General features: G+C 71.3%; 44 protein-coding genes and 1 pseudogene. 16 read left to right on the forward strand and 29 right to left on the reverse strand.

All coding sequences use genetic code 11. From position 1 onward, the window contains the following. Positions 1–123: 123 nt before the first annotated feature. Complete coding sequence (locus Cco03nite_RS33435) at positions 124–657, forward strand: hypothetical protein (protein WP_203697720.1); 534 nt, start codon at positions 124–126, stop codon at positions 655–657. Between the two features lie 244 nt (positions 658–901). Here the strand turns inward: Cco03nite_RS33435 and Cco03nite_RS33440 are convergent, their stop codons facing one another. From Cco03nite_RS33440 to Cco03nite_RS33450, 3 genes are all read right to left on the reverse strand, one after another. After that, the gene (locus tag Cco03nite_RS33440; RefSeq protein WP_203697721.1) at positions 902–1,324 is read right to left on the reverse strand and encodes a hypothetical protein; all 423 of its coding nucleotides are present in this window, start codon (positions 1,322–1,324) and stop codon (positions 902–904) included. Positions 1,325–1,444: 120 nt separating this feature from the next. Beyond that, positions 1,445–2,050, reverse strand: a complete 606-nt coding sequence (locus tag Cco03nite_RS33445; RefSeq protein WP_203697722.1) for a hypothetical protein — start codon at positions 2,048–2,050, stop codon at positions 1,445–1,447. 188 nt (positions 2,051–2,238) lie between these two features. Then, positions 2,239–2,814, reverse strand: a complete 576-nt coding sequence (locus tag Cco03nite_RS33450) for a hypothetical protein (RefSeq protein ID WP_203697723.1) — start codon at positions 2,812–2,814, stop codon at positions 2,239–2,241. A gap of 79 nt (positions 2,815–2,893) precedes the next feature. Between Cco03nite_RS33450 and Cco03nite_RS33455 the strand changes: the two genes are divergently transcribed. Beyond that, positions 2,894–3,124 carry a hypothetical protein gene (locus tag Cco03nite_RS33455; protein WP_144121103.1) on the forward strand — a complete coding sequence of 77 codons (231 nt, stop codon included), beginning with the start codon at positions 2,894–2,896 and terminating at the stop codon, positions 3,122–3,124. A 36-nt stretch (positions 3,125–3,160) separates the two neighbouring features. Here Cco03nite_RS33455 and Cco03nite_RS33460 read toward each other — a convergent pair whose 3' ends face one another. The 4 genes from Cco03nite_RS33460 to Cco03nite_RS33475 all read right to left on the reverse strand — a co-directional run bounded on the left by Cco03nite_RS33460 (position 3,161) and on the right by Cco03nite_RS33475 (position 5,979). Next, complete coding sequence (locus tag Cco03nite_RS33460) at positions 3,161–3,631, reverse strand: ribose-5-phosphate isomerase (protein ID WP_203697724.1); 471 nt, start codon at positions 3,629–3,631, stop codon at positions 3,161–3,163. Between the two features lie 143 nt (positions 3,632–3,774). Beyond that, positions 3,775–4,965 (reverse strand): DUF1015 family protein, encoded by a 1,191-nt coding sequence (locus Cco03nite_RS33465; protein ID WP_203697725.1) that lies wholly within the window; start codon positions 4,963–4,965, stop codon positions 3,775–3,777. A gap of 72 nt (positions 4,966–5,037) precedes the next feature. Continuing rightward, on the reverse strand, positions 5,038–5,238 hold the full coding sequence (locus Cco03nite_RS33470) for a hypothetical protein (RefSeq protein ID WP_203697726.1): 201 nt from the start codon (positions 5,236–5,238) through the stop codon (positions 5,038–5,040). Positions 5,239–5,343: 105 nt separating this feature from the next. Continuing rightward, entirely contained in the window at positions 5,344–5,979 is a 636-nt protein-coding gene (locus Cco03nite_RS33475) for a mycothiol-dependent nitroreductase Rv2466c family protein (protein WP_203697727.1), read from the reverse strand. A gap of 176 nt (positions 5,980–6,155) precedes the next feature. On the opposite strand from Cco03nite_RS33475, the gene pepN reads away from it, so the two are divergent. Further along, positions 6,156–8,711, forward strand: coding sequence for an aminopeptidase N (pepN, locus tag Cco03nite_RS33480; protein ID WP_203697731.1), 2,556 nt, complete (start codon positions 6,156–6,158; stop codon positions 8,709–8,711). 59 nt (positions 8,712–8,770) lie between these two features. On the opposite strand, the gene Cco03nite_RS33485 is transcribed toward pepN, so the two are convergent. From Cco03nite_RS33485 to Cco03nite_RS33550, 14 genes are all read right to left on the reverse strand, one after another. Then, complete coding sequence (locus Cco03nite_RS33485; protein WP_203697733.1) at positions 8,771–9,178, reverse strand: DUF5130 family protein; 408 nt, start codon at positions 9,176–9,178, stop codon at positions 8,771–8,773. Further along, complete coding sequence (gene ctaJ / locus Cco03nite_RS33490) at positions 9,165–9,452, reverse strand: aa3-type cytochrome oxidase subunit CtaJ (RefSeq protein ID WP_444546533.1); 288 nt, start codon at positions 9,450–9,452, stop codon at positions 9,165–9,167. Before ctaJ ends, Cco03nite_RS33485 begins: the two co-directional genes overlap by 14 nt. An 88-nt stretch (positions 9,453–9,540) precedes the next feature. After that, a complete protein-coding gene (locus tag Cco03nite_RS33495; RefSeq protein WP_203697735.1) occupies positions 9,541–10,281 on the reverse strand; it encodes an alpha/beta hydrolase in 741 nt (246 codons plus the stop codon). Positions 10,282–10,336: 55 nt separating this feature from the next. Then, on the reverse strand, positions 10,337–11,344 hold the full coding sequence (locus Cco03nite_RS33500) for an amidohydrolase family protein (RefSeq protein WP_203697790.1): 1,008 nt from the start codon (positions 11,342–11,344) through the stop codon (positions 10,337–10,339). Beyond that, positions 11,341–11,862, reverse strand: coding sequence for a 3-hydroxyanthranilate 3,4-dioxygenase (locus Cco03nite_RS33505; protein WP_203697737.1), 522 nt, complete (start codon positions 11,860–11,862; stop codon positions 11,341–11,343). The genes Cco03nite_RS33500 and Cco03nite_RS33505 overlap by 4 nt, the downstream gene beginning before the upstream one ends. Further along, positions 11,859–12,284 (reverse strand): RidA family protein, encoded by a 426-nt coding sequence (locus tag Cco03nite_RS33510; protein WP_203697739.1) that lies wholly within the window; start codon positions 12,282–12,284, stop codon positions 11,859–11,861. The genes Cco03nite_RS33505 and Cco03nite_RS33510 overlap by 4 nt, the downstream gene beginning before the upstream one ends. After that, positions 12,281–13,009: a 2-keto-4-pentenoate hydratase gene (locus Cco03nite_RS33515; protein ID WP_203697740.1), complete on the reverse strand. Its 729-nt coding sequence runs from the start codon at positions 13,007–13,009 to the stop codon at positions 12,281–12,283. The genes Cco03nite_RS33510 and Cco03nite_RS33515 overlap by 4 nt, the downstream gene beginning before the upstream one ends. 55 nt (positions 13,010–13,064) lie before the next feature. Further along, on the reverse strand, positions 13,065–14,114 hold the full coding sequence (gene dmpG / locus Cco03nite_RS33520) for a 4-hydroxy-2-oxovalerate aldolase (RefSeq protein WP_203697749.1): 1,050 nt from the start codon (positions 14,112–14,114) through the stop codon (positions 13,065–13,067). Then, complete coding sequence (locus Cco03nite_RS33525) at positions 14,111–15,028, reverse strand: acetaldehyde dehydrogenase (acetylating) (protein ID WP_203697792.1); 918 nt, start codon at positions 15,026–15,028, stop codon at positions 14,111–14,113. Before Cco03nite_RS33525 ends, dmpG begins: the two co-directional genes overlap by 4 nt. Before the next feature lie 124 nt (positions 15,029–15,152). Beyond that, entirely contained in the window at positions 15,153–16,013 is an 861-nt protein-coding gene (locus Cco03nite_RS33530) for a 2-keto-4-pentenoate hydratase (protein ID WP_203697752.1), read from the reverse strand. A gap of 29 nt (positions 16,014–16,042) precedes the next feature. Continuing rightward, complete coding sequence (locus Cco03nite_RS33535; protein ID WP_239167871.1) at positions 16,043–17,545, reverse strand: 2-hydroxymuconic semialdehyde dehydrogenase; 1,503 nt, start codon at positions 17,543–17,545, stop codon at positions 16,043–16,045. Beyond that, positions 17,542–18,876 (reverse strand): FAD-dependent oxidoreductase, encoded by a 1,335-nt coding sequence (locus Cco03nite_RS33540; RefSeq protein ID WP_203697753.1) that lies wholly within the window; start codon positions 18,874–18,876, stop codon positions 17,542–17,544. Before Cco03nite_RS33540 ends, Cco03nite_RS33535 begins: the two co-directional genes overlap by 4 nt. Positions 18,877–18,943: 67 nt before the next feature. Next, the gene (gene kynU, locus Cco03nite_RS33545; protein WP_203697754.1) at positions 18,944–20,230 is read right to left on the reverse strand and encodes a kynureninase; all 1,287 of its coding nucleotides are present in this window, start codon (positions 20,228–20,230) and stop codon (positions 18,944–18,946) included. A gap of 94 nt (positions 20,231–20,324) precedes the next feature. Further along, positions 20,325–21,215 (reverse strand): tryptophan 2,3-dioxygenase, encoded by an 891-nt coding sequence (locus Cco03nite_RS33550; RefSeq protein ID WP_203697755.1) that lies wholly within the window; start codon positions 21,213–21,215, stop codon positions 20,325–20,327. A gap of 142 nt (positions 21,216–21,357) precedes the next feature. Between Cco03nite_RS33550 and Cco03nite_RS33555 the strand changes: the two genes are divergently transcribed. The 3 genes from Cco03nite_RS33555 to Cco03nite_RS33565 all read left to right on the forward strand — a co-directional run bounded on the left by Cco03nite_RS33555 (position 21,358) and on the right by Cco03nite_RS33565 (position 23,134). Next, on the forward strand, positions 21,358–21,795 hold the full coding sequence (locus Cco03nite_RS33555; RefSeq protein ID WP_203697756.1) for an Lrp/AsnC family transcriptional regulator: 438 nt from the start codon (positions 21,358–21,360) through the stop codon (positions 21,793–21,795). Between the two features lie 222 nt (positions 21,796–22,017). Beyond that, complete coding sequence (locus tag Cco03nite_RS33560; protein WP_203697757.1) at positions 22,018–22,512, forward strand: hypothetical protein; 495 nt, start codon at positions 22,018–22,020, stop codon at positions 22,510–22,512. 4 nt (positions 22,513–22,516) lie between these two features. After that, positions 22,517–23,134, forward strand: a complete 618-nt coding sequence (locus Cco03nite_RS33565) for a class F sortase (protein ID WP_203697758.1) — start codon at positions 22,517–22,519, stop codon at positions 23,132–23,134. Between the two features lie 3 nt (positions 23,135–23,137). Here the strand turns inward: Cco03nite_RS33565 and Cco03nite_RS33570 are convergent, their stop codons facing one another. Further along, complete coding sequence (locus Cco03nite_RS33570) at positions 23,138–23,656, reverse strand: HNH endonuclease (protein WP_203697759.1); 519 nt, start codon at positions 23,654–23,656, stop codon at positions 23,138–23,140. Positions 23,657–23,855: 199 nt separating this feature from the next. On the opposite strand from Cco03nite_RS33570, the gene Cco03nite_RS33575 reads away from it, so the two are divergent. From Cco03nite_RS33575 to Cco03nite_RS42995, 4 genes are all read left to right on the forward strand, one after another. Next, positions 23,856–24,869, forward strand: a complete 1,014-nt coding sequence (locus Cco03nite_RS33575) for a mechanosensitive ion channel family protein (RefSeq protein ID WP_203697761.1) — start codon at positions 23,856–23,858, stop codon at positions 24,867–24,869. A gap of 141 nt (positions 24,870–25,010) precedes the next feature. After that, on the forward strand, positions 25,011–26,354 hold the full coding sequence (locus Cco03nite_RS33580; RefSeq protein ID WP_239167872.1) for an MFS transporter: 1,344 nt from the start codon (positions 25,011–25,013) through the stop codon (positions 26,352–26,354). Positions 26,355–26,364: 10 nt separating this feature from the next. After that, on the forward strand, positions 26,365–26,778 hold the full coding sequence (locus Cco03nite_RS33585; RefSeq protein ID WP_275412095.1) for a globin: 414 nt from the start codon (positions 26,365–26,367) through the stop codon (positions 26,776–26,778). Positions 26,779–26,895: 117 nt separating this feature from the next. Beyond that, positions 26,896–28,179 carry a delta-60 repeat domain-containing protein gene (locus Cco03nite_RS42995; protein ID WP_203697765.1) on the forward strand — a complete coding sequence of 428 codons (1,284 nt, stop codon included), beginning with the start codon at positions 26,896–26,898 and terminating at the stop codon, positions 28,177–28,179. 104 nt (positions 28,180–28,283) lie between these two features. On the opposite strand, the gene Cco03nite_RS33595 is transcribed toward Cco03nite_RS42995, so the two are convergent. From Cco03nite_RS33595 to ettA, 4 genes are all read right to left on the reverse strand, one after another. Then, entirely contained in the window at positions 28,284–28,865 is a 582-nt protein-coding gene (locus tag Cco03nite_RS33595) for a type III secretion system chaperone family protein (protein WP_373314393.1), read from the reverse strand. Positions 28,866–29,024: 159 nt separating this feature from the next. Continuing rightward, the gene (locus Cco03nite_RS33600) at positions 29,025–29,654 is read right to left on the reverse strand and encodes a DUF8185 domain-containing protein (protein WP_203697767.1); all 630 of its coding nucleotides are present in this window, start codon (positions 29,652–29,654) and stop codon (positions 29,025–29,027) included. After that, positions 29,639–30,040, reverse strand: coding sequence for an acyl-CoA thioesterase (locus tag Cco03nite_RS33605; RefSeq protein ID WP_203697769.1), 402 nt, complete (start codon positions 30,038–30,040; stop codon positions 29,639–29,641). Before Cco03nite_RS33605 ends, Cco03nite_RS33600 begins: the two co-directional genes overlap by 16 nt. Before the next feature lie 79 nt (positions 30,041–30,119). Continuing rightward, positions 30,120–31,796 (reverse strand): energy-dependent translational throttle protein EttA, encoded by a 1,677-nt coding sequence (gene ettA, locus Cco03nite_RS33610; protein ID WP_203697771.1) that lies wholly within the window; start codon positions 31,794–31,796, stop codon positions 30,120–30,122. Positions 31,797–32,087: 291 nt separating this feature from the next. On the opposite strand from ettA, the gene Cco03nite_RS33615 reads away from it, so the two are divergent. The 3 genes from Cco03nite_RS33615 (at position 32,088) to Cco03nite_RS33625 (ending at position 37,623) form a co-directional block, all read left to right on the forward strand. Continuing rightward, positions 32,088–33,509, forward strand: coding sequence for an alpha,alpha-trehalose-phosphate synthase (UDP-forming) (locus Cco03nite_RS33615; protein ID WP_203697773.1), 1,422 nt, complete (start codon positions 32,088–32,090; stop codon positions 33,507–33,509). Then, the gene (otsB, locus tag Cco03nite_RS33620; protein ID WP_239167873.1) at positions 33,506–36,046 is read left to right on the forward strand and encodes a trehalose-phosphatase; all 2,541 of its coding nucleotides are present in this window, start codon (positions 33,506–33,508) and stop codon (positions 36,044–36,046) included. Before Cco03nite_RS33615 ends, otsB begins: the two co-directional genes overlap by 4 nt. A gap of 107 nt (positions 36,047–36,153) precedes the next feature. Further along, on the forward strand, positions 36,154–37,623 hold the full coding sequence (locus tag Cco03nite_RS33625) for an AAA family ATPase (protein WP_239167874.1): 1,470 nt from the start codon (positions 36,154–36,156) through the stop codon (positions 37,621–37,623). A 152-nt stretch (positions 37,624–37,775) separates the two neighbouring features. Here the strand turns inward: Cco03nite_RS33625 and cobA are convergent, their stop codons facing one another. Both cobA and cobT read right to left on the reverse strand, forming a co-directional pair. Beyond that, on the reverse strand, positions 37,776–38,975 hold the full coding sequence (cobA, locus tag Cco03nite_RS33630) for a uroporphyrinogen-III C-methyltransferase (RefSeq protein WP_203697775.1): 1,200 nt from the start codon (positions 38,973–38,975) through the stop codon (positions 37,776–37,778). After that, positions 38,972–40,051: a nicotinate-nucleotide--dimethylbenzimidazole phosphoribosyltransferase gene (gene cobT, locus Cco03nite_RS33635; protein ID WP_203697807.1), complete on the reverse strand. Its 1,080-nt coding sequence runs from the start codon at positions 40,049–40,051 to the stop codon at positions 38,972–38,974. Before cobT ends, cobA begins: the two co-directional genes overlap by 4 nt. Positions 40,052–40,173: 122 nt before the next feature. On the opposite strand from cobT, the gene Cco03nite_RS33640 reads away from it, so the two are divergent. Next, positions 40,174–42,396 (forward strand): transglycosylase domain-containing protein, encoded by a 2,223-nt coding sequence (locus Cco03nite_RS33640; protein ID WP_239167875.1) that lies wholly within the window; start codon positions 40,174–40,176, stop codon positions 42,394–42,396. A 70-nt stretch (positions 42,397–42,466) separates the two neighbouring features. Here Cco03nite_RS33640 and Cco03nite_RS33645 read toward each other — a convergent pair whose 3' ends face one another. Then, a complete protein-coding gene (locus Cco03nite_RS33645; protein WP_203697786.1) occupies positions 42,467–43,066 on the reverse strand; it encodes a GNAT family N-acetyltransferase in 600 nt (199 codons plus the stop codon). Positions 43,067–43,243: 177 nt separating this feature from the next. Here Cco03nite_RS33645 and Cco03nite_RS33650 point away from each other — a divergent pair, with 177 nt between their 5' ends. Together Cco03nite_RS33650 and Cco03nite_RS33655 are read left to right on the forward strand one after the other, a co-directional pair. Next, complete coding sequence (locus tag Cco03nite_RS33650) at positions 43,244–44,068, forward strand: SURF1 family cytochrome oxidase biogenesis protein (protein WP_239167876.1); 825 nt, start codon at positions 43,244–43,246, stop codon at positions 44,066–44,068. A gap of 135 nt (positions 44,069–44,203) precedes the next feature. Continuing rightward, positions 44,204–44,602 (forward strand): annotated as a pseudogene (locus tag Cco03nite_RS33655) (hypothetical protein); the annotation flags it as partial.

Here is a 44,602-nt window from a genome sequence, read left to right on the forward strand (position 1 = left end):
AGCCTCTGAGACTGCCGCCGCAAGGAGATCACCACTCGCCACGGGTACTACCCGAGAAGCGTTGGCACACAAGGGGCAGGGCCGAATGCGGCACGTCCACATCAGACCGGTATTGTCAAGACCATGAAGCTTAACGATATTATCAAGATCGTCCTTGATTCTGTTCCGTCCGACTGGGCGATCCTGAACGGCCCCATCGGCCTTCAGACCTTGGCCGAGGTCGAGATCCGCGAGAACGGCCAGTACCAGCACCGCGTCGAGGTCCATGAGCACCACTCTCGCTGGGTCCTGCGGGAGGACGTGCAGATCGGGCTCGCTTTCGGGCTGCCCGCGCGTGACGGCCTGCGTTTCGAGGGCCTGGACGGAAAGTTCGTGCACCCGGAGATCAGCAGCGCCTACGCCTCGATTCTCTTCAACGGCCAGCCCGTCCACCAGGTCGAGCTCCTCATTGTTGACGGCGGTAGGGTGCGTCTTCCGATGCTGGACTACTTGACCTCCCCGGTCATGGGTCCCCACGGCGTCGAGGTGTTCGGCCTTTCTGCCACGACCCAGGAGTCCAAGATCGCCCAGCTTGTCGACGGTCTCAGCACAGGTGCTTCGGAGTTCGACGAGTACATGGAGCGGACCGCGATCGTCGTCGTACCGGACGAGGCGTAACCACCGCGCGTACGCTCGTCGCTCATTGCGGACGTGCCAGTAGCGTGCCAGAGCACGGTGCCACCGACGGTCACGTGCGGGCAGCAGAAGCGGTCCTCCCCGGTCGGGGTGGCAGGCGTTTCGGGCAAGCCGACCACGATCGGGCGGTCTTCCAAACTGACTACGCGAGTTCGATTCTCGTCGCCCGCTCCACACACGAAGGCCCAGGTGCTCGCACCCGGGCCTTCGTCGTGCCGGAGCACGGTCACGCGGCCGGCGGGCCGTCGTCGGCCACCGGACGGGAGGCGTACACGATGTCGCCGTGCCCGGCCCAGATCACCACGCCCGCGCGGTGCGCCCTGGCCCGCTCCGTGGCGGCGAGCAGGTTGCCGACCCGGAACCGGAGGTAGTCCTCCGACCGCCCCGCGGCGGCCGCCACGTCGGCCAGGTGCTTTCCGATGAGCTCGCAGTCGGCGACCAGCTCGTCGAGCCGCCCGAAGTCGACCCACACGTCCCCCTGGGACAGCCCGACCACCACCGTCGCGCCCAGGGCGCGCACCGCGGGCGAGCCCCAGAGGGTATGCCGGGTGTCGTCGTGCCCGACGAGGTCGGACTCCTCCGGCGGGGTGGTCAGGATGACGAGGTTGCCGGAATCGTTGCGCAGGTATACGTCGACCGAGATGCTCACCAGCGCAGCAGACCACACCCGTGGGTAGCGCTCCAATCACGACTCACGCCATAGAGCGACGTCCGTACGGGCCGCCGTATCTGTCCGGACGGTCCATACCAGAGCCCGCCCGGCGGGCGCTCAGGCGTTGCAGAGACGCCGGTGGGCGTTCTCGTCGGCGGCGGCGCTGCAGCGGTACGGCGAGCCGAGGATCTGGCGCAGGTGCTCGGTGAGCGGGATCAACTCGATCACCCCGGGGGCGAAGACCCGCACCCGGTAACCGTCGCCGACGCGGGGCAGTCCTTCGAGGCTGTCCGGCACGACCGTCGCGCCGTCGTCGCCGGTGTAGCGGAAGCCGGTGTAGACCAGATGGGGCGCGCCGGGGCTCAGGTCCAGCTTGAGCGTAGCGGTGGCCGTGCAGCGGACGGGGACGGAGATGCCGCGGCACGGACCGAGATCGATGCGCTCGGTGGCCTTGCCGTCGGGTTCGATGGTGAGCTCGGCGCCGTGCACGCGCCAGGTGCCGACGAACGGAGCGAGGCCGGGGATGACGGCCGCGGGCGTGGAGGCGGGAGTGCCGCTCGGCGTCGCCGGTGCGGCGAGCTGCGGCCCGGCCGCGACGACCGCGCCGGTCGCGTTCGCCGCCCCGCTCGTGGCGGGTTCGGCGAGCACCGCTCGGCCGAGTGCCACGCCGCCGCCGAGCAGCAGCACTGCGAGCGCCGCGGCCAGCGGATACCGCAGTCCCACCGCGCCCTCCCCACGTTCGCACGAACTCCCCCGGGTCAATCCACCCTAGTTCCGACCGATTCGCGGCATCCGACAAACGCAAAGATCGCCGCTTCCGGTCCGGATCCACGGTCGAACCGCGGATCGTGACCCGAAACGGCGATCTTCAGTCGGCAGGCGCCCGAACGGGCGGTCTCAGCCGGGAGCGGTCAGCGGACGCCGCGGAGGAAGTTCCAGGCGTCGACGACCCAGTCGATGAGGCGCAGGTACTGCACGCCGGCGATGACCAGGAACAGGCCGGTCACGGCGTGCGACAGCCAGGCGCTGCGCCGGGTCCGCCCCATGAGCTTCTCCAGCACCACGCCGCCGACCAGCCGGGACAGCGCGAACAGGCCGACCGCCACCACGAACACCAGGAACAGGGCCAGGGTGGCCGAGGCATGGTCGCTGTCGCCGCCCGCCGAGGCTGCCCACAGGCCCCAGGACACCAGCAGGAAGATCGCTCCGGCGACGCTCCACCGACCGCCCGCCTTGAGCTGGCGCATCCGCACGCCGAACGGCACGTCGGGACGCTTGAGGTGGCCCGAGGTGACGATCTGCCCCGGCGCGAGCGTCGGCTCGAAGGAGACCGTCTGCTCCACCGGGCGCTGGGCGGGCACCGCTGCCACACCCGTCTTGAAGTCCTTCTGGCCCGGGCCGGGCTGCTGGGTCTGCAACGCCTCGGTCGGGATCTCCTGCGTACGGTCGAAGCGCAGTTCCTGCGTCGGATCGGTCCCCTCAGTCACGCCCGACATGCTAGCCGCCTGGCACGACACCGCCAGCCGAGTATCGCCGCCGCCCGGGATCACCCGTTAGCCTGACGGGATGCAGGAATACGAGCGCCGTCGGCACCGTGGCCGCTCCGACGACGATGACGACCACGACCTCGAACGGGGCCTGCGCGGCCTGATCGGGCCCGGTGCGTCGCAGATCAGCCTGTCCGCGGCGCTGCGGGCGCGCGACGCCGCCCGGCCCACGGCCGACGACCTCGCCCGTGCCGAGGCCGAGCTGGAGATCGTCCGCCGTGGTTGGGTGCCGCGGGATCCGCTGCGCTGACGCCGCCGGAATCGCCCCGAAACAGTCGGGAATCCGTCAGTTGGGCAGCGGGGGGAGCTCGCCGGTCTTCTCGTACACGGCGACCTCCTCGATACGCCGGGCGTGCCGCTCGGCCTGCGAGAACGGGGTGCTGAGGAACGCCTCCACGATCGCGGTGGCCTCCTCCAGGGAGTGCTGGCGCGCGCCGATGCCGACGACGTTGGCGTCGTTGTGCTGGCGGCACAGGGTGGCCGTGTCGATGTTCCAGGCCAGCGCGGCGCGTACGCCCGCGATCTTGTTGGCGGCGATCTGCTCGCCGTTGCCGGAACCGCCGATCACCACGCCGAGGCTGCCCGGGTCGGTGACCACGCGGTGCCCGGCGTGCAGGCAGAACGAGGGGTAGTCGTCCTCGGCGTCGTAGGCGTGCGCGCCGACGTCGACCACGTCGTATCCCTTGGCCTGCAGCTCGGTGACCAGGTGGGCCTTCAGTTCGAAACCGGCGTGGTCCGCCGCGAGGTAAACGCGCATGGTCAAAGTCTGCCAGCCGGGCCGCGCGCCCGCGCAGCGACCCGCTCTTCCCACGACCGCGCCATAAGCACTGCTCAACGCAAGTGGAGCGTTAAGAAGGGCACCTTCTACATCGCATAGCGATGTGAAGGTGCCCTTCCTTCTCAGAGTTGGGCTACGACGAGGCCGGCGCGGGCCTTGGGGGTGAACCAGGTGCTCTTGCGGGGCATCTTCTGGCGGGCCAGGTTGACCTCGACGAAGTCGTCGACGGTGACGGGGGCGATGAGGACGGCCAGGGCGGCGCGGCCCGCGTCGACCTCGCCGGTCAGCCAGGAGGCCGGGTAGTCGCCGCCGACGTAGGTGATGCGCTTGTCGCCGGGCTCCAGGTCCAGGGCCTCGCCGAACAGGACGCGCTCGACCAGGGCGTGGTCGATGTTGTCCACGACGGAGCCGGCGGGGTCGCGGGGCAGGGTGACCGCGTAGGAGCGGCCGGCCGCGTAGAGGTGGATGACGCCGCCGGTGGCGGGCACGTCAGGGGTGCCCTCGGCGACCTGCGCGCCCGCCTTCTCCAGGCGGGTCAGCAGCTCCTCGACGGTGACGTCGAGCTTGTGCACCAGCCGGTTGTAGGGCTGGATCGCCACCGAGGCGGGCGTGGTCACCACGGCCAGGAAGCGCGCGAAGCCACCGGTCTGGGCGGCCAGGCTGCGGTGGTTGCCGTCGGCGACGACCAGGTCGCCGCCCCCCGCCAGCGCCACCAGCGCGTCGGCCTGCGGGCCCGCGGGCAACGGCCAGATCGCGTGGGTACGCCCCGACGGGTCCACGTCGGTCGCGGCCGGCTCGCCCGCCTGGGCGACCGCGTCGGCCAGCGCCGCGTGCAGCTCGTCGCCGCGCCCGGTCTGCAGCAGCAGCACCGGCGACAGCAGGTGCCCCAGCGCCTGGGCGAGCGCCACCCGCTCGCGCACCTTCTCCAGGAAGACGTCCTCGTTGCGGATCACCAGGCCGGGCTCGTCGGCGCTGGTGGAGATCTGGTCGGTGTCGACCATGCACCAGAGGCCGTACGCGGCCGAGCCGTCGGGGGCGGTGATCGCGTAGAGCACCACCACGTCCTGCGCGGAGCGGTAGGCCCCGGCGTCCTTGGCCTCGGCCAGCCGCGCCACCGCGTCGGGCAGCGCGTCGGCGAAGGACTTGCCCAGGCTGTCCGGGGCCCGGTGCGGCATCTCGACGGCGAGCGCGCTACGCGGGTTGGCGGTGATGATCTCGGTGATCTCGGCGTCGTCGGCGAACTCGTCGTAGTTCTGCGCGCCGGTGGCTCCCGTGGTGAGCCAGGCCGTGTGGATCGGGTGTACGACTGTCACGGCTGCTCACGCTACCGGCGTCCACCCGCTGGGACGGCGTGGCCCCGTGAGGCCACGCCGTGGCGTGCAGGCTCAGCGGCCGGCCGTGAACCCGGCCGGCGAGGCCCCGACCAGGACCGGCTCGGCGAGGAAAGCGGCGATCTCGGCGGGCAGGTTCGGCTGCCAGGTCGCCCACCGGCTCTCCTCGACGGTGAAGCACGAGCTGCCCAGGCTGTCCGCGACGGCCTGGGCGGGTGCGTCCAGGCGCCAGGGGTCCGCGGCGACGTCCGCCATGTCTGTTCTCCCGACTCGTCGGTGAAGCGGTGATGTGGTCCACTTCACCAACGAGCGGGCAGGCGGAAACGGTCGCCCCGGCGTGGTCGGCCGGTCGGCCGGACCTCAGTCGAAGATCGGGCCGAGGTCGCGGCTGCGCTTGAGCTCGTAGAAGCCGGGGATGCCGGCCACCAGCAGCACGCCGTCCCAGAGCCGGCCGGCGGCGTCGCCCTTCGGGGCGGGCGTCACGACGGGGCCGAAGAAGGCGATGCGCTCGCCGTCCGGGCCGGGCGCGTGGATCACGGGGGTGCCCACGTCGGTGCCGACCGGCTTCATACCCGCGTTGTGGCTCTCCACGAGCAGGTCGTCGTGCACCGTCTCGCCGGCGGCGGCGGCCAGCGCGGGGTCGAGGCCGGCGTCGGTCAGGGCGGCGGCGTACAGCTCCGGGCCCAGCTCCTGCTTGCCGAGGTGGATCCGGGTGCCCAGCGCGGTGTAGAGGTCGCGCAGCACGTGGTCGCCGTACTTGCGGGCGGCCGCGATGCAGACGCGCACCGGGCCCCAGCCCTTCTCCATCAGGGCCTGGTACTGCTCCGGCACGTCGCGGCCCTGGTTGAGCACGGACAGGCTCATCACGTGGAAGTCCACCTTCACCGGGCGGACCTTCTCGACCTCCAGCAGCCAGCGGGAGGTCATCCACGCCCAGGGGCAGATCGGGTCGAACCACATGCCGACCGAGGAGGGGGATTCGCTTACAGGGGTCATGTGGTGAATCATGACGCGGCGGTTTCACTCCGGCGCGTGACCTTAGCCACGCCTCTACGCCACAATGTGAAACAGTTACTTCGCGCCCTCACCCGGGACGTGATGAAAGACTGCTCTGGGCAGCGCCACTGCCCCCCATGCTGCTCACGACCGCAGCCGACAGGAGTTAACACGCCGTGACCGGTACGCGCAATCTCTCCCAGACCGAGGCCGCAGACAGGGCCCGGCTGCTGGACGTCAACTCGTATGACATCTCGCTGGACCTGACCGACGGGGCCGGCAACCCCGGCGACGGCACCTTCCGCAGCGTGACCACGGTGAAGTTCACCGCCACGCAACCGGGTGCGGGCACCTTCATCGAGGTCGCCGCGAGCAAGGTCCTGCGGGCCGAGCTGAACGGCGCCGCGCTGGACACCAGCGCCTGGACCGCCGAGACCGGCCTGGTGCTGCCGCAGCTCGCCGAGCAGAACACGCTCGTCGTCGAGGCCGACTTCCCGTTCTCGCAGCAGGGGCAGGGCCTGCACCGCGCGGTCGACCCCGCGGACAAGGAGGTCTACCTCTACAGCCAGTTCGAGACCGCGGACGCCCAGAAGGTCTTCGCCTGCTTCGACCAGCCCGACCTGAAGTCGGTCTACACCTGGCACGCCGTGGTGCCCAAGCACTGGAAGGTCGTCTCCAACGCGCCGATCGGCTCGGTCACCACCGAGGGCTTCGGCAAGACGGTCCACTTCGAGCAGTCGGCCCGCATGTCGACGTACGTGACCGCGCTGTGCGCCGGGCCGTACCACGAGGAGCGCACCACGCACGACGGCATCGACATGGGCGTGTACTGCCGCGCCTCGATGGCCGAGCACCTCGAGGCCGACGAGCTGTTCGAGATCACCAAGCAGGGCTTCGACTTCTTCCAGACCCAGTTCGGCGTGCGCTACCCGCTGCCGAAGTACGACCAGCTGTGGGTGCCCGAGTTCAACGCGGGCGCGATGGAGAACTTCGGCTGCGTCACCCACGCCGACGCGTCGTACATCTTCCGCAGCGAGGTCACCGACTTCGAGCGCGAGCAGCGCGCCAACACGATCCTGCACGAACTGGCCCACATGTGGTTCGGCGACCTGGTCACCATGCGCTGGTGGGACGACCTGTGGCTGAACGAGTCGTTCGCCGAGTGGGCGTCGCACTGGTGCAACGCCGAGGCGACCCGCTTCTCCGACGCCTGGACCACGTTCCTGTCGCTGCGCAAGAACTGGGGCTACGGCCAGGACCAGCTGTCCAGCACCCACCCGGTCTACTGCGACATGCCCGACGTGGACGCGGTCGAGGTCAACTTCGACGGCATCACGTACGCCAAGGGCGCCAGCGTGATCAAGCAGCTCGTGGCGTACGTCGGCATCGACGCGTTCGTCACCGGCCTGCGCTCGTACTTCAAGCAGCACGCCTGGGGCAACGCCACGTTCGGCGACCTGCTCTCGGCGCTGGAGGCCGCGTCCGGCCGCGAGCTGCGCGACTTCGCCGCCGCGTGGCTGGAGACCGCCCAGGTCAACACGCTGCGCCCGGTCGTGGAGATCGCCAAGGACGGCACCTACCGGCAGGTGACCGTGGTGCAGACCGCGCCGGAGAGCCACCCGACGCTGCGCCCGCACCACCTCGCCGTCGGCCTGTACGACCTGGTGGACGGCAGCCTGGTGCGCCGCGAGCGGATCGAGACCGACGTCGCGGGCGCGGAGACGGTGCTGGCCGAGCTGGCCGGCAAGAAGGCAGCCGACGTGCTGCTGCTCAACGACGACGACCTCACCTACACCAAGCTGCGCCTCGACGAGCGCTCGCTGGCGACCGTGGTCGGCAACCTGAGCGGCTTCGACTCGTCGCTGGCCCGCGCGCTGTGCTGGGCCGCCGCGTGGGACATGGTCCGCGACGCGGAGATGCCCGCCCGCGACTACGTCGCCCTGGTCACCAACGCGCTGCCGGGCGAGCGGGACATCAACCTCGTCACCGCCACGCTGCGGCAGGTCCAGCTGGTGCTCACCCAGTACGCCGACCCGGCCTGGGCGCCTACCGGCTGGGCGAAGCTGGCCGACACCGCCAAGGCGGCGCTGGCCGTCGCCGAGCCCGGCAGCGGCTTCCAGCTCGCCTGGTCGCGGGCCTACATCAGCGCCGCCCGCGGCAGCGCCGACCTGGCAGTGCTGCAGGGCTGGCTGACCGGCACCGGGGTGCCCGAGGGCATCACCATCGCCGGCGAGCTGCGCTGGCAGCTGGTGCAGTGCCTGGTGGCCAACGGCGGCGTCGACCCGTCGGTCATCCAGGCCGAGCACGACGCCGACCGCACCGCCTCCGGCGACATCGGCGCGGCCCTCGCGTACGCGCTGATCCCGACGCCGGAGAACAAGGCCGCGGTGTGGACCGAGCTGACCGGCCCGACGGCGCTGGCCAACTGGCGCAACCGGGCGCTGATCCAGGGCTTCCAGCACCCGGCCCAGACGGAGCTGACCGCGCCGTACACGCCGCGTTTCTTCGCCGAGGTCGCGGGCGTCTGGGCGGCCCGGGACAGCGAGCCCGCCCAGGAGTTCACGGTGCTGGCCTACCCGGTGCTCGACGTGTCGCCGCAGACGGTGTCGGCGGCCGAAGCGTGGCTGGCCGAGGAGGGCCACCCGGCCCCGCTGCGCCGCCTCATGGCCGAGGGCAACGACCGGGTGCTGCGCGCCCTCAAGGCCCGCGCCAAGGACGCCGCCTCATCCTGAGCAGGTATGCGAGAAGGGCCGGACGCGACGCGTCCGGCCCTTCTCGCATGACACTCAGGTCACAGGTTGTGCTTGCCCGCCAGCCCGGTGAGCTGGGCGAGGCCGCTGACGAGGCCGCCGGCCAGGTCACCGCCGCCGAACGAGGCCGCCATGGACAGCGCGGCCAGCTTGCAGTCGCGGTCCGACAGGCGCTTGCGGGCCTGCGAACCGGTCACGATCTCCAGCTGGCGCCGGGCCGGGTCGACGGCGATGAGCACCGACTCCGCCGGGTGGGCCAGCCGGGCGTGCAGCCGCTCGGCGCCCTCGCGCATCGGCTCCTCGACCTCCCCGACGTACGTGCTGAAGGTCAGGCCCGAGTTCTCGTCGGCCTTGCGCAGCGCGTCGTCGAGCCGCAGCAGCTGACGGGTCGTGAACGGCCCGTCGAGCACCGCCGTGCTGGACACGGCGTAGTGGTCACCAGCGGTCACTTGCGCCTCCTGTCACGTCCACGACCGGCGCGATGTCGCCGGCCGCGGTCAGCTCCGCGCGAGCGGCGGCGTCCAGGGCCGCGTGCTGCGCCTCCGGTCCGTCCGATTCGGGCCGGGCGAGGAACCACACCGGCGCGAACTCGTACGGCCGGCCGGGCCGGTACCGCTTGGCGTTGCGGCCGCCGGCCGCATAGACCAATGCAAAGATGATCGCGATCACCGCGAGCGGGATGCCCGCGTAGATCAGCAGATCGGATAGATCTGGCGTGGACACCGTGAAGCCCCCCGGCTCAGTCCGAATGAACGTCTCAACGCTAGCGGAGCGGACCCGGCCACCTGCTCAGGGGTGGTCGCGTGCCGCCTCAGTCACCCAGCCGCGACAGCTCGGCCAGCACCGTCGGCCAGGCCGCCGACAGCGGGTCGATGACCGCGAAGTGCGCCGCGCCGGGCACTGCGACGAGCCTGCTGCCGGGCTGCCCGACGGCGTACGACTCGGCCACGGTGATCGGCACGATCTCGTCCGACACCCCGTGGACCAGCACCGTCGGCCCCGGCGGGGCGGGCAGCCGGACCGGGTCGAGATCCTCGCGGGTCGATGCGTCCGCACCCAGGAAATCGACGACCGCGCCGCCGTCGAGTTCCAGCCGCTGCGCCAGCCGCAGGTCCGCGACCGGTGCCAGGGCCAGCGTACCGGCCTGCTGCGGCGCCGGGGCCGCGATCGCTGCCCACAGCACCAGGTGACCGCCGGCCGAGTGCCCGACGGTGACCACCCTTCCGTCATGTCCGCCCAGCTCACCGGGCACGACGGCGAGCGCCTCGGTGACGTCGCGCACAGTCGCGTCCGGGTCGCCGGGCACGCGGCGGTACTCGATCGATGCCACGGTCCAGCCCGCGTCGCGGATCGCGGCCGCCATCGGGTGGGTGTGGGCACGGTCATACTCCGGCCGCCAGAAACCGCCGTGCACGATCACGACCAGCGGCCGGCGCGCGGCACGGGCGTCGCCGCGCCAGCCGTCGGCGACGTGCTCGACCCGCGGCCCGTAGCGCAGCGCGAGATCGGGCGCAGCCGCCTCGCGGGTGAGCACCGAACGGTCCTCGGTCATGCCCGCCCCTCGCGCCGCGCCCGGCCGGACTGCGCGGTTCGCGCGCCGCGCCCGCTCATGCCGCCCGCCCCAGGAAGGCCAGCGCGTTGCCGCCGAGCAGTTTGGCGCGCTGGGTGTCGGTGAGGAAGTCGGACTTGCGGACCACCGCGCCGACCGGGCGCTCGCCCAGCGGGTACGGGTAGTCGCTGCCCAGCAGCACCCGGTCCTCGCCCATCGTGTCCACCAGCAGCCGCAGCGCGGACGGGTCGAACACGACCGTGTCGACGGAGAAGCGGTGCGTGTAGTGGCTCGGCGGCAGCGCGGACTGGCCGCGCACCACGTCGCCGCGCCGGTGCCAGGCGTTGTCGGCCCGGCCCAGCCAGAACGGGAAGCTGCCGCCGCCGTGCGCGAAGCACAGCCGCAGCGACTCGGGAACCTGGTCGAACACCCCGCCGAGGATCATCGACAGCACCGACAGGTGGGTCTCGGCGGGCATGCCGGTGAGCCAGCGGGCCATCCACCGGTCCAGGCGCGGCCCGGTAGGCATGTCCCACGGGTGTACGAACACCGGTGCCCCGACCTGCGCGCAGTGCTGCAGGAACTGGACGATGCCGGCGTCGTCGAGGTCGCGGTCGCCGACGTGGTTGCCGATCTCGACCCCGACGTGCCCGTTGGCCAGGCACCGGTCCAGCTCGGCGCAGGCCAGGTCTGGGTCCTGCAGCGGCACCTGGCAGAACGGCACCAGCCGGTCTCCCCCGTCCGCGCAGACCGTCAGCGCCAGGTCGTTGAAGATCCGGGCGACCTTCATCGCCTGGTCGGCCGGGCGCTCGTACGAGAAGAACACCGGCGTCGGCGAGACGACCTGGACGTCCACGCCGTCGTCGGCCATGTCGGACAGCCGGGTCGGCGCGTCCCAGCACTGCGCGCCGATGGGCCGGAACTCCGTCTCCCCGATCATGATCATCGCGGCGCGCTCGGAGTCAACCCGCAGCCAGGGCCAGCCGTCGCCGCCGCACGCGCTCGACAGCTCCGGCCAGCCCTGCGGCACGACGTGGGTGTGCACGTCGACGACGGGGAACATCAGCCCTTCCCAGGGTGCAGCGTGCCGCAGTTGCCGCAGGTGCGGGCCTGCTCGCTGTCGTAGAACGCGGTGAACACCGGCGGCAGGTCGGCGACGATGTCGCGCACCTGCAGCTCCACCTCGTGCACGATCTCCTGGCAGTTCGGGCAGTACCAGCGGAACTTCTCCAGCGTGCCCTCCTCGCGGACCCGCTCCATGACCAGGCCGATCGAGCCGGCCTCGCGCTGCGGCGAGTGCGGGGTGAGCCGGGGCAGCATCCACATGTGCCCCTCCGGCACCGTGATCGTCCGCGGGCCGTCCGGCGTCATCACGTTGATCCGCAGGGTGCCCTTGATCTGGTAGAAGAACTCCTCGTACGGGTCCACGTGGAAGTCGGTGCGCTGGTTCGGGCCGCCGACCACCATCACGATGAAGTCGTCGCCGGTGGGGAACATCTGCTTGTTGCCGACCGGCGGCTTGAGCAGGTGCTGGTTCTCCTCGATCCAGCCGGGGAAGCTCACCGGCTCGGAAATCTCCGTCACTTCGGTCCTCCATCTGGGAGCAGGGCGACAGCCTGGATCTCGATCAGCAGGTGCGGGTGCGGGAGCTGGTGCACCGCGACCGTGGTGCGGGTGGGCCCGGTGGCGTCGAAGAACTCGCCGTACACCTCGTTGTACCCGCCGAAGTCGTTCATGTTGACCAGATACGTGGTGACCTGGACCAGGTCGGACAGGTCCGCGCCGACCGAGCGCAGGATGTCGCCGATGTTCTCGATCACCGCCCGGGTCTGCTCGCGGATGTCGAGGCTGGTCGTGCCCATCTCGTCGACCGACGCGCCTGCGATGCTGTTGTCCGGCCGCCGGCTCGACGTGCCGCTCACGAACGCGAACCCACCCGCCACCTTCACGTGCGGAAACCGCCCCCGCGGCGTCGCCTTCCCCGCCACCGTCTTCGCCCCGGTCATGCCGCCGCCTTCAGCGATGCGGTGCCGAGGCCTTCGACGACGGCGCGGACGTGAGCGCCAGGGGTCAGTGGCACGGCGGCGGTGGCGGCGCCGGCGAGGAAGATCCAGCCCGGCTCCAGGGCGAGGCCATAGCGGGCGGTCAGGGCGCGGCCCTCGGTGAGCGCGCGGCGCGGGTCGCCGAGGATGGCCGCGGTAGAGCCCGCCTGGACGACCTTGCCGTCGACCTCCAGCAGCACGCCCAGGTTGTCCACGCCCGCCGGGACAGGCTGCCACGGGCCGACCACGAAAGCCGCGCCGGAGGTGTTGTCGGCGACGACGTCGGGGTGGGTGAACTGGAAGTCGGCGTACCGTGAGTCGATGATCTCCAGGGCCGGGGCGGCCGCGGCGATGCCGTTCTCGCCGAGCAGGAACGCGATCTCCGGCTCGATCCGCGGGTGGATGAAACCGTCCAGGCTGAGCTGCCCGCCGTCGGGCACGGCCATCGCGTCGGTGAGCCGTCCCCAGATCACCTCGTGCACGCCGACCTGCGCCATCTTGGCCCGGCTGGTCAGCCCCATCTTGATGCCGACCAGGCGCTGACCCCGGTCGAGGCGGCGCGCGATCAGCGCCTCCTGGACGGCGTAGGCGCCGTCGACGTCCAGCTCGTTGGCCAGCGTGAGCTGCGGGATCGCGGTGGCGTTGACCGCCGCGTCGTCCAGCAGCGCGGCCAGTTCGGTGACAGTCATGCCCGGTCTCCGCTCCGCGCGGCGCGGACCGGCCCGCGCCCGATGGTCTGCTCGTTCATGCGCTCTCCCCCACCGCGGCGCGCTCGGCGTCGCGGACCAGGTCCAGGGCGACGTCCACGATCATGTCCTCCTGGCCGCCGACCATGCGGCGGCGGCCCAGCTCGACCAGGATCGAGCGCACGTCCACGCCGTACTTCGCCGAGGCCCGCTCGGCGTGGCGCAGGAAGCTGGAGTAGACGCCCGCGTACCCGAGCGACAGGGTCTCCCGGTCGACCTGCACCGGCCGGTCCTGCAGCGGGCGGACGACGTCGTCGGCGGCGTCCATCAGCGCGAACACGTCGCAGCCGTGCTCCCAGCCCATCAGCTCGGCGGTCGCCACGAACACCTCCAGCGGCGCGTTGCCCGCGCCCGCGCCCATGCCGGCCAGGCTCGCGTCGACGCGCACCGGCACGCCGGGACGGTCGCCGTGCTCGACGGCGACGACGCTGTTGGCGACGCCGAGTGACAGGTTGTGGTGGGCGTGGATGCCGACCTGGGTGTTCTCGTCCAGCACCTGCCGGTAGGCGTCGACGCGCTCGGCGACGTCGCGCATCAGCAGGCGGCCCCCGGAGTCGGTGACGTAGACGCAGTGCGCGCCGTACGACTCCATGAGTTTGGCCTGCTTCGCCAGGCCCGCCGGGTCGTTCATGTGGGACATCATCAGGAAGCCGGAGACGTCCATGCCGTTGTCGCGCGCCCAGCCGATGTGCTGGGCGGAGATGTCGGCCTCGGTGCAGTGCGTGGCGATGCGCACGCTGGTCACGCCGAGGTCGCGGGCGGCCTTCAGGTCGGCGATGGTGCCGATGCCGGGCAGCAGCAGCGTGGTCAGCTTCGACCGGGTCATCACCTCGGCAGCCGCGGCGATCCACTCGGCGTCGGTGGCCGCGCCGTGGCCGTAGTTGACGCTGGAGCCGGCCAGGCCGTCGCCGTGCGCCACCTCGATCGCGGCCACCCCCGCCGCGTCCAGCGCCGCCGCGATCCGCCGCACCTGGTCCACGGTGTATCGGTGCCCGATGGCGTGCATGCCGTCGCGCAGGGTCACGTCCTGTACGTAGATCTCCGTCATGCCGCCACCTCCGCGCGCTTGCCGACCAGGCGCTCCGCGGTACGCAGCGCGGCCGAGGTCATGATGTCCAGGTTCCCGGCGTACTCGGGCAGGTAGTGCCCCGCCCCGGAGACCTCCAGGAACACCGACACCTGCAGCGCCGGCTCGGCGAGCATCGGCACGCTCACCCGGTCGAACTGCACCTTCTGCTTCAGCCGGTAGCCGGGCACGTAACCCTGCACCTGCTTGACCATGTCCTCGATCGACGACTCGATCGCGGCCCGGTCGGCGTCGGCGTCGGCGCAGAGGCAGTACACGGTGTCGCGCATGAGCAGCGGCGGCTCGGCCGGGTTCAGCACGATGATCGCCTTGCCGCGTCCCGCGCCGCCGACGACCTCGATGGCCCGCGCCGTGGTCTCGGTGAACTCGTCGATGTTGGCCCGGGTGCCGGGGCCCGCCGAGCGGGAGGCGATGGACGCGACGATCTCCCCGTACGCCACCGGCGTCACCGCGCTGACCGCCGCGACGATCGGCACGGTGGCCTGCCCGCCGCAGGTCACCATGTTCACGTTGGGCTGGTCGAGGTGCTCGTCCAGGTTGACCGTGGGCACGACGTACGGCCCGATCGCCGCCGGGGTCAGATCGACCACGACCTTGCCGTGCGCCCGCAGCACCTCGGCGTTGCGCCGGTGCGCCCCCGCCGACGTGGCGTCGAACACCACCTCGACCTCGGCGAACTCCGGCATCGCCACCAGCCCGTCCACGCCCTCGGCGGTCGTCGCCACCCCGAGCCGCGCGGCCCGCGCCAGCCCGTCCGACTCCGGATCGATCCCGACCATCGCCACCATCCGCAGCGACTCCGACAACCGCAACACCTTGATCATCAGATCGGTCCCGATGTTCCCCGACCCGATCACCGCCACCCCGGCCCTCACCACACCCACCGCTCTTCTTTCGCGTTGATCATGAACTTATGGCACGGGTCGGCGGCGTGTCGCGTGAACAACTTCATGATCAACGCTGCTGCCTCGCCACGCCGCGGCCTGCCGGCCATCTGCCTCACCCGGCCAGGCCGGAGAAGCGGGTGCGGACCGAGCCGAGGCCGGAGATCCGGGCCTCGTAGGCGGCACCCGGGGTGACCGGGACCATCGGGCCCAGGGCACCGGAGAGGATCACGTCGCCCGCGCGCAGCGGGGTGCCGGCGGCCGCCATGGTCTGGGCGAGCCAGGCGACGGCGTGCAGGGGGTGGCCGAGGCAGGCCGCGCCCGCGCCGACGGAGACCGGCTCGCCCTCGTGCTCCAGGACCATGCCGCACAGGCGCAGGTCCACGTCCGCCAGCGCCACCGGGCGGTCGCCGAGCACGAACATGGCGCTGGAGGCGTTGTCGGCGACCGTGTCCACGATGGAGATGTCCCAGTTCGCGATGCGCGAGCCGACGATCTCGATCGCGGGCAGCAGGTGGTCGGTCGCGCGCATCACGTCGGCGACGGTGACCTGCTCGTACGGCAGGTCCCGGCCGAGCACGAAGGCGACCTCCGCCTCCACCTTCGGCTGCAGGATGCGGGTCACGTCGACCTCGGCCCCGTCGAAGGCGGCCATGTCGGCGAACAGCACCCCGAAGTCGGGCTGGTCGACGCCGAGCTGCCGCTGCACCGCCGGGTTGGTCAGGCCGATCTTCGCCCCGACGATGCGGCGACCGGCGGCGACGGCCTGCTCGGTCATCGCACGCTGCACGGCGTACGCCGTGGCCACGTCCCCGACCGGCAGCAGCCGCTCGCGCAGCGGGGCACACGGGGTGCGGGTCTCCTGCGCCTCGCGCAGCAGCCGCACCGCCTCGTCGACGGCGCCGGTGGGGAGTCCTGGGTGGTCCGCCGTCCAGGCGGTCCGCCCGGACGAGTCACTGGCGGGTTCCTTGGTCATGCTCACCTCTCCGGTCGTGGCCGCCCCGGTCACGACAGGTCCACGCAGACGTTGGTCAGTTCCGAGTAGAAGGCCAGCGAGTGCACGCCGCCCTCACGCCCCACCCCGGAGGCCTTCACCCCGCCGAACGGGGTACGCAGGTCACGCAGGAACCAGGTGTTCACCCAGACCAGCCCGGCGTCCAGGCGCGCCCCGGCCCGGTGCGCCCGGCCCACGTCCCGGGTCCACACCGTGCTCGCCAGCCCGTACGCGCTGTCGTTGGCCAGCGTGTACGCCTCGTCCTCGTCGTCGAACGGCATGAGGCTGCACACCGGCCCGAAGATCTCCTCGCGGTTGACCCGGGCGTCCTGGGCCAGCCCGGTCAGCACGGTCGGCTGCACGTACGCGCCGCCGTCGCGGGCGTCGCCGAAGCTCGGCACCCCGCCTCCGGCCAGCACGGTCGCGCCCTCGGCGCGGGCCAGGTCGTAGTAGCCGAGCACCTTGTCCCGGTGCTGCCGCGAGATCAGCGGCATGTTCACCGTCGCCTCCTCGTGCGGCCAGCCGAAGGCCAGCTCGGAGGCCTGCTTGGCGAGCCGGTCGGCGAACTCGTCGAAGATCGAGCGGTGCACGTACAGCCGCTCGGTGCACAGGCAGACCTGGCCGCCGTTGGTGAAACTGGACCGCACCGAGCCGGCCACGGCCGCGTCCAGGTCGGCGTCCGGGAAGACCAGGCCGGCGTTCTTACCGCCCAGCTCGAACGAGACCGCCTTCACCCCGTCGGCCGCCGCGCGCATGATCGCGCTGCCCGTGGCCGATTCGCCGGTGAACGTGATCGCGTCCACGCCCGGGTGCTTGGTCAGGAACTCGCCGGCCGAGTCCGGGCCGAAGCCGTGGACGAGGTTGAACACGCCCTCGGGCACACCCGCCGCGGCCATCACCTCGGCCAGCAGCGTCGCCGAGGACGGGGTCTCCTCCGACGGCTTCACGATCACCGCGTTACCGCAGGCCAGGGCCGGAGCGAGCTTCCAGGTGAGCAGCAGCAGCGGCAGGTTCCAGGGCACGATGATCGCTACGACGCCGACGGGTTTGCGTACCGCGTAGTTCAGGGCCCGACCGCCGGTCGCGGTCGTGGTCATGAAGGATTCGGTGGGCGCGGTCGCGACGATGTCGGCGAAGGCCCGGAAGTTGGCCGCGCCGCGCGCGATGTCGAGGGTACGCGCCTGCGAGATGCTCTTGCCGGTGTCCGCGACCTCGGCCGTGACCAGGTCGTCGAAGCGCCGCTCCAGCTCGTCGGCGACCCGGCGGAGCACCGCCGCGCGCTCGCCCTCGCTCATCCGCCCCCAGGGCCCGTGCAGGGCCCTGCGGGCGGCGGCGACGGCCGCGTCGACGGTCGACGCGTCCGCCTCGGCGACGTCGAAGACCTTCTCGCCGGTCACCGGCGACACCTTCGCGAACGTCCGGCCCGTCGCGACGAACTCCCCGCCGACGAAGTTGCGCAGCAGCCCCGGCTCACCCGCCGGGCGGCCGGTCATGAGGATGGGATCCCAGTTCATCGGCCCATGCCCTTCCGGAAAGCGATCGCGGCCAGCGCGCCCACGGCCAGCACCGCCGCGCCCGCCGCCGCGGCGAGCAGCCACTGCTGCTTGCGCACCCGCTGCTGCACCTGCGCGTACGGCGTGGTCGAGAACGACACCAGTTCGTAGCGTGACACGTACCGGCCGGGCAGCGCCCGCTCCAGCGCGTGCTCGACCTTCTTCTGCGCCTGGAACACCGGGGAGGCGACCTTGTCGCGCATCTCCACGAAGTTGTCCAGCGCCATCCGCGCGATCGCCTCGGTGTTCTCCCGGCGGCGCGCCTCGAACTCGGGCAGCGCCCGGTCCCAGTCGTCGCCGGTCTCGTCGAGGATGCGGTCCAGCTCGACGACGTCCTCGAAGGCGCAGTTCGCGCCCTGGCCGTAGAACGGCACGATGGCGTGCGCGGCGTCGCCGAGCAGGCCCACCCGGCCGTACGCGTGCCACGGGCTGCACCGCACCGTGCCCAGCACGCCGACCGGGTTGTGCAGGTAGTCGTCGACCAGGTTCGGGGCCAGCTCGATCACGTCGGGGTACACCGCGGCGAAATGCTTCTCGATCGCGGCGGGACTGCTCAGCGACGCGAACGCGTTGGTGCCGCCGGTCGGCCAGAACAGGGTGCAGGTGAAGGAGCGGTCCGGGTTCGGCAGCGCGATCATCATCGACGCGCCGCGCGGCCAGATGTGCAGCGCGCCCGGGTCCATCGCGAACTCGCCGTCGCGGGCCGGGATGGTCAGCTCCTTGTACCCGTGCTCCAGGAAGTCCAGGCTCTCGGTCAGGCCGGTGTGCGCGAGCAGCTGCCCGCGTACCGCCGAGCTGAAGCCGTCGGTGCCGATGACCACGTCGGCCTGCGCGGTCTCCTCCCGCCCGTCGACGGAGAAGGTCATCGCGCCCGTCTTCGGGTCCAGGCCGGTCAGGCGGTGGTCGAAGTACGCGGTCACGTTCGGCAGCGCGGTGGCCGCCTCCAGCAGGGCGTTGTTCAGCGCGCCGCGGCTGATCGAGTTGATCGCCCGCTCGCCGTCGCTGCTGTACGGCTGGAAGCCCGGCTCGCCCTCGACCGGGTGGATCATCCGCCCGCGCATCGGCAGCGCGTCGGCCATCACCGAGCGGTCCAGGCCGATCCGGCGCAGCGCGTCCAGCCCGCGCTCGGACAGCGCCAGGTTGATCGAGCGCCCGCGCTCGACCTTGCCGGTACGCGGGTCCGGGCGGCGCTCGTACATCGTCACCGTGTACCCGCGCCGGGCCAGATAGCAGGTCAGCAGGCTGCCCGCGAGCCCGGCTCCGACTACGGCGACGGTCTTGTCCTTGGTCATGCCTTCTCCTCGCTGCGCTCGTCGGCGGCATGACTGCCGGTCCGCATGATTCGCTCGCTGCGCTCGCTCATGCCCTCTCCTCGCTGCGCGGGAAGATCGCGGTGAGCGCCTGGGCGACCCGCCAGCAGTCGTGATAGGTCGAGTACAGGGGCACCGGTGCGAAGCGCACGATGTCGGGCTGGCGCGCGTCGGCGATGACGCCGTGCTCGTGGCGCAGCCGCCGGGCCAGCTCGTTCGCGCCCAGCTCGGTGGTCCGCACGGACAGCTGGCAGCCACGGCGCCGGGGGTCACGCGGCGTGACCTGCTGCAGCGGCCGGCCCGGCAGCACCTCGTCGAGCAGGCTCTCCAGGTACGCCGTCAGCCGCAGGCTGCGCTCGCGCAGCACGTCCATGCCGACCTTGTCGAACAGGTCCAGGGAGGTCCGCACCGGGCCCATCGCGAAGATCGGCGGGTTGGAGATCTGCCACGCCTCGACGGTGGCCGGCGGGCGGGAGGTCGGCGTCATCTCGAACCGGGTCGCCGCCTCGGTGCTCCACCAGCCCTCGAACCGGGGCAGGTCGGGGTCGCCCAGGTGGCGCTCGTGCACGAACACGCCGGCCAGCGCGCCGGGGCCGGAGTTCAGATACTTGTACGAGCACCAGGCGGCGAAGTCGACGCCCCACTCGTGCAGCCGCAGCGGCACGTTGCCCGCCGCGTGGGCGAGGTCCCAGCCGACGACCGCGCCCGCGGCCCGGCCCGCCGCGGTGATCGCCGGGAGGTCCATCAGCTCACCGGTGAGGAAGTTGACCCCGCCGAGCATGACCAGGGCGACCGTGTCGCCCTCGTCGCGCAGGAACGCGAGCACGTCCTCGGTGCGCAGGCAGTCCTCCCCGGCGCGCGGGCGCAGGCGTACCACGGTGGTGTCGGGGTCCAGGCCGTGGAAGCGGGCCTGGCTGCGCACCGCGTAGCTGTCGGACGGGAACGCCGCGTCCTCGATCACGATGCGGGTGCGCGCCCCCGCCGGCCGGTAGAACGACACCATCAGCAGGTGCAGGTTGACCGTCAGCGAGTTCATCACCACGGCTTCGGCCGGCAGCGCCCCGACCAGCCGCGCGGCCTGCTCGGTCAGCAGCTCGTGGTACGGCAGCCACGGCCGGGCGGCCTCCAGGTGCCCCTCCACCCCGAGCCGTGCCCAGGCGTCGAGGTCGCCCAGCAGCTCCTCCCGGGTGGCCCGGGGCTGCAACCCGAGCGAGTTCCCGGCCATGTAGGCGGTCTCCGGGTACGCCCCGCCCTCGGCGGGCGGCACCAGGAAGAGGTCACGATGGCCGGGGTCGGCCTGGTCCCGACGCAACGCGTCTTGCTCAGTGAACGTCATGCTGCTCTCGCTGGATGTCTCGACAGATGTCCCTGATCATGAGGTTATGGCACCGACACGCCGTCGAACCGTGCCATAAGTTCATGATCAGCGCTTACATGGCGGTGCGGGCGGACCAGAGTTCGGGGAAGACGGTGCGGGACATGCTGCGCTGGAGCCAGGCGTACCCGTTGGAGCCGCCGCTGCCGACCTTCGCGCCCATGGTGCGGGCCACGGCCTTGAGGTGCTTGTAGCGCCAGTCGTCGAAACGCTCGGCGACGTCGGTCAGCGCCTCGCCGAGCAGCCGGAGGTGGTTGTCCGGGCCCTGGTCGGCGTAGATGCGCACCCAGGCGGCCTCGACGGCCGGGTGTGCCTCGTGCTCGGTGGCGAAGTCGCGGGTCAGCAGGTCGGCGGGCAGGTCGAAGCCCTGGCGGGCGAGCAGCGCGATCACGTCGTCCCAGACGCTCGCGCCGTGCAGGGTGGCCAGCAGGTCGTGGTAGACCTCGTCCTGGCGCTTGAACGGCCGGATCAGCGACTCGGTCTTCAGGCCGAGCAGGAACTCCAGGTGCCGGTACATCGCCGACTGGAAGCCCGAGCCCTCGCCGAGCAGGTTGCGGAACCGGTTGAAGTCGGCCGGGGTCATCCAGTGCAGCGCGTTCCAGGCGGCGTTGAGCCCGTCCAGGTGCAGCACGGTGCGGCGCAGCGGGGCGAGCGCGCCGTACACGTCGTCCTCGGCCAGCAGCCGCTGCGTCTCGCGCAGCTCGAAGCGGACCAGGCCGAAGTACAGCTCCATCACCTGGCTGATCATGAGGAAGGACATCTCGCCCGGGTCCTTGCTCAGCGTCTGCTGCAGCGTATGCAGGGTGCTCGCGTGCACGTACGCGTCGTACGGCGTGCGCTGGGCGAACTCCAGCGTCGGCTCACCGCCGTTGGCTTCGGCGCGCTCGGCGCGCTCGGCCGCGGTCGCCGGGCGTACGGCAGCGTTCGTCGTCGATGGAGCGGTCACGCGTTCCTCCAGGTGCTCTGGTCAACGTCATGATGTCTCCGTGAGCCCCCGCGACGGAATGCCGAATCAACGGCGCTCGGGGCGATCGGCTTAACGTTCATACTGGGGTCGGGGCGTTTCGTTTACGAAGGGAAAGCGCGTCGTGGACGACATGGATTGGGCGCTGCTGCGCGAGCTGCAGGAGGACGCCCGGCTGTCCTTCAGCGAGCTGTCCCGGCGGGTGCACCTGTCCCCGCCGGCGGTCGCCGAACGGGTGCGGCGGCTGGAGGAGTCCGGCGTGATCACCGGCTACCGCGCCCACGTGGACCTGACCGCGGCCGGGCGGCCGGTCGTCGCACTGATCCAGATGTCCTGCTACGGCGCGGGCTGCATCCTCCGCGACCCCTCGGTGGCGTCGTGGCCGGAGATCCTGGAGATCCACCGCATCACCGGCGACGCCTGCAGCATCCTCAAGGTCGCCGCGACCTCCATGGACGCTTTCGAGGCCCTGATCGACCGCCTGGCCCCCCACGGCCGCCCCTCCAGCACCCTCATCCTCTCCACCCCCCTCGCCTGGCGCCCCCTCACCCCACCCTCCTGACCCACCCCCACCCGCCCCACCCCCTCGGTCGCAACTCTTGAAGAGTCGCGGCCACCGGGGGTCCCCGAGGCCGCGACTCTTCAAGAGTTGCGGCAGGGTGAGGGCGAGTGGGTGCCCGGTTCGGGGCTTTTTCACGTTTAGCGAGGTGGTGGGTTGGGGTCGGATGAGAGGATTTGCGGTAGCCCGGGGTGATCGGGTGGTGAAGAGCGATTTGGGGGAAACATGCGGTCTGCTCTCCGGGTGGCGGCCGGCGCCGTGGCGCTGGTCGTCGCGGCGCTCACCGCGCCCGCGCCCGCGCACGCCGAGGGTGTCTTCGTCGAGGTCAACCCGAGCACCATCCAGGCCGGTTTCCAGGTCGCGATCCGGGCCAGCTGCGGTGACGCGCTGAACAACGCGAAGGTGCACTCCGACGCGTTCGGCACGGTCACCGTCGAGCCGGTCAACGTGTACCTGATCGCGGCCGCGACGGTGCCGGAGAACAAGAAGGCGGGCGGCTACAACGTGAAGCTGACCTGCCCGAGCCGGCAGACCGCGACCACCACGCTGTGGGTGGTCAACCACGACAGCCCGCAGCGCGGCCCGAACACCGGCGGCGGCGCGCTGGCCGGGGACGGCGGCACGACGCTGATCGGCGCGGGCGCCGCGGCGATGGGCCTGGGCCTGGGCGTGCTGCTGCTGTCGCGCCGGCGCGGGCGCAACCCGCTGACCCCCGCCTGACGCCGTGCTGCGCCGCCTGCGCGGCCCGCTGGCCGCGGTGCTGCTCCTGGTCGGGTTGTTCAGCCTCGGTATCGGCCTGGGCAAGGCCGGCGGGTTCTCGCTCGCCGAGCTGTTCCGGGGTCCCGGCAAGGCCCCGCCGGGCGAGTTCCCGGTGCTGGGCCCGAGCCGGCCGCTGCGCATCCAGATCCCCGCGATCAAGGTCAAGGCGTACATCCACGGGGTGGGGCTGGACGAGCGCGGCGCGATCGACACCCCGTCGCTGCTGCTGCGCAACGAGGCGGGCTGGTTCGACGACGGGCCGTCGCCCGGCCAGTACGGACCGGCGATCATCGTCGGGCACGTGGACACCAAGGACTCCCCCGGTGTCTTCCACCGCCTCAACGAGCTGAAGCCCGGCGCGAAGATCGAGATCACGCGCCGGGACAACAAGGTCACCGTGTTCGAGGTCAACACGGTGGAGCGGTTCAGCAAGCAGAGCCTGCCCGTCGACCGGATCTACCACGACTACACCCGGCCCGGATTACGGCTGATCACCTGCGGGGGCCGCTGGGTGGGCGGCGAGCTGGGCTACGCCGACAACATCGTGGTGTTCGCGAGCCTGGTCAGCACGCACAAGGCCTGACCCTCAGGCGGTCTCCAGCCACTGCGCCCAGCGCGGGTCCGGGGTGCGGTGGCCGAGCACCCGCCAGACCGCGCCGTGCGGCACGGTGGGCTTCATGGGAAGACGCCAGCCGAGGTCGGCCAGCGTCTTGTCGCCCTTGTGGTGGTTGCAGCGGGCGCAGGCGGCGACCACGTTGTCCCAGGCGTGCTGCCCGCCCTTGGAGCGCGGGTGCACGTGGTCGATGGTCTCGGCCGGACCCTGGCAGTAGACGCAGCGGCCGCCGTCGCGCGCGAAGATCGCGCGGCGGGACAGGCCGACCTGAGTGCGGTACGGCACACGCACGTACCGGGTGAGCTTGGCCACCAGGGGGACGGGCACCCGGTGCCGGGAGCTGTGCAGCACTCCGTCGCCGTCGGCCACGCAGACGGCCTTGCCCGAGAGGATGAGGATGGCGGCCCGGCGCACGGACACGACACACAGCGGTTCATAGGTCGCGTTGAGGAGCAACGCGGCGGAGGCGGCTGTGGGTCGTATGTCAGGCATCGGTCTCACCCTCCGGCGGCCAGTCACGTCATCGCGTCATTGTGACCATCGTCCCCGATTGATCTGGTGAATGCACCTACAATTTGCGGCGGTCTCATGAATTCTCAGCCGCGCTATGCCCTGCTCATTGGCATATGCGAGGAAAGTCCCGCACAGGCCGCCCGTACCGCCGACCGACCGATGAGGTAGCTAGTTAGCCATGCCGTTGAGCCTTCTCGCCCCCGACCCGGCCACCCCCTGCACCGACAGCGACCCGATCTGCCAGTGGCTGTACAACGTCACCGACTCCGAATGGCTGGCCGACGGCGGCTATTACCTGCTTCTCAAACCGATCCGCATCATCGTCATCATTCTGGTCGCGGTCATCGCCCGCGCGCTGCTGAACCACACGATCAACAAGATCGTGGCACGCACCACCCAGGGCAAGGTGCCCACCATGCTGCGCCCGATCCGGGAGAAGGTGCCGGTCTCGGTGCTCAACTCCGGGAGCAGCATGTTCCCCGAGCGGCGGCGCCAGCGCGCCGAGGCCATCGGCTCGGTGCTGCGGAGCATGGTCACCGTCGGCGTGTTCTCGGTCGCCTTCCTGATCGTGCTCAGCGAGTTCGACATCAACGTAGGGCCGCTCATCGCCAGCCTCGGCATCGCCGGCGTGGCCCTGGGCTTCGGCGCGCAGTCGCTGGTCAAGGACCTGATCGCGGGCCTGTTCATGCTGCTGGAGGACCAGTACGGGGTGGGCGACGTGATCGACACCGGCGAGGCCGTCGGCGTGGTCGAGTCGGTCGGCCTGCGCACCGTCACCATCCGTGACGGCCGCGGCGTGATCTGGTACGTCCGCAACGGCGAGATCATCCGCATCGGCAACAAGAGCCAGGGCTGGGCCACCGTCATGATCGACGTGCCGATCGGCTTCGTCGGCGTGGAGGAGGCGACGTCGGTGCTGCGCCAGGCGGTCGACGCCTTCGCGCACGATCCCGAGTGGGCCGCCGACTTCGTCGAGCCGCCGCAGGTCCTGGGCGTGGAGAACATCAGCGTCGACGGCGCGGTCATCCGCACGGTGTGCAAGACTTCCGCCGACCGGCAGTGGGACCTGCAGCGCGAGATGCGCCGACGGCTCACCGAGGCGCTCGAGGCGTCGGGTATCGCGGCGCAGATGCAGGCGGCGCGCGCGCTGCGGGCGTCGGTGCCGACCGAGGAGCCATCGTCGGCTCCCTGACCGTACGTGACGGCATCAGCCGTAGAGGCTAGCGCTTTATCCACCGATCGGGCAGAATCAACCGACGACTTCCCTTCTGGGACGGTCATTCGGCGTGACTCTGCGACAGGATGGCGGTCCTCGACACCAATGTCGTGATCGATGGAGGACCATCCGGTGGTGCACCACCCCGCTCGCACCAACACGCCCCCACCGAACGATCCGCCCGGCTCGCAACCCGAGCACCGCGCGACGTTCGGTGAGGTGCTCGCGATCCGCGAGTACCGGGGCATGCTCGGTGCGAGCGTGCTGTCCTGGGTCGGCGACTACCTGGCCAAGGCCGCGGTCACCACACTGGTCTACGAGCAGACGCAGTCGGCCGGCATGGCCGCGGCCACCTTCGCGATCAGCTTCGCGCCGTGGGTGCTGCTGGGCCCGATGCTGGCGGCGGTCGCCGAGCGGTATCCGTACCGCTCGGTCATGATCGTCAGCGACCTGGCCCGCATGGTGCTCATCGCGCTGGTCGCCGTGCCCGGCCTGCCGGTCCCGGTCCTGATCGGCCTGCTCTTCCTCACCGCACTGGGCAACCCGCCCTACGAGGCGGCCCGCTCGGCGCTGTATCCGGCCATCCTCACCGGCGATCGCCTGGTGGTCGGCATCTCGCTGAACATCAGTGCGGGCCAGGCTGCCCAGATCGGCGGCTACCTGGCGGGCGGCCTGCTGGCGGCGATGAACCCGCGGGTGTCGCTGCTGCTCGACGCGGCCACCTTCGCGGTGTCCGCGCTGGTGCTCACGCTGGTCGTCAAGCACCGGCCGGCGGTGGCCGGCTCGAACGCGCGGCGCAACCTGGTGCGGGAGACCGCCGAGGGGTTCCAGGTGGTCTTCGGCATCCCCGCCCTGCGCGCCATCGCGGTGCTGGTCTTCTGCGTGACCCTGTTCGCGATCGTGCCGGAGGGTCTCGCCGCCGTCTGGGCGCACCACCTCACGCCGGACAGCGAATCAGGACGGGGCTTCGCGCAGGGGATGATCATGCTGGCAAACCCGGCCGGATTCGTGCTGGGCGGCATCGTGGTCGGCCGGTTCATGACCCCGCAGCTGCGCCGCTCGCTGATCCGGCCGCTGGCCCTGCTCACCCCGATCATGCTGGTGCCGGCGCTGCTCAACCCGTCCCTGGCCGCCGTGTGCCTGATGGCCGCGGCCTGCGGTTTCTGCCTGGCCGGCATACTGCCCACCATCAACGCGCTCTTCGTGCAGGCGCTGCCCAACGTCTACCGGGCGCGCGCGTTCGGCGTGATGCAGGGCGGGGTGCAGGTGATGCAGGGCGGCGCGGTGCTGATCACCGGCGTGCTGGCCAACCACTGGCCGCTGCACCAGGTCATCGGGCTGTGGAGCGTGGCCGGCGTGGTGCTGGTGCTGGTGGCGCTGTCCGCCTGGCCGCCGCAGGAGCGCTTCACCGCCGCGATCGAGCGCGCCCGGCGGCTCAATGAGGCTCCGGTCGCCGGGTAGCCTAGGCCGGGTGAGTGACCAGCCCGCCGCCGCGTCGACCGCCCTGCCGACCCCGAACTACTTCGAGCTGCTCGGCGGCGAGGACGCCTTCCGCCTGCTCGTGGACGAGTTCTACGCCGGGGTCGCCACCGATCCGGTGATGCGCCCGATGTACCCGGAGGAAGACCTCGGCCCGGCCAACGAGCGGCTGCGGCTCTTCCTGATCCAGTACTGGGGCGGCCCGAACACGTACTCGCAGGAGCGCGGGCACCCGCGGCTGCGGATGCGCCACGCCCCCTTCGTCATCGGCGCCGTCGAGCGCGACGCCTGGCTGCGCCACATGCGCCATGCCGTCGACGTCCTCGAACTCAGCCCCGAGCTGGACAAGATGCTCTGGGACTACCTGGAGCGCGCCGCCTTCTTCATGGTCAATTCGGAACACTGACCCGCCGGAAGTGACCTCGGGCACCCATCTCGACTGACCGGTCGAAATGGGTGCCCTTCTTTTCGGTCGCCTCGTTAACCAGGGGAGGAATTGCCCGATTTACGAGGAGACGTCCTGATGCGCCACCGCGTGGTATCGCTGGCCACCCTGGCCGCGATGGCCCTGCCCGCCGCCGTGTGGGCCGCAGAGCCCCAGGCCCCGGCCGAGAACCTGAAGCCGCGCCCGGTGCGCACCGTGGACGAGGATCCCGCCGACTGGACCCCGCACATCCTCGACGGCGAGGTGCACGCGCTGGCGGTGGTCGGCCAGGTCGTCGTGGTCGGCGGCGACTTCACCAGGGTGAGCGACAACACCGGCACCGAGGAGTACGAGCGCGAGCACCTGTTCGCCTTCGACCTGAACACCGGTGCGGTGCTCGAGGGCTTCGCGCCGGACGTGGACGGCATGGTGTACTCGCTGACCCCCGGCCCGGACAACTCGGTGTTCGTCGGCGGCTCCTTCGAGGAGATCAACGACGCGGACCAGCGCGGCCTCGCCCGGCTGGACCTGTCCACCGGTGGGCGCATCCCGGGCTTCGACGCCGCGATCAACTGGGGTGACGTACGCGGGCTGGCCGTCTCGGACCAGTGGCTCTACCTCGGCGGCTCGTTCACCGCGGTCAACGACGTGCCGCGGCGCGGCCTGGCCCGGCTCGACCCGGTCACCGGCGAGGTGGACACGGTGTTCGACGCGCGGCTGGACGCCCCGGAGATCGGCCGGGTGAAGGTCGAGGACATCGCCGTCTCGCCGGCGGGCGACCGGCTGCTGGCGATCGGCGCGTTCACCCGGGTCGGTTCGGCGCGCCGGGTGCAGGCCGCGATGTTCGACCTGACCGGCAACCCGTCGAAGGCCGCCAACTGGTCCACCGACGCGTACGTGCCGCTGTGCCGGGAGGGCTTCGACACCTACATGCGCGCGGCCGACTTCTCCCCCGACGGCGAGTACTTCGTCATCGTCACCACCGGGCGGCTCAGCGGCTGGGAGATCAACTGCGACACCGCGGCCCGCTTCGAGACCTACGCCACCGGCAAGGTCCGCCCGACCTGGGTCAACCACACCGGCGGCGACTCGCTGTACGCCGTCGAGATCGTCGGCGGGGCCGTCTACGTCGGCGGCCACCAGCGCTGGCTGAACAACCCGTACGGCATGGAGTCGGCCGGCCCCGGCGCGGTGGAGCGCCCCGGCGTGGCCGCGATCAACCCGGTCACCGGGATGGCCCTGCCCTGGAACCCGACCCGCTCGCGCGGCGTGGGCGTGCGCGCGTTCGCGATCGCCCCGCAGGGCCTGCTGGTGGGCTCGGACACCGACGAGCTGGGCCGGGAGTACCACGGCCGGATCGGGCTGTTCCCGCGCATGGACTGACCGGCTTTGCATGACACAGACAGATCAGCCGCCTGCCCGGGTGTACGAGACCCGGACAGGCGGCTGTCGCCGTCAGATGGCCCTGCGGCGGTGGAGAGACGTCCTCAGAGCAGCAGGCCGCCGTCGCTGTGCATCCAGTCCACGAAGGTGGTGGACACCGAGGCGGCGCAGTCGAGCAGCTCCATGAGCAGCGCGTCGTGCACGCCGGAGCGCAGGGGCACCTGCCACTCGGCGTAGATCGGCAGCTGGCCGCGCTCGGTGGGGTCGCCCACGTAGGCCTTGGCGAAGCGGCGGGTGTGGTTCCACTCGTTGACCGCGCGGTAGGCCAGGTCGGCCAGCTCGGGCGGCACGGTGGCGTGCGGGCGGGCCCGGATCACCAGGATCTCGTCGTCGGGGCCCTCGACCGCGAACAGCAGGGCGTGCCGCTCCCAGAGCGCCAGCAGGCTCTCCTCCCCGTCGGAGAGGTAGCGGATGTCGAGCAGGTCGAGGGTGGCGGCGATGCGGCGCAGGTTGACCTGGGGTGTCTCGGCCGGCGCCAGCGTCGTCGGGGCCGGTGGCAGGCTGTCCATCATGGACAGGTCGTCCGGCACCTCGAAGAGGCTGCGTTGCTGCGGGACCGTGCGCGGACGCGCCTCCCCTGCCGTTGACTGACCCACCCGCAAGCGTTGCCACGAAAACCACGCCATGCCCATGCTCCTGTCCGACCGTAGCCTGAAGCCGACAGATCAATGCTGAGGGAGATTGCTTGCCTACCCTCAGTTCCATCCCCGGCGAGGAGGCTACCCGTACAGCCGTCTTTCGTCATCCCCTTACCGAAGGTCCCGGGCTGAACAGCCGATGTCCGATCAGCCTATCGACCGACTGGCAATCGGCCGTACGGACAATACGGGTGTCCGGAACCAGGCGGTGCCAAAGGAACCGGCGAGCCCGGTCCACGTACCGGCGGTGACCACGGTCACCTCGTCGACGCCGAGGAATCCCATCCGGACCAAGCCTTGCACGAGCCGCTGCGGAATCGCGAAAGGCGCGCCGTCCACATCGGACACGCCGCTGACCACGATGTGGTCCAGCAGCGCGTCGCGCAGCACCCGCTGCCCGACGGCACGGCCCTTGAGCCCGGTGGAACCGACCTCACGCAGCGCCTGCGCGGCCGCGGCCGCCGCGCCGCCGACCACCGACGCGGGCAGCCTTTCCACGGCCCTGGCGGTCGCCGGGGGCAGCGCGCCACGCCACCGGTCGTCCAGCGCCGGCGGCTGCGTGACACCGTCCAGCAGCGCCGACGCCTGCGCCACCCGGTCCCGGTCTACGGTGCCGGCGACGGTACGGGTGACCAGCACGCCCCACGGCAGCGTCGCCCACAGCGCCACCCGGCCCGGCCCCGCCGGGCACAGCCGCACCAGCGCCGCCGGGTCCAGCCGCAGCAGCCGGCCCAGGAACACCGCCGCGTCGGCGCGGTCGATCAGGTCGACAGCCATGGCTTCAGGAAACTCTGCTCGGCCTCGCTCATCCGGCGCGGCCGCTGCTTGTCCAGGTCGTACGGCACCAGCACGGAACGGGCCCGGCTGGCCAGCAGGTCACCGTCGAACAGCTCGTAGCAGACGGTGAAGCGGGACGGCTTCAGGTCCTCGACCCACAGCTCGATGCGCACCGGGTCGCCGTAGTCGATCGGCCGCAGGTAGTCCACCTCGTGCCGGGACACCACGATGCCGTCCTCGAACGAGGTGACCCCGGCCTCGCGGGCGCCGACGAACATCATCGCGACCCGGGCCTCCTCGTACAGGGTGAGGAAACGCGCGTTGTTGACGTGCCCGTACGCGTCAAGATCGGACCACCGCAGCGCGCAGTGGTAGGTGAATCTCATGGTTCTCCCACTCGCCTCGATCGTGCGCCCTGCCGGCCGGCGTCGCGGCCGGCAGGGCGGTGGATCGTGAGGATCCGGATCAGTCGCGCGTCAGGCGGCGGTGGGTGACCCGGTGCGGGCGGGCGGCCTCGACGCCGAGACGGTCGATCTTGTTCTTCTCGTACGCCTCGAAGTTGCCCTCGAACCAGAACCACTTCGACTCGTCCTCGTCGGTGCCCTCCCACGCCAGGATGTGGGTGGCCACGCGGTCGAGGAACATGCGGTCGTGGGAGATGACCACGGCGCAGCCGGGGAACTCCAGCAGCGCGTTCTCCAGGCTGGAGAGCGTCTCCACGTCCAGGTCGTTGGTGGGCTCGTCGAGCAGCAGCACGTTGCCGCCGATCTTCAGGGTGAGCGCCAGGTTGAGGCGGTTGCGCTCACCGCCGGACAGCACGTTGACCGGCTTCTGCTGGTCCGGCCCCTTGAAGCCGAACGCGGCCACGTACGCCCGCGACGGCATCTCGACCTTGCCGACCATCAGGTAGTCCAGGCCGTCGGAGACGACCTCCCAGACGGTCTGGGCGCTGTCCAGGCCGGCCCGGTTCTGGTCGACGTAGGACAGGGTCACGGTCTCGCCGACCTTGACGTTGCCCTTGTCGGGGTTCTCGACGCCGACGATGGTCTTGAACAGCGTGGTCTTGCCGACGCCGTTGGGGCCGATGATGCCGACGATGCCGTTGCGCGGCAGCGAGAACGACAGGTTCTCGATGAGCACCCGGTCGCCGAAGCCCTTGACCAGGTCCTTGACCTCGATCACCGTGTTGCCCAGGCGCGGGCCCGGCGGGATCTGGATCTCCTCGAAGTCGAGCTTGCGGGTCTTCTCGGCCTCGTTGGCCATCTCCTCGTACCGGTCCAGCCGGGCCCGGGACTTGGTCTGGCGCGCCTTGGCGTTGGAGCGCACCCACTCCAGCTCCTCGGAGAGGCGCTTGCGCATCTTGGCGTCCTTGCGGCCCTCGACCGACAGCCGCGCCGCCTTCTTCTCCAGGTAGGTGGAGTAGTTGCCCTCGTACGGGTAGGCGCGGCCGCGGTCGAGCTCCAGGATCCACTGGGCGACGTTGTCCAGGAAGTACCGGTCGTGGGTGATCGCGATCACCGTGCCGGGGTACTTCGCCAGGTGCTGCTCCAGCCAGAGCACGCTCTCGGCGTCCAGGTGGTTGGTGGGCTCGTCGAGCAGCAGCAGGTCGGGCTGCTCCAGCAGCACCTTGCACAGCGCCACGCGGCGCTTCTCGCCACCGGAGAGCGGGCCGACCGGCAGGTCGGGCTCCGGGCAGCGCAGCGCGTCCATGGCCTGCTCCAGCTTGGAGTCCAGGTCCCACGCGTCGCTGTGGTCCAGCTCCTCCTGGAGCCGGCCCATCTCGTCCATGAGCTCGTCGGAGTAGTCGGTCGCCATCAGCTCGGCGATCTCGTTGAACCGGGCGAGCTTGGCCTTGGTGTCGGCGACGGCCAGCTCGATGTTCTGCAGCACGGTCAGCGACTCGTCGAGGCGGGGCTCCTGCGCCACCATGCCCACGGTGTAGCCGGGCATGAGCCGGGCCTCGCCGTTGCTGACGATGTCCTGGCCGGACATGATCCGCAGAAGGCTCGACTTACCCGCGCCGTTCGGGCCGACCACGCCGATCTTGGCACCCGGCAGGAAGTTGAGCGTGACGTTGTCGAGCACAACCTTGTCGCCGTGCGCCTTGCGTGCCTTCTCGAGCGTGTAAATGAACTGGGCCACGGTCGGGCCAACCCCCTTCAGACAGTCTTCGGTTCAATACTCCCAGGTGGTCCCGCGGCCTGGGACATCGGGCCGTGTGAGCCGGATCGCCCGGCCCGGACGTGCGACGATCCGGACACCTGGTTTGGCCGGGCACGGGCCGGGCATCACGCAGCGGGTTGTGATCAATGCGCCCCGCTGGGATGATCTACACGTATCGCCCCCGCGTGCCGCGCCGATGATCCACCTTTCAGGGGACTTCAGTAGTCTCAGAGGATGGCCCACGATCCACCGATCGGAGGAGAGGCAGCGATGGTCGATCGCAGTCCGTTCGTCGTCGTCGCGAACCGGCTGCCCGTGGACGAAGTGACCACGGACACGCCAGGAGGTCGCGTCACGGGTTCCGGTGACTCCGCCCGCCGCTGGCGGCGCAGTCCCGGCGGGCTCGTCACCGCACTGCACCCGGTGCTCGTCGAGCGCCATGGCACGTGGATCGGCTGGTCGGGCTCGCCCGGCCCGGCTCCGGAGCCGTTCGAGCTGGACGGGATCAACCTGCGTCCGGTGCCGCTCTCCGAAGAAGATCTTGAGCGGTACTACGAGGGCCAGTCCAACGCCACCATCTGGCCGCTGTACCACGACAACGTCGAGCCGCCCGTCTTCCGCCGCCGCTGGCGGGAGGCCTACCGGGTGGTCAACCGCCGCTACGCCGAGGCGGCCGCGGAGGTCGCCGCCGAGGGGGCCACCGTCTGGGTGCAGGACTACCAGCTGCAGCTGGTGCCCGCGATGCTGCGGGAGCTGCGCCCCGACCTCAAGATCGGCTTCTTCCTGCACATCCCCTTTCCGCCGATCGAGCTGTTCATGCAGCTGCCGCAGCGCGCCGAGGTGCTGCGCGGCCTGCTCGGGGCCGACCTGGTCGGCTTCCAGCAGCGGCTGGCCGCGCAGAACTTCATCCGGCTGGCCCGGCACCTGCTCGGCACGCCCTACCACGGCAACGTGATCGAGTACGAGGGCCGGCAGGTCAAGGCGGACGCGTTCCCGATCTCGATCGACGTGGGCGAGATGCAGCGTCTCGCGGACAACCCACTTGTCCGGGAGCGGGCGGTGCAGATCCGGGCCGAGCTGGGAGACCCCAAAACGGTCATCCTGGGCGTGGACCGGTTGGACTACACCAAGGGCATCGAGCACCGCCTGAAGGCATATCGCGAGCTCCTGGCCGCGGGACGGCTTTCCGTGCCGGAATCGGTGATGGTGCAGGTCGCGACGCCGAGCCGGGAAAGGGTCGAGCACTACCAGGCACTTCGCATCAAGGTCGAGCGCGAGGTGGGCCGGATCAACGGGGATTTCGGCCGCGTCGGCGTGCCTGCCGTGCATTACCTGCACCAGTCGTACAGTCGCAGTGAGTTGGCCGCGCTCTACTGCGCGGCCGACGTCATGATGGTGACCCCGTTGCGGGACGGTATGAACCTGGTGGCCAAGGAGTACGTGGCGGCACGCTTGGAACATGGTGGCGCACTCGTGTTGAGCGAGTTCGCGGGCGCGGCCGGAGAGCTGCGACAGGCGTTCCTGTGCAACCCCCACGATCTGGACGCGGTCAAGGACGCACTCATGCGCGCGGTCACCGTCGACGAGCACGAGGCCCGGCGCCGGATGAGCGTGATGCAGCGGCACCTGCGCCGCCACGACGTGGCGCGCTGGGCGTCAGACTTCCTGACCGAACTGGGAGCAATACCATGACCCTGGGCATGACCGTCGATCTCGACCGCGACGGCTTCGACCCCGAACTGCGCTCCGCGCTGGCGCAGCTGGCCCGCGTACCGCACCTGCTCGTCGCGTGCGACTACGACGGCACCCTGGCCCCGATCGTGGAGGACCCGTCCGCGGCCGCCCCGATCCCCGAGGCGGTCGCGGCGCTGCGATCGCTGGCCACCCTCCCGCAGACCACCGTCGCGGTGGTCTCCGGGCGCGCGCTGCGCGACCTCGCGGCGCTGTCCCGGCTGCCCAGCGAGGTGCATCTCGTCGGCAGCCACGGCTCCGAGTTCGACATCGGCTTCGTCCAGCGGCTCGCCTCCGACCTGGTCGAGCTGCGCAGCCGGCTGCAGACCGAGCTGGAGCGCATCGCCGCCGAGCATCCGGGCGTCCGCCTGGAGAACAAGCCCGCCAGCGTCGCCGTGCACCTGCGCACCGCCTCCCGGGCGGTGGCGGCCGCGGTGACCGACGCCATCCGGTGCGGCCCGGCCGCCTGGGCCGGCGTGCACACCACCGAGGGCAAGGAGGTCGTCGAGCTGTCGGTGCTCGCCTCGCACAAGGGCACCGCGATCGACGAGCTGCGCCGCCAGGTGTCCGCGGGCGCGGTGCTGTTCATGGGCGACGACGTCACCGACGAGAACGCCTTCCGCCAGCTGTCGGGCAAGGACATCGGCGTCAAGGTGGGCGCGGGCGAGACCGCCGCGTCGTTCCGGGTGCAGGACCCGCTGCAGGCGGTACGCATCCTGGCGCTGCTGCTGGACACCCGGCGGCACTGGCTGTTCGGCGAGCGGGCGGTGCCGATCGAGCGCCACTCGATGCTGGCAGACGGCCGCACCGTCGCCCTGATCAGCCCGGACGCCCGGGTGAGCTGGCTGTGCCACCCGCGGCCGGACAGCGCGGCGATCTTCGCCGACCTGCTCGGCGGCGCGCCCGCCGGCCACTTCAGCATCGCCCCGCAGCGCGGCGGGCACCCGCTGGGCCAGCGCTACCGCCCCGGCACGATGACGGTGGAGACCCGCTGGTCCGGCGTGACCGTGACGGACTGGCTCGAAGGCGACAGCCTGATGCGCCGCCTCACCGGCAACACCGTGGTGCGCGTCGAGTACGCCCCGCGGCCCGAGTTCGGGCAGGTGCCGGTGCAGCTTCAGCCGCTCACCGACGGGCTGCTCGTGCTGGGCACCAGCGAGCACCTGTGCCTGTACTCCCCCGGCGTGGAGTGGGACGTCGTCGACGACGGCGGCCACGACACCGCCCGCGCGGTCATCGACCTGTCGAAGATGAACGGCGAGGCGCTGCTGGAGATGCGCATGCGCAGCCACAACCTGACCGCGCACCCGCTGTCCGCGGGCGAGCGGCTGGAGCTGGTCGAGCAGCCGTGGCGCGAGTGGGCCAACTCCCTGGAACTGCCCTCGGTCGAGAAGGAGGTGGTCATGCGCAGCGCGCTCACGCTGCGCGGGCTGTGCCACTTCGAGGGCGGCGGCGTCATCGCGGCGGCGACCACCTCGCTGCCGGAGACGCTCGGCGGCATCCGCAACTGGGACTACCGCTTCGTCTGGCTGCGCGACGGCGCGATGACCGTCAAGGCGCTGGTCGAGCTGGGCTCGCTGACCGAGGCCGAGGCGTTCCTGCGGTGGGTCGACGGTGTGGTCGACCGGACCGGCGGGCACCCGGAGCGGCTGCACCCGCTCTACACGGTGGACGGCTACGAGCTCGGCCCGGAGGCCGTGATCGAGAGCCTGCCCGGATACGCCGGCTCCCGGCCGGTGCGCGTCGGCAACGCCGCCAACAAGCAGCTCCAGCTGGACGTGTTCGGCCCGGTCGCGGACGTGCTGATGGCGGTCGCCGACAAGCGCGGCAAGATCCGGCACGAGGAGTGGCGGGTCATGGAGGCCATGGTGCAGGCCTGCTCGCAGCGCTGGCACGAGCCCGACCACGGCATCTGGGAGGCCCGCCTGCCTCCGCGCCACCACGTGTACTCCAAGGTCATGTCCTGGATGACGGTGGACCGCGCCCTGCAGGTGCTGGAGCGGCACACCACCGAGGAACGCCCCGAGTGGGTCGAGCTGCGCGACCGGATCGCGGAGAACGTCCTGCACCAGGGCTGGCACGAGGGCACCAAGGCGTACACCGTCGCCTACGGCTTCCCCGAGATGGACGCCTCCAGCCTGTGGATCGGCCTGTCCGGCCTGCTGGCCGACGACGACCCGCGCTTCCTGGACACGGTCCTCGCGGTCGAGGCCGAGCTCCGCTCCGGCCCTGTCGTCTACCGCTACAAGTGGGACGACGGCATGCCCGGCAAGGAGGGCGGCTTCCACATCTGCACCGCCTGGCTGATCGAGGCGTACCTGCGCACCGGACGCCGCGCCGACGCCGAGGAGCTCTTCGACCAGATGCTCGCCACCGCCGGCCCGACGGGCCTGCTCCCCGAGCAGTACGACCCGGACCTCGAGCGCGGCCTCGGCAACCACCCGCAGGCCTACAGCCACCTCGGCCTGATCCGCTGCGCCCAGCTCCTCGGCCGCTGATTCAGCACAGGTAGGGCACCTTCACATCACTAGGCGATGTGAAGGTGCCCTACCACATCTGAGATTATGATAGTGGCAACTATGATAGTTGCGGCTACCATAAGCGCATGGACGCGTCGAAACCTGAGCGCTTGCACGGCCGCGCCGTCGAATGGGACGAGCTGGCCGACTTCGTCTCCGCGCCGACACCCGGCGCGACGCTCGGCCTCGTCTACGGCCGCCGCCGCCAGGGCAAGACGCTCATGCTCGAACTGCTCGCCCAGCAGACCGGCGGCTTCTTCTTCGGCGCGACCCAGCAGGCCGAGAGCCAGAACCTGGCCGACCTCGGCCGCGCGCTCGCCGAACACCGAGGACTCGGTGCGCCGCTGGCCCCGGCCGACTGGCGGGAGGCGCTGACCGAGTTGATCCGGCTCGGCCGCGAACGGCAGCTACCCGTCATCATCGACGAGTTCCCGTACCTGGTCGCCACGACGCCCGCCCTGCCCTCCTACCTGCAGCAGGCGCTCAGCCCGCTCGGCGAGGCCAAGCAGGACACCCGGACCCGGCTCATCCTCTGCGGCAGCGCGCTGACCACGATGTCCACGCTGCTCGGCGCGGGCGCTCCGCTGCGCGGCCGGGCGGTGCTGGAGCTGGTGGTACGCCCGTTCGGCTACCGCGAGGCCGCCGCCTTCTGGGGGCTCGACGATCCCGAGCTGGCGTTCCGGGTCAACGCGCTGGCCGGCGGCACCCCGGCATACCTGGAGATGAGCGGCGGGGCGGGCCCGCGCAGCGTCGGCGACTTCGACCGCTGGGTGCAGCGCCGGATCATCAACCCGGCGTCGGCGATGTTCCGCGAGGGCAGCCTGCTGCTGCGCGAGGACCCGTCGATCGCCGATCCGACGTCGTACGCCGCCGTCCTCACCGCGCTCAGCGCCGGCAAGGTCCGCCGCACCGAGATCGCGGCCGACCTCGGCCGGCCCGCCTCGGCGCTGGCCCACCTGCTCAACGGGCTGCAGGGCATCGGGCTCGTCGAGGCCGTCGACGACGCCCTGCGCAGCAAGCGCACCGTCTACCGGATCACCGAGCCGGTCGTCCGGCTGTACCAGCTGATCATCAACCGGCACGAGGCCGAGCTGGTCGCCGGGCGCGCGGAGCAGGTGTGGGACCGCAACAGCGACACCATCGCCTCCAAGATCTACGGCCCGCACTTCGAGGACCTGACCCGGCAGTGGTGCCTGCGGCACGCAAGCGAGCAGACCCTCGGCGGCCTGGCGAGCCGGGCACTGCCCACCGAACTCCCCTGCCGGGAGCACCGGGCCGGGCACGAACTCGACGCCGTCGTCTGGGAGACCCGCTCCGGCCACCCCGACCGCATCATCGCGATCGGCGAGGCCAAAGCCACCGCGAGCCCCGTAGGCGCCGACGAGCTGCACCGCTTGGAGCACCTGCGCGACCTGCTGCCCGCCGACGCGGCGACCCCCGCGCCCCGGCTCCTCCTGTTCGCCCGCTCGGGCTTCACCCCCGCCCTGAAACGCACCGCCTCCACCCGCGGCGACGTCGAACTCGTCGACCTGGAACGTCTCTACCAGGGGTCGTGACGATCTCCCGCTCGGTGCCAGTTTCATGATTCGTTTTTGTGGACGCTGGACGTCGTCATAGCGACGTCCAGCGTCCACAAAAACAGATCATGGCCGCGAACAACCCTCGCCTCCTGAGGCGGCGCGACCGGAGACGGCCTCGGAGCGCCGGATCAGGCAGTGGCGGGAAGGACGTCGACGACGTCGCCGATGACGACGATCGCGGGCGGGCTCAGCTGCTCGGCCAGGGCGGGCAGGTCGGCGAGGGTGCCGTGGACCGATTTCTGCTGGTCCGTCGTGCCCTCCTGGACGATCGCGGCCGGGGTGGCGGCGTCGCGGCCGTGGGCAAGCAGGGTCGCCACGATGGCGGGCAGGTTCTTCAGGCCCATCAGGATCACGAGCGTGCCGCGCAGCCGGGCCAGCGCGGGCCAGTCCACCAGCGAGTCCGGGTGATCCGGGCCGATGTGCCCGCTGATCACGGTGAACTCGTGGGCGACCCTGCGGTGCGTGACCGGGATGCCGGCCGCCGCGGGCACCGAGATCGCGCTGGTCACGCCGGGTACCACGGTCACCGGCACGCCCGCCTCGGCGCAGGCCAGCACCTCTTCGCCACCCCGGCCGAAGACGTACGGATCGCCGCCCTTGAGGCGTACCACGAACAGCCCGGCCTTGGCCCGCTCCACCAGGATGCGGTTGATCTCCTCCTGCTGCGCGGCCGGGCCGTACGGCAGCTTCGCCACGTCGACGAGTTCCACGTCGGCGCGCAGCTCGTCGAGCAGCAGGCCGGGCCCGAGCCGGTCGGCGACCACCACGTCCGCGGCGGCCAGCAGCCGGCGGCCCTTGACCGTGATCAGCTCCGGGTCGCCGGGGCCGCCGCCGACCAGCGCCACGGTGCCCTTGACGGTCTCCGGCACCGTCGCCTCGTCGGTGGCCAGCAGGTTCGCGATGCGATCACGCACCGCCACCGCCCGCCGGGGCGAGCCGCCCGCCAGCACGGCGACGGTCACCGCGCCGTGCCGGGCCACCGCCGGGGTCCAGGCGCTCGCGGCGTGCCGGTCGTCGGCGCGTACGCAGAAGATGCGGCGCCGCTCCGCCGCGGCCGAGACCGCCTCGGCGGCCTCGTGGTCGTCGACCGCGACCTGCACCAGCCAGACGCCGTCCAGGTCGGCTTCGGTGAACGGGCGCTCCAGCCAGGTCAGCCGGCCGGCGTCGGCCAGCCCGCGCAGCGCGGGCGTCAGCTCGGGCGCGACCAGGCGCACCAGCGCCCCGGCCGCCAGCAGCGCCGGCACCCGCCGGGTCGCCACCGCGCCGCCGCCGACGACCAGCACCGGCCGCCCGTCCAATCGCAACGCCAAGGGGTACAGATCACTCACTGCTGATGTTCGTCCTTCGAAGCGACGCCGGCACTGTCGAATGTCGCCATCTCGTGCAGGACCCGCACCGCGCCGGCGACGATCGGGTAGGCCAGCACCGCGCCGGTGCCCTCGCCCAGCCGGAGGCCGAGGTCGAGCAGCGGGTTCAGTTCGAGTTGCGACAGGGCCACGCTAGCGCCCGGCTCCACCGACTGGTGGCCGGCGATCATGGCGTCCCGGCAGCTGGGCGCGAGCGCGACGGCGGTCAGCGCGGCGGCGGCCGCGATCACGCCGTCGAGGATGACGGGCACCCGGCGCGACGCCGCGCCCAGGATGAAGCCGGCCAGCCCGGCGTGCTCCAGGCCGCCGACCGCGGCCAGCACGGCGACCGGGTCGGTGGCGGGCTCGCCGCCCCAGGTCGGGCCGTGCAGCGCCAGCGCCTGCCGGATGACCTCGACCTTGCGCAGGTGGGTCGGCGCGTCGATGCCGGTGCCGTAGCCGGTGACGACGCCGGGGTCGCGCCCGGTGAAGGCCGAGATGAGCGCCGCCGACGCGGTGGTGTTGCCGATGCCCATGTCGCCGGTGAGCAGCACACGCGCCCCGCCGTCGATCATCGCGTACGCGGTCTGGATGCCGACCTCCAGCGCGGCCGACGCCTCGGCGCGGGTCATCGCGGGCTCGACGGTCATGTCCCGGGTGCCGGCGCGGACCTTGGCCGGGACCAGGCCGTCGGCCGGGGGCAGATCGGCGGCGACGCCGACGTCGACGACGGTCACCGCGACGCCGGTCTGCCGGGCGAAGGCGTTCACGGCCGCGCCGCCGGCCAGGAAGTTGGCCACCATCTGCGCGGTGACCTCCTGCGGCCACGGCGTCACGCCCTGCGCGTGCACCCCGTGGTCGCCGGCGAAGATCGCCAGCCGGGCCGCGTCCAGCAGCGGCGGCGGGCAGACCGCGGTCAGGCCGGCCAGGCGCACCGACAGCTCCTCCAGCTCGCCCAGCGACCCGGCCGGCTTGGTCAACCGGGCCTGCAGTTCGCGGGCCTGCTTCATCGCGGCGGCGTCGAGCGGACGGACCGCCTCGATCGTTAAGCCCAACAGCTCACTCGTCACGACCTCACCTCACCATGTCGACTGTCGCGATGCCGACTCGGGGGCAGAAATCGTCGCGTCTTTTACTGCTTTGAATCCATCTACTGAGTAGTTTGTCCTACCTTTGTAGGGTGAAGCCGCTTAGTCGCCTAAAAGGTGCAATTTCCGCCACTGGACGCCTCGCGCCGATCCTGCGGTCGGGCCTGATCGCGGGCGTCGTCGTAGCCGCGGTCACCTACCCCCTCGCCGCCGTCGGCGGCCTGGGACTGAAGGCCGGCGCAGATTTCTACGACTCGCTGCCCTCGGAGCTCAAGAGCCTGCCGCCGGCGCAGACCAGCTACGTGTACGCCTCGGACGGCAAGACGCTGCTCACGAACTTCTACGAGGAACACCGCAAGTACACGCCGATCGCGAGCATCTCGGAGAACATCCGCAAGGCGATCGTGGCCAGCGAGGACGGGCGCTTCTACGAGCACAACGGCGTCGACGCCAAGGGCATCGCCCGCGCCTTCGTGGCCAACCACACCGCGGGCGAGGTGTCCCAGGGCGCGTCGACGCTGACCATGCAGTACGTGCGCATGGCCCTGCGCGACGGCGCGCAGACCCCCAGCGAGGTCATGGCGGCGACCGAGCAGACCCCCATCCGCAAGATCCGCGAGGCGCGGCTGGCCATCAAGGTCGAGAAGGAGATGTCGAAGACCGACATCCTGGAGCGCTACCTGAACGTGGCCTACTTCGGGCACCGCGCGTACGGCGTCTTCGCCGCGGCGCAGATCTTCTTCTCCAAGCTGCCGCAGGACCTGACGCTGGCCGAGTCGGCGACGCTGGCCGGCCTGGTCAAGGCGCCGACCGCGTACGACCCGGCGGGCAGCGACCAGACGGCGGCCACCCAGCGGCGCAACTACGTGATCGACCGCATGGCCGAACTCGGCTACATCACCCCCGCGGTCGCGGAGACCACGAAGAAGGAGCCGATCAAGCTCAAGATCACCGAGCCGCCGAACGACTGCATCGCGGTCGGCAAGAAGAACAACAGCTGGGGCTTCTTCTGCGACATGTTCAAGAACTGGTGGCTGTCGCAGCCCGCCTTCGGAGCCAACCCGGGTGAGCGCGAGGACAACCTGCGCCGCGGCGGCTACAAGATCACCACGTCGCTGGACCCGAAGGTCCAGGACATCGCGATGGAGCACGTCACCAAGCGCCAGCCGATCGGCAGCGCGTACGCCCTGGGCGAGGTGGTCGTGCAGCCCGGCACCGGGCTGGTCAAGGCGATGGCGGTGAACCGCACGTACTCGCTCGACCAGGCGGGCAACGGCGCGCACACCGACCCCAAGCGCTACGGCAAGATCAAGGGCAACTACCCGAACACGGTGAACCCGCTGCTCGGCGGCGGCAACCTGCCCGGCTACCAGGCCGGCTCGACGTTCAAGATCTTCACGATGGTCGCCGCGCTCGACGCCGGCATGAAGATGAACACCTGGTTCTACGCGCCGCACCGCTACAAGTCGCAGTACTTCGCCGGCTGGGGCGAGCGCGGCTCCTGCGGCGGCGGGCACTGGTGCCCGTCCAACGCGAGCGGCTCGATGACCGGCAACCACGCCATGTGGTCGGGCTTCGGCAAGTCGGTCAACACGTACTTCGTGCAGCTGGAGCAGAAGGTCGGCGCGGACAAGGCGGTCCGCATGGCCGAGCGGCTCGGCCTGAAGTGGCGCACCGACATCGACAAGCTGCAGGCCTCGCCGGGCAAGTCCAAGACCTGGGGCTCGTTCACCCTCGGCGTCGCCGACACGACGCCGCTGGAGATGGCCAACGCGTACGCCACCATGGCCGCCGACGGCAAGTTCTGCGAGGTCCTGCCGGTCACCGGGATCGTCAAGCCCGACGGCACCCCGGCGATGATGGAGGTCAAGGGCAAGCAGGTGCCGGTCGCGACGCCGCGCTGCCGGCAGGAGGTCAGCAAGGACGTGGCCCGTGCCGCCACCGACGCGATGCGCTGCGTCACCGGGTACGGCGCGGCCAAGGGCGCCTGCGGCGGCTGGTCCACCGCACCCGGCGTGTACGGCATGGTCGACCGCCCGGTCGCCGGCAAGACCGGCACCACCGACGACACCCGCGCCGCCTGGTTCGTCGGCTTCACCAAGGAACTGGCCGCGGCGTCGTTCATGGCCGACCCGGACAACCCGTTCCACGCCACCGGCGACTACAACTCCTGGAAGCCGATCGAGACCGTGGCGTACACGCTGAAGGACTCGCTCAAGGGCAAGGACGTGCAGCAGTTCACGCCGCCGTCGGACAACATCCTCGGCAAGAAGCCGGCGAACCTGCCGAAGATGAAGAAAAAGAAGAAGAACTGAACGGCTCATGAAGTGAAGGCCCCGCCTGCGGCGGGGCCTTCACTTTTACGTGCCTGCTGGGCTTCGCCTGTCAGCGCAGGTCGGCCGCGACGATCGACCAGACCTCCAGGTCGACCCGGCCGCTGTGCACGTAGCCGGCGTTGCGCAGCAGGCCCTCGTAGGTGAAGCCCGCCTTCTCCGCCACCCGGCGCGAGGCGGTGTTGCCCGGGGCCACCCGCAGCTCGATGCGCTGGAAGCCGTGCTCCAGCACCAGCGCCAGGGTCAGCGCGTCCACCGCCTCCGGGGCCATGCCCAGCCCGCGGGTGTCTGCGGAGACCGCGTACGAGATCTCGGTGACCCGGCCGACCCAGTCCGTGCGCTTCGTCCACAGGCAGCCGACCAGCCGCTGGTCCTCGCGCCGCAGGATGCCGTAGTGGTCGCCCGCCCCGCTGTCGCGGCGCTCGCCCGCCATCTCCGTGCACCACGAGCGCCCGTCGATCTGCCCGAACTCCTTCGGGAACGGCAGCCAGCGCTGCGTCTGCTTGTCCGCGAAGATCTCGGTGACCGGGTCGGCGTCGGCGGCCAGCAGCGGCCGCACGTCCAGCCGCGGGGTCTGCACGGTCATCGTCGGAAAACGGCGCACGGCGACGTTGCCCAGCCCGGCCACGGCGGGATCGGGTTTGGCAGGCATACGGGGACTCCAGACGTAAGGGCGGCCGCCTCGGCGGAACACATGAGCTGCTCCACAGACGCGCGGTCGCTGTCCGAAGCTGCACCATACCCGCTGGCCCGACCGGTCGCCCGAGTGACCGCTCCACCGATCGGCCGTGACAGAACTCACAGCTCAGGGCATAGGTAAACTGCCCGGGTGCACGCCCTCCTCACCCGCCGCTGGCTGACCGTCTTCGCCGTCGCCCTGCTCGCCTCCTTCGTGATGGTGCTGCTCGGCCGCTGGCAGTGGAGCCGCTACGAACTGCGCAGCGCGATCAACGACCGGATCGACGCCAGCACCGTGGTCACACCGGTGCCGGTGGGCGACGTGCTGGCCCCCGCCACCGGCAAGGGCGCGGCGCCGGGCCCCGGGGAGGCCGCGGCCTGGACCCGGGTCACCACGACCGGGCGGTACGACACCACGCAGGAGATCCTGATCCGCAACCGCACCGTCGACGGCACGGTCGGCTACGAGATCCTCACGCCACTGCTGCTGGCCGACGGCTCCGCGCTGCTCGTCGACCGCGGCTGGGTGCCGCCGCACCCCGACGGCATCACCGTCGCGCCGCAGTTCCCCGCCGCGCCCGCGGGCACCGTCACCGTCGTCGGCCGCGTGCACCTGACCGAGTCCGGCGCGAGCGGCGTCGATCAGCGCAACGGCCACTGGGAGACCCGCCGCGTCAGCGTGCCCGCCATCGCGGAGAAGCTCCCCTACCCGGTGCTCGGCGCGTACCTGCTCGCCGACGCCGACACCCCCGGCGCGCAGGGCCTCACCGCGATCGAGGTCGGCCACGAGAACGACTGGCTCAACCTCGGCTACGCGGTCCAGTGGTGGATCTTCGCGGTCGGCGCCCTGGTCGGCGTCGGCTACCTGGCCCGAAAGGATCTGCGCGAGCAGCGCGCCGCGGCGGAGTCCGGCACCGGCCCGGACCCCGGCCTCGACCCGGAATCCGCCCCCGCCGACGCCGCGACGCCCGCCTGACCTGCCACGCCGTCTCGGGATCGCGCCCGTCCCCGACCGTCCGGCGTGGACGCCGCTGCCCGACGTCCACCTGTGCCGGTGCGGTCACCCCGGTGAGCGCTGATGCCGTTGCGGGCCAGCGGCTATCGTGCCGGTGTGACCGACGAGCAGCCCGACCAGCCGCGCCCCGACCTGCCGCCCACCCTGCCGCTGCCGACCGAGCCGCTGGCGGCCTTCGGCGCGCGCGCCCGCGCCGAGATGCCCGGCGCGGCCCAGGTGCCCGCCGCTGCTCCGCCGAGCGAACCCCCGGCCCTGCCCACCATGCCCGTGGTCTACGTCGCCACCCCGCCCGCGCCCCCGGCCGACCCGACGCAGCCCTTCCCGGCCGCCCCTGCGGTGGGCTCGGCGCAGGTCCCCGCCCCGCCGGCCCCTTCCGCGCCGGCGGTGGGCTCCGCGCAGGTCTCCACTCCCCCGGTCGCGCCCGCCGTCGGTTCCGCGCAGGTCCCGGCTCCCACGATCCCGTCGGCCGTGGCACCACTCGCGCCCACCGCACCG

The organism is Catellatospora coxensis, assembly GCF_016862635.1.
In the GTDB taxonomy this organism is placed as follows: Bacteria; Actinomycetota; Actinomycetes; order Mycobacteriales; family Micromonosporaceae; genus Catellatospora; species Catellatospora coxensis.

Bases quoted from the DNA above. Each gene is read 5' to 3' on its own strand.
- Cco03nite_RS33435 (WP_203697720.1), top strand. From the start codon at position 124: ATGAAGCTTAACGATATTATCAAGATCGTCCTTGATTCTGTTCCGTCC.
- Cco03nite_RS33455 (WP_144121103.1), top strand. From the start codon at position 2,894: ATGCAGGAATACGAGCGCCGTCGGCACCGTGGCCGCTCCGACGACGAT.
- Cco03nite_RS33460 (WP_203697724.1), bottom strand. From the start codon at position 3,631: ATGCGCGTTTACCTCGCGGCGGACCACGCCGGTTTCGAACTGAAGGCC.
- Cco03nite_RS33470 (WP_203697726.1), bottom strand. From the start codon at position 5,238: ATGGCGGACGTCGCCGCGGACCCCTGGCGCCTGGACGCACCCGCCCAG.
- Cco03nite_RS33475 (WP_203697727.1), bottom strand. From the start codon at position 5,979: ATGACCCCTGTAAGCGAATCCCCCTCCTCGGTCGGCATGTGGTTCGAC.
- Cco03nite_RS33495 (WP_203697735.1), bottom strand. From the start codon at position 10,281: ATGACCGAGGACCGTTCGGTGCTCACCCGCGAGGCGGCTGCGCCCGAT.
- Cco03nite_RS33510 (WP_203697739.1), bottom strand. From the start codon at position 12,284: ATGACCGGGGCGAAGACGGTGGCGGGGAAGGCGACGCCGCGGGGGCGG.
- Cco03nite_RS33515 (WP_203697740.1), bottom strand. From the start codon at position 13,009: ATGACTGTCACCGAACTGGCCGCGCTGCTGGACGACGCGGCGGTCAAC.
- dmpG (WP_203697749.1), bottom strand. From the start codon at position 14,114: ATGACGGAGATCTACGTACAGGACGTGACCCTGCGCGACGGCATGCAC.
- Cco03nite_RS33530 (WP_203697752.1), bottom strand. From the start codon at position 16,013: ATGACCAAGGAACCCGCCAGTGACTCGTCCGGGCGGACCGCCTGGACG.
- Cco03nite_RS33535 (WP_239167871.1), bottom strand. From the start codon at position 17,545: ATGAACTGGGATCCCATCCTCATGACCGGCCGCCCGGCGGGTGAGCCG.
- Cco03nite_RS33540 (WP_203697753.1), bottom strand. From the start codon at position 18,876: ATGACCAAGGACAAGACCGTCGCCGTAGTCGGAGCCGGGCTCGCGGGC.
- kynU (WP_203697754.1), bottom strand. From the start codon at position 20,230: ATGACGTTCACTGAGCAAGACGCGTTGCGTCGGGACCAGGCCGACCCC.
- Cco03nite_RS33560 (WP_203697757.1), top strand. From the start codon at position 22,018: ATGCGGTCTGCTCTCCGGGTGGCGGCCGGCGCCGTGGCGCTGGTCGTC.
- Cco03nite_RS33570 (WP_203697759.1), bottom strand. From the start codon at position 23,656: ATGCCTGACATACGACCCACAGCCGCCTCCGCCGCGTTGCTCCTCAAC.
- Cco03nite_RS33575 (WP_203697761.1), top strand. From the start codon at position 23,856: ATGCCGTTGAGCCTTCTCGCCCCCGACCCGGCCACCCCCTGCACCGAC.
- Cco03nite_RS33580 (WP_239167872.1), top strand. From the start codon at position 25,011: ATGGAGGACCATCCGGTGGTGCACCACCCCGCTCGCACCAACACGCCC.
- Cco03nite_RS42995 (WP_203697765.1), top strand. From the start codon at position 26,896: ATGCGCCACCGCGTGGTATCGCTGGCCACCCTGGCCGCGATGGCCCTG.
- Cco03nite_RS33595 (WP_373314393.1), bottom strand. From the start codon at position 28,865: ATGGCGTGGTTTTCGTGGCAACGCTTGCGGGTGGGTCAGTCAACGGCA.
- Cco03nite_RS33600 (WP_203697767.1), bottom strand. From the start codon at position 29,654: ATGGCTGTCGACCTGATCGACCGCGCCGACGCGGCGGTGTTCCTGGGC.
- Cco03nite_RS33605 (WP_203697769.1), bottom strand. From the start codon at position 30,040: ATGAGATTCACCTACCACTGCGCGCTGCGGTGGTCCGATCTTGACGCG.
- Cco03nite_RS33615 (WP_203697773.1), top strand. From the start codon at position 32,088: ATGGTCGATCGCAGTCCGTTCGTCGTCGTCGCGAACCGGCTGCCCGTG.
- otsB (WP_239167873.1), top strand. From the start codon at position 33,506: ATGACCCTGGGCATGACCGTCGATCTCGACCGCGACGGCTTCGACCCC.
- Cco03nite_RS33625 (WP_239167874.1), top strand. From the start codon at position 36,154: ATGGACGCGTCGAAACCTGAGCGCTTGCACGGCCGCGCCGTCGAATGG.
- Cco03nite_RS33645 (WP_203697786.1), bottom strand. From the start codon at position 43,066: ATGCCTGCCAAACCCGATCCCGCCGTGGCCGGGCTGGGCAACGTCGCC.